The organism is Variovorax sp. PBL-H6 (genome assembly GCF_901827155.1).
Lineage (GTDB): Bacteria > Pseudomonadota > Gammaproteobacteria > Burkholderiales > Burkholderiaceae_C > Variovorax.
This window is the reverse complement of the sequence record NZ_LR594659.1, coordinates 2463162-2520832: the sequence shown is the minus strand read 5'-3', so window position 1 is coordinate 2520832 and position 57671 is coordinate 2463162. Positions and strand designations below refer to the sequence as shown.

At 68.0% G+C, this 57671-nt stretch carries 46 protein-coding genes and 1 pseudogene (2 of these 47 cut by a window edge); 28 read left to right on the top strand and 19 right to left on the bottom strand.

The genetic code is table 11. The features are described from left to right. The 8 genes from ybiB to G3W89_RS11945 all read left to right on the top strand — a co-directional run. Window positions 1-473: the 3' portion of a DNA-binding protein YbiB gene (ybiB, locus tag G3W89_RS11980; RefSeq protein ID WP_162574291.1), read on the top strand. Its footprint begins 442 nt before the window's first position; only the last 473 of its 915 coding nucleotides appear in the window; the start codon falls outside the window, past its left edge; its stop codon occupies window positions 471-473. Beyond that, window positions 470-1264 (top strand): uroporphyrinogen-III C-methyltransferase, encoded by a 795-nt coding sequence (gene cobA / locus G3W89_RS11975; protein WP_162574290.1) that lies wholly within the window; start codon window positions 470-472, stop codon window positions 1262-1264. The genes ybiB and cobA overlap by 4 nt, the downstream gene beginning before the upstream one ends. Before the next feature lie 79 nt (window positions 1265-1343). Continuing rightward, window positions 1344-2474 (top strand): sterol desaturase family protein, encoded by a 1131-nt coding sequence (locus G3W89_RS11970; protein ID WP_162574289.1) that lies wholly within the window; start codon window positions 1344-1346, stop codon window positions 2472-2474. Next, window positions 2474-3718 carry an NAD(P)/FAD-dependent oxidoreductase gene (locus G3W89_RS11965; RefSeq protein WP_162574288.1) on the top strand — a complete coding sequence of 415 codons (1245 nt, stop codon included), beginning with the start codon at window positions 2474-2476 and terminating at the stop codon, window positions 3716-3718. Before G3W89_RS11970 ends, G3W89_RS11965 begins: the two co-directional genes overlap by 1 nt. A gap of 98 nt (window positions 3719-3816) precedes the next feature. Beyond that, complete coding sequence (gene rpsU / locus G3W89_RS11960) at window positions 3817-4029, top strand: 30S ribosomal protein S21 (RefSeq protein ID WP_007833691.1); 213 nt, start codon at window positions 3817-3819, stop codon at window positions 4027-4029. Window positions 4030-4139: 110 nt separating this feature from the next. Then, window positions 4140-4589 (top strand): GatB/YqeY domain-containing protein, encoded by a 450-nt coding sequence (locus G3W89_RS11955; protein WP_162574287.1) that lies wholly within the window; start codon window positions 4140-4142, stop codon window positions 4587-4589. Window positions 4590-4591: 2 nt separating this feature from the next. Next, window positions 4592-5044 (top strand): NUDIX domain-containing protein, encoded by a 453-nt coding sequence (locus G3W89_RS11950; protein WP_232076484.1) that lies wholly within the window; start codon window positions 4592-4594, stop codon window positions 5042-5044. 136 nt (window positions 5045-5180) lie between these two features. Next, window positions 5181-5909, top strand: coding sequence for an alpha/beta fold hydrolase (locus tag G3W89_RS11945; protein ID WP_162574286.1), 729 nt, complete (start codon window positions 5181-5183; stop codon window positions 5907-5909). A gap of 3 nt (window positions 5910-5912) precedes the next feature. Here the strand turns inward: G3W89_RS11945 and pmbA are convergent, their stop codons facing one another. Continuing rightward, a complete protein-coding gene (pmbA, locus tag G3W89_RS11940; protein ID WP_162574285.1) occupies window positions 5913-7283 on the bottom strand; it encodes a metalloprotease PmbA in 1371 nt (456 codons plus the stop codon). A gap of 66 nt (window positions 7284-7349) precedes the next feature. Between pmbA and yjgA the strand changes: the two genes are divergently transcribed. Together yjgA and mog are read left to right on the top strand one after the other, a co-directional pair. Then, on the top strand, window positions 7350-8006 hold the full coding sequence (gene yjgA / locus G3W89_RS11935) for a ribosome biogenesis factor YjgA (RefSeq protein WP_162574284.1): 657 nt from the start codon (window positions 7350-7352) through the stop codon (window positions 8004-8006). Beyond that, window positions 8003-8602 (top strand): molybdopterin adenylyltransferase, encoded by a 600-nt coding sequence (mog, locus tag G3W89_RS11930; protein ID WP_162574283.1) that lies wholly within the window; start codon window positions 8003-8005, stop codon window positions 8600-8602. The genes yjgA and mog overlap by 4 nt, the downstream gene beginning before the upstream one ends. Window positions 8603-8614: 12 nt before the next feature. Here mog and cysE read toward each other — a convergent pair whose 3' ends face one another. Together cysE and G3W89_RS11920 are read right to left on the bottom strand one after the other, a co-directional pair. Then, on the bottom strand, window positions 8615-9388 hold the full coding sequence (cysE, locus tag G3W89_RS11925) for a serine O-acetyltransferase (protein WP_162574282.1): 774 nt from the start codon (window positions 9386-9388) through the stop codon (window positions 8615-8617). Window positions 9389-9424: 36 nt separating this feature from the next. Beyond that, complete coding sequence (locus tag G3W89_RS11920) at window positions 9425-10189, bottom strand: RNA methyltransferase (protein WP_162574281.1); 765 nt, start codon at window positions 10187-10189, stop codon at window positions 9425-9427. 122 nt (window positions 10190-10311) lie between these two features. Here G3W89_RS11920 and G3W89_RS11915 point away from each other — a divergent pair, with 122 nt between their 5' ends. From G3W89_RS11915 to G3W89_RS11905, 3 genes are read left to right on the top strand one after another with little or no spacing between them, the layout of a single operon-like run. After that, entirely contained in the window at window positions 10312-11340 is a 1029-nt protein-coding gene (locus G3W89_RS11915) for an inositol monophosphatase family protein (protein ID WP_162574280.1), read from the top strand. Further along, on the top strand, window positions 11340-13571 hold the full coding sequence (locus G3W89_RS11910; RefSeq protein ID WP_162574279.1) for an FUSC family protein: 2232 nt from the start codon (window positions 11340-11342) through the stop codon (window positions 13569-13571). Before G3W89_RS11915 ends, G3W89_RS11910 begins: the two co-directional genes overlap by 1 nt. Further along, on the top strand, window positions 13571-14674 hold the full coding sequence (locus G3W89_RS11905; protein WP_162574278.1) for a mechanosensitive ion channel family protein: 1104 nt from the start codon (window positions 13571-13573) through the stop codon (window positions 14672-14674). Before G3W89_RS11910 ends, G3W89_RS11905 begins: the two co-directional genes overlap by 1 nt. On the opposite strand, the gene pcaQ is transcribed toward G3W89_RS11905, so the two are convergent. Next, window positions 14657-15640 carry a pca operon transcription factor PcaQ gene (pcaQ, locus tag G3W89_RS11900; protein ID WP_162574277.1) on the bottom strand — a complete coding sequence of 328 codons (984 nt, stop codon included), beginning with the start codon at window positions 15638-15640 and terminating at the stop codon, window positions 14657-14659. The genes G3W89_RS11905 and pcaQ overlap by 18 nt on opposite strands. Before the next feature lie 146 nt (window positions 15641-15786). Between pcaQ and G3W89_RS11895 the strand changes: the two genes are divergently transcribed. Further along, on the top strand, window positions 15787-16782 hold the full coding sequence (locus G3W89_RS11895; RefSeq protein WP_162574276.1) for a Bug family tripartite tricarboxylate transporter substrate binding protein: 996 nt from the start codon (window positions 15787-15789) through the stop codon (window positions 16780-16782). A 19-nt stretch (window positions 16783-16801) separates the two neighbouring features. On the opposite strand, the gene G3W89_RS11890 is transcribed toward G3W89_RS11895, so the two are convergent. Next, window positions 16802-17299 (bottom strand): MarR family winged helix-turn-helix transcriptional regulator, encoded by a 498-nt coding sequence (locus G3W89_RS11890; RefSeq protein WP_162574275.1) that lies wholly within the window; start codon window positions 17297-17299, stop codon window positions 16802-16804. Window positions 17300-17432: 133 nt separating this feature from the next. On the opposite strand from G3W89_RS11890, the gene G3W89_RS11885 reads away from it, so the two are divergent. The 7 genes from G3W89_RS11885 to G3W89_RS11855 all read left to right on the top strand — a co-directional run bounded on the left by G3W89_RS11885 (window position 17433) and on the right by G3W89_RS11855 (window position 26115). Then, window positions 17433-18416, top strand: a complete 984-nt coding sequence (locus tag G3W89_RS11885; protein ID WP_162574274.1) for a Bug family tripartite tricarboxylate transporter substrate binding protein — start codon at window positions 17433-17435, stop codon at window positions 18414-18416. A gap of 8 nt (window positions 18417-18424) precedes the next feature. Then, window positions 18425-19393, top strand: coding sequence for a Bug family tripartite tricarboxylate transporter substrate binding protein (locus G3W89_RS11880; RefSeq protein WP_162574273.1), 969 nt, complete (start codon window positions 18425-18427; stop codon window positions 19391-19393). Between the two features lie 24 nt (window positions 19394-19417). Then, window positions 19418-20734, top strand: a complete 1317-nt coding sequence (locus G3W89_RS11875; protein WP_162577440.1) for a sulfatase family protein — start codon at window positions 19418-19420, stop codon at window positions 20732-20734. A gap of 233 nt (window positions 20735-20967) precedes the next feature. Beyond that, window positions 20968-21483 carry a hypothetical protein gene (locus G3W89_RS11870; RefSeq protein WP_162574272.1) on the top strand — a complete coding sequence of 172 codons (516 nt, stop codon included), beginning with the start codon at window positions 20968-20970 and terminating at the stop codon, window positions 21481-21483. Window positions 21484-21589: 106 nt separating this feature from the next. Next, window positions 21590-24217 carry a DNA mismatch repair protein MutS gene (gene mutS / locus G3W89_RS11865; protein WP_162574271.1) on the top strand — a complete coding sequence of 876 codons (2628 nt, stop codon included), beginning with the start codon at window positions 21590-21592 and terminating at the stop codon, window positions 24215-24217. Between the two features lie 13 nt (window positions 24218-24230). After that, a complete protein-coding gene (locus G3W89_RS11860) occupies window positions 24231-25079 on the top strand; it encodes a proteasome-type protease (RefSeq protein WP_162574270.1) in 849 nt (282 codons plus the stop codon). 532 nt (window positions 25080-25611) lie between these two features. Next, window positions 25612-26115, top strand: a complete 504-nt coding sequence (locus G3W89_RS11855; RefSeq protein WP_162574269.1) for a hypothetical protein — start codon at window positions 25612-25614, stop codon at window positions 26113-26115. A gap of 376 nt (window positions 26116-26491) precedes the next feature. Here G3W89_RS11855 and G3W89_RS11850 read toward each other — a convergent pair whose 3' ends face one another. Together G3W89_RS11850 and G3W89_RS11845 are read right to left on the bottom strand one after the other, a co-directional pair. Beyond that, window positions 26492-26710: a hypothetical protein gene (locus G3W89_RS11850; protein ID WP_162574268.1), complete on the bottom strand. Its 219-nt coding sequence runs from the start codon at window positions 26708-26710 to the stop codon at window positions 26492-26494. A 338-nt stretch (window positions 26711-27048) separates the two neighbouring features. After that, on the bottom strand, window positions 27049-27195 hold the full coding sequence (locus G3W89_RS11845) for a hypothetical protein (RefSeq protein WP_162572179.1): 147 nt from the start codon (window positions 27193-27195) through the stop codon (window positions 27049-27051). 86 nt (window positions 27196-27281) lie between these two features. Here G3W89_RS11845 and G3W89_RS11840 point away from each other — a divergent pair, with 86 nt between their 5' ends. Beyond that, on the top strand, window positions 27282-29042 hold the full coding sequence (locus G3W89_RS11840; RefSeq protein WP_162572178.1) for a hypothetical protein: 1761 nt from the start codon (window positions 27282-27284) through the stop codon (window positions 29040-29042). 114 nt (window positions 29043-29156) lie between these two features. Here G3W89_RS11840 and G3W89_RS11835 read toward each other — a convergent pair whose 3' ends face one another. From G3W89_RS11835 to G3W89_RS11790, 10 genes and pseudogenes are all read right to left on the bottom strand, one after another. Next, complete coding sequence (locus G3W89_RS11835) at window positions 29157-29981, bottom strand: undecaprenyl-diphosphate phosphatase (RefSeq protein ID WP_162574267.1); 825 nt, start codon at window positions 29979-29981, stop codon at window positions 29157-29159. Between the two features lie 72 nt (window positions 29982-30053). After that, window positions 30054-31064, bottom strand: a complete 1011-nt coding sequence (locus G3W89_RS11830) for an autotransporter family protein (RefSeq protein WP_232076482.1) — start codon at window positions 31062-31064, stop codon at window positions 30054-30056. Between the two features lie 206 nt (window positions 31065-31270). Continuing rightward, window positions 31271-33364, bottom strand: a pseudogene (locus tag G3W89_RS33300) (autotransporter-associated beta strand repeat-containing protein); the annotation flags it as partial. 218 nt (window positions 33365-33582) lie between these two features. Then, window positions 33583-34680 carry an ESPR domain-containing protein gene (locus tag G3W89_RS33500; protein ID WP_162574264.1) on the bottom strand — a complete coding sequence of 366 codons (1098 nt, stop codon included), beginning with the start codon at window positions 34678-34680 and terminating at the stop codon, window positions 33583-33585. A gap of 93 nt (window positions 34681-34773) precedes the next feature. After that, complete coding sequence (locus G3W89_RS11815; protein ID WP_162574263.1) at window positions 34774-40482, bottom strand: autotransporter-associated beta strand repeat-containing protein; 5709 nt, start codon at window positions 40480-40482, stop codon at window positions 34774-34776. A gap of 257 nt (window positions 40483-40739) precedes the next feature. Beyond that, window positions 40740-41396, bottom strand: a complete 657-nt coding sequence (locus G3W89_RS11810; RefSeq protein WP_162574262.1) for an aspartate/glutamate racemase family protein — start codon at window positions 41394-41396, stop codon at window positions 40740-40742. An 80-nt stretch (window positions 41397-41476) separates the two neighbouring features. Beyond that, complete coding sequence (locus G3W89_RS11805) at window positions 41477-42886, bottom strand: efflux transporter outer membrane subunit (protein ID WP_232076806.1); 1410 nt, start codon at window positions 42884-42886, stop codon at window positions 41477-41479. Window positions 42887-42993: 107 nt separating this feature from the next. Further along, the gene (locus G3W89_RS11800) at window positions 42994-46302 is read right to left on the bottom strand and encodes an efflux RND transporter permease subunit (protein ID WP_162574260.1); all 3309 of its coding nucleotides are present in this window, start codon (window positions 46300-46302) and stop codon (window positions 42994-42996) included. 202 nt (window positions 46303-46504) lie between these two features. Continuing rightward, the gene (locus tag G3W89_RS11795; RefSeq protein WP_162574259.1) at window positions 46505-49696 is read right to left on the bottom strand and encodes an efflux RND transporter permease subunit; all 3192 of its coding nucleotides are present in this window, start codon (window positions 49694-49696) and stop codon (window positions 46505-46507) included. A 10-nt stretch (window positions 49697-49706) separates the two neighbouring features. Then, on the bottom strand, window positions 49707-50990 hold the full coding sequence (locus tag G3W89_RS11790) for an efflux RND transporter periplasmic adaptor subunit (protein WP_162574258.1): 1284 nt from the start codon (window positions 50988-50990) through the stop codon (window positions 49707-49709). Between the two features lie 232 nt (window positions 50991-51222). Between G3W89_RS11790 and G3W89_RS11785 the strand changes: the two genes are divergently transcribed. The 4 genes from G3W89_RS11785 to G3W89_RS11770 all read left to right on the top strand — a co-directional run bounded on the left by G3W89_RS11785 (window position 51223) and on the right by G3W89_RS11770 (window position 54028). Continuing rightward, on the top strand, window positions 51223-51750 hold the full coding sequence (locus G3W89_RS11785; RefSeq protein WP_332107441.1) for a DUF6622 family protein: 528 nt from the start codon (window positions 51223-51225) through the stop codon (window positions 51748-51750). Between the two features lie 75 nt (window positions 51751-51825). Further along, window positions 51826-52119, top strand: a complete 294-nt coding sequence (locus G3W89_RS11780) for a 2TM domain-containing protein (protein ID WP_162574257.1) — start codon at window positions 51826-51828, stop codon at window positions 52117-52119. Then, window positions 52116-53183, top strand: coding sequence for a sensor histidine kinase (locus tag G3W89_RS11775; RefSeq protein WP_232076480.1), 1068 nt, complete (start codon window positions 52116-52118; stop codon window positions 53181-53183). Before G3W89_RS11780 ends, G3W89_RS11775 begins: the two co-directional genes overlap by 4 nt. Beyond that, on the top strand, window positions 53180-54028 hold the full coding sequence (locus G3W89_RS11770) for a LytR/AlgR family response regulator transcription factor (protein WP_162574256.1): 849 nt from the start codon (window positions 53180-53182) through the stop codon (window positions 54026-54028). The genes G3W89_RS11775 and G3W89_RS11770 overlap by 4 nt, the downstream gene beginning before the upstream one ends. Window positions 54029-54110: 82 nt before the next feature. Here G3W89_RS11770 and G3W89_RS11765 read toward each other — a convergent pair whose 3' ends face one another. Continuing rightward, the gene (locus tag G3W89_RS11765) at window positions 54111-54452 is read right to left on the bottom strand and encodes a hypothetical protein (protein WP_162574255.1); all 342 of its coding nucleotides are present in this window, start codon (window positions 54450-54452) and stop codon (window positions 54111-54113) included. A 136-nt stretch (window positions 54453-54588) separates the two neighbouring features. On the opposite strand from G3W89_RS11765, the gene G3W89_RS11760 reads away from it, so the two are divergent. Continuing rightward, window positions 54589-56388, top strand: coding sequence for a glutamine--tRNA ligase/YqeY domain fusion protein (locus G3W89_RS11760; RefSeq protein WP_162574254.1), 1800 nt, complete (start codon window positions 54589-54591; stop codon window positions 56386-56388). A gap of 7 nt (window positions 56389-56395) precedes the next feature. On the opposite strand, the gene G3W89_RS11755 is transcribed toward G3W89_RS11760, so the two are convergent. After that, window positions 56396-57334 carry a succinylglutamate desuccinylase/aspartoacylase domain-containing protein gene (locus G3W89_RS11755; RefSeq protein WP_162574253.1) on the bottom strand — a complete coding sequence of 313 codons (939 nt, stop codon included), beginning with the start codon at window positions 57332-57334 and terminating at the stop codon, window positions 56396-56398. A 128-nt stretch (window positions 57335-57462) separates the two neighbouring features. On the opposite strand from G3W89_RS11755, the gene G3W89_RS11750 reads away from it, so the two are divergent. Beyond that, a protein-coding gene (locus tag G3W89_RS11750; RefSeq protein ID WP_162574252.1) for an HsdM family class I SAM-dependent methyltransferase crosses the window boundary here: on the top strand, window positions 57463-57671 show its 5' portion. Its footprint extends 1459 nt past the window's final position; 209 of the gene's 1668 nt are visible here — the first part of the coding sequence; its start codon is at window positions 57463-57465; its stop codon lies off the right edge, out of view.

Sequence of the window (57671 nt, the reverse complement as noted above, 5' to 3'; positions counted from 1 at the left end):
TGTTCGCGCCGACCGCGCTGCTGAGCCCCGGCCTCAAGCGCCTGCTCGACGTACGCCGCGTGGTGGGCCTGCGCAATCCCGGGCACAGCGTGGTCAAGCTGATGCAGCCCTGCGAAGGCGATTGCGTGGTCGTCGGCAGCTACACCCATCCGGCCTATGCGGAATCGATGGCCGCCACCTTCGAACTGCTGGGCATGAACGCCCTGCTCTCGCGCGGGCTCGAGGGCGAGAGCGTGGCCGACCCGCGCCGCACTGCGCAGGTGGACGGGTTCGTGCGGGGGCGACGCATCCCATTGCAGGCGCAGCAGCCCGGGACACAGTCCGAAGTCCCGGGCCTGCCGGCGGAAATCGATGTCCGGACGACGGCCGACTACACGCGCCGCGTTCTGGACGGGACGGCGCCGGCGCCGGCAGCGATCACCCAGCAGGTGCAGCAAGTCCTGCAACTCACCCGAGCCATGGAGCACGAATGAGCCTTCCTTATCTCTCCCAAGGCAGCTGCACGCTGGTCGGCGCCGGCCCCGGCGACCCCGAGCTGCTGACCGTCAAGGCTGTCAAGGCGATCCAGGCGGCCACGGTGCTGCTGGTCGACGACCTGGTCAGCGACGAGATCCTGGCCAGCTACGCCCGGCCCGGGGCGCGCATCGTCCACGTGGGCAAGCGCGGCGGCTGCAAGAGCACGCCGCAGGCCTTCATCGAGCGGCTGATGATCACCGCGGTGCGCGAGGGCGAGACCGTGGTGCGCCTCAAGGGCGGCGACCCCTTCATCTTCGGCCGTGGCGGCGAGGAGGTGGAGCACCTGCGCGAGGAAGGCATCGAGGTGCGGGTGATCAACGGCATCACCGCCGGGTTGGCAGCGGTCACCGGGCTGGGCGTGCCGCTGACGCATCGCGATCACGCGCAGGGTGTCGTCTTCGTGACCGGCCATGCCAAGACCGGGCACGCGGCCCATGAGCACCCGACCGATTGGCGCCAGCTGGCCGCCACGGTGCGCGACGCGCATCTCACGCTCGTGATCTACATGGGCGTGAGCGGGGTGGCGCATATCCAGCAGGAACTGCTGCACGGGCTCGGAGGTGAAACGCCGGTGGCGGTGATCCAGCACGCCAGCCTGCCGCAGCAGCGCCATATCGCGACCACGCTGGCGCAGCTGCCCGGCGACCTGGCGGCAACTGGGCTGGGCAGCCCGGCCGTGATCGTGGTGGGCGACGTGCTGCGCGGCCTGGTGGCTGCGGGCCTTCCGGCCACGCGCTTCGGCACCTGAACAGGCCGTTCGGCCAGTCGGCACATCGAGGCCACCGCCCTAGAATCTTCGGCCTGAAGAACAACGGGCGGAGATGGGCATGCTGGAACTCGAGAAACTCAACGAATTCGTCGAGAGCCATGGCGAATTGCAGCGTGGCCGCGGCCTCGTCACCGGCACCATCGCGCTCTCGCTGGGCATCCTCTGCTTGCTGGGCGTGCTTGTCTTCCACTTCCCGCAGTACCTGAGCACGCCCGAGCTGCGCCGCAGCTACAGCGTCGACGTGATGCGCCTGGTGCTCCTCGCGGCGATGGTCGTCGCCGGCGGGCTGGCGCTGGTCAACATCATCTTCAATCGCTCGCGCTGGCTGTCCGCATTCGCCTTCCTGCTGGTGGTCGCGGCAGCGCTGCTGGGCGGGCACAAGGTGCCAGTCAACGACTTCGCGGACAACACCCCCTACATCGGGCTGGACTGGTTCATCCTCGACCTGCTGGGCTCTTCGCTGATCTTCATCTTCATCGAGAAGCTGTTCGCCCACCGCAAGGAGCAGCCGGTGTTCCGCGCCGAATGGCAGACCGACTTCCACCACTTCGTGGTCAACCACATGATCGTCGGATTCGTGTTGCTGGCCACCAACCTGCTGGTGCACAAGCTCTTCGGCTGGGCCGCCAACGACGGCGTCCGCGGCTGGATCGCGGGCTTGCCCTTCTGGGCCGGGCTGCTGCTGATCGTCCTGGTGGCCGACCTGGTGCAGTACTGGACGCACCGTGCCTACCACGAGGTGCCGCTGCTGTGGCGCCTGCATGCGGTGCACCACAGCGTGAAGAGCATGGACTGGCTGGCGGGCTCGCGCCAGCACATCCTCGAATTGCTGATCACACGGACGCTGGTGCTGGCGCCGATCTATGTGCTGGGCTTCAGCAAGGAGGTGATCGACGCCTACATCGTGGTGGTGGGGTTCCAGGCGGTGTTCAACCATGCCAACGTGAGCGTGCGGCTGGGTCCGCTGCGCTATGTGATCGTCACGCCCAACTTTCACCACTGGCACCACAGCCAGGACGACGAGGCGATCGACAAGAACTACGCGGCGCACTACGCCTTCCTCGACTATCTCTTCGGCACCGCGGTGAAAAGCACCCGGCTGTGGCCCGAGCACTATGGGGTGGTGGGCGACTACGTGCCCAACGGCTTCTTGAAGCAGCTGAAGTTTCCGTTCCTGTGGAAGGGCTGATGGGGACAGCAAGCGCATTCGACGCGATCGTCATCGGCGCCGGCGCGGCGGGCCTGTTCTGCGCCGGGCTCGCGGGCCAGCGGGGCCTGAAGGTGCTGCTGATCGACCATGCCGAACGCATCGGCGAGAAGATCCGAATCTCCGGCGGCGGCCGTGCCAACTTCACCAACCGCGACCTGGACGTGCGCGCACCGCAGCGCCACTTCATCGGCGAGAACCCGAATTTCTGCCGCTCGGCGCTGTCGCGCTACACGCCACAGCAGTTCATCGACCTGGTCCAGCGCCATGGCATCGCGTACCACGAGAAGCACAAGGGACAGCTCTTCTGCGACGGTTCGTCGCAGCAGATCATCGACCTGCTGCTGGCCGAGTGCGCGGCCGGGGGCGTGATGCACTGGCAGCCCTGCAGCGTCGGCGAGATCGCCTTTGCCCCGGATGAGGGCTATCGGCTCCAGACCCGCCGCGGCGAGGCGCAGGCGCCGCAGCTGGTGGTGGCGACCGGGGGTCTGTCCATTCCCCAGATCGGCGCGACCGACTTCGGCTACCGGCTGGCAGCCCAGTTCGGCCTGCGCGTGGTCCCGCCCCGCCCTGCCCTGGTGCCACTGACCTTCGGCGGCGAAGCCTGGGCACCCTATGCCGACCTCGCCGGCCTTGCTCTGCCCGTGCAGATCGCGACCGGCAGCAAGAAGGCTCGTGCGGTGTTTCTCGAAGACCTGCTGTTCACCCATCGAGGCCTCTCCGGTCCGGCGGTGCTGCAGATCTCCAGCTACTGGCAGCCCGGAGCGCCGCTCGACATCGACTTCGCGCCCGGCGTAGACGTGCAGGCCGCCCTGGCCGAGGCCAAGCAGCGTTCGCGCAAGCGCATCGCCAACGAGCTCGCCGGCCTGGTGCCGGCCCGGCTGGCCGACGCCTGGGTGGGGGAGGACCCGGCACTGCAGCGCCCGATCAACGAGGCGGCAGACCGGGCCTTGGCGGCGCTGGCCGAGCGCATCGCCCGCTGGCAGATCACGCCCAGCGGGACCGAGGGGTACAAGAAGGCGGAAGTCACGGCTGGCGGCATCGATACCCGCGACCTCTCCTCCCAAACGATGGAATCGAAGCAGCCCGGCCTGTATTTCATCGGCGAGGTGGTGGATGTCACCGGCTGGCTGGGCGGCTACAACTTCCAGTGGGCCTGGGCCAGCGCGCATGCCTGCGCGCAGGCACTGGCGGCACGCTGCGATCGCGCTATAATGCCCGGCTAACTTTGGCCACCCCTCAACGGCCTACCCTTTCGTGTTGAGGAAACCCGGCCCGGGGCCCCGATCTTCCCCAAGCCAAAAATCAAGCAACCGATTTTTAAATGACCACTATCCGCGTTAAAGAAAACGAGCCCTTCGACGTCGCGCTTCGCCGCTTCAAGCGCACCATCGAAAAGCTCGGCCTGCTGACCGATCTGCGCGCCCGCGAGTTCTACGAGAAGCCGACCGCCGAGCGCAAGCGCAAGAAGGCGGCCGCGGTCAAGCGCCACTACAAGCGCGTGCGCAGCATGCAGCTCCCCAAGAAGCTGTACTGAGCTGGCACCCGCCGCGTCGGACTCGTACCGACGCCCGTTCCGAGCCTCCGAGCCGCGCCAGGGAAACCCTGCCGCGGCTCTTGTCATTTCCGCCCTCCGAAAGCAAAGCCATGAGCCTCAAGGATCAGATCACCGAAGACATGAAGACCGCCATGCGCGCCAAGGACTCGGAGCGCCTGGGCACCATCCGCCTGCTGCTGGCGGCCCTCAAGCAGAAGGAAGTCGACGAACGCATCGAGTTGGACGACGCGATGGTGGTGGCCATCGTCGACAGGCTGGTGAAGCAGCGCAAGGACTCGGTCACCGCCTTCACCCAGGGCGGACGCACCGACCTGGCGGACAAGGAAGCCGCCGAAATCAAAGTGCTGGAGGCCTATCTGCCGCAGCGCATGAGCGCCGAGGAGATCACGGCCGAAGTCCGGGCCATCGTCGCCGAACTGGGCGCCAAGGGTCCCGGCGACATGGGCAAGGTAATGGGCGCCGTCAAGACGCGCCTGGCGGGCAAGGCCGACATGGGCCTCGTCAGCGCCGCGGTCAAGGCCGCGCTCTCGGGCGGCTGACCGTGCCGGCGCAGCAGGTGCTCAAGGCCTGCGCCTGCCTCGTCGATTGCCGGGACCGTCTGCTGGTCTTCTTCCATCCCGGCGATGCCGGCATGCAGCTGCCCAAGGGCACGGTCGAGCCCGGCGAGTCGCCGGAGGATGCGGTCCGGCGCGAGCTGCTCGAGGAATCGGGCATCGTCTACGACGGCGAGCTGGTGCCCCTGGGCACGCTGGACCGCGAGCGCGAGACCGATATCCAGCGTGGCCAGCGAAAGCATTCGCAGCTCTGGCACCTGTTCCTGATGCGGACGCAGGCACAGCTGCCCGAGCGCTTTGAGCACACGGCCACCGGCAGCCCCGAGGAACACGGGCTGGTCTTCCGCTTCAGCTGGCTGGCGCCCGATGCGCCGCTCGACGGCTTCACCGCGCCCTACGTCCGCGTCATCGACAAGGTACGCGCCGCACTCGCGCGATAGTTGGCGGCCGACCGGGCGGGCCCTATAGTTCGCTCAGCCGCACAGGCCATAGTGCGTGGATGGAGCCCCTCACTGCACCGGCCAGGCTCCGTCGCTGCTCCCTTGCAGCCCTTGCTTGCAACACGAGGAGATTGAAATGGCGGACACCTACGTTCTCGTTCACGGCGCGTGGCACACGGGCGAATTGCTGGAGCCCGTGGCCGAGACCATCCGGGCCCAGGGGCATACCGTGCACTGTCCGACACTGGCCGGCAACCGGCCCGGCGACTCGCGTGCGGCCACCGGCCTGGCCGAGGCGGTCCAGTCGCTGGCCGACTTCATCACTGAGCGCAACCTGCGCGACGTGCGCCTGGTCGGCCATAGCTACGGAGGCATGGTGATCTCGGGCGCGATGAGCCTGGTGTCCGAACGTGTGCGCCGGCTGGTGTACTGGAACGCCTTTGTGCCGCTTCATGGCCAATCCCTCGTCGACCTGGTGCCGCCTCAGTACAAGGCCATGTTCGACGGTATCGCGGCGCAGAACGACGGCGCGATCACGCTGCCCTTTCCGATCTGGCGCGATGTCTTCATCAACGATGCCGACATGGCCACGGCCGAACGCGCCTACGGGCTGCTCAACCCGCACCCCTACCGGACCTTCACCGATCCCGCAGCCCTCAACGCTGAACTGGCGGAACTCCCGGTGGGCAAGTCCTACCTGAACTGCCAGCAGGACATCGCATTGCCGCACAGCCTGCCTTGGCATCCGCGCCTGTCGGAGCGCCTGGGCTTGTTCCGGCTGGTCGAGTGTTCCGGCAGCCACGAGCTGTGCTTTACCGACCCCGCGCTGCTGGCGCGCAAGATCATCGAAGCCGGGCGTGACTAGCGATCAGCTGCCAGCGACCTTCATCCGGTTGACCAGCACCGAGCCCGTGGTCTTGGCCCCGTAGTTGTAGGCGTCGGCACCCACCGCCTCGATGCCCATGAGCATGGTCTTCAGGTTGCCGGCGATGGTGATCTCCTGCACCGGAAAGGCGATCGCCCCGTTCTCGACCCAGAAGCCGCTCGCGCCGCGCGAGTAGTCGCCCGTCACGTAGTTGACGCCCTGTCCCATCAGCTCGATCACGAACAGGCCGGTGCCGAGCTTCGCGAGCATGGCATCGAGGTCGTCGCTCTTCTTCGTCTTGCGCGAGCTCAGGGTGAGGTTGTGCGAGCCGCCGGCATTGCCGGTGGTCTTCATGCCCAGCTTGCGCGCGGAATAGGTGCTCAGGAAGTAGCCTTCGAGCCGGCCGCCGTCGACCACCTTGCGCTTGCGGGTCGCCACGCCCTCGTCGTCGAAAGCCGAGCTGCCCTTGCCGCGCGGGATGTGCGGGTCTTCAAGCACGTCGATGTGCGAGGGCAGTACCGGCTTGCCCAGCGAGTCGAGCAGGAAGCTGCTCTTGCGGTAGAGCGCGCCGCCGCTGGTGGCCTGCACCAACCCGCCCAGCAGGCCCGCGGCCAAGGGCGACTCGAACAGCACCGGGCATTCAGTGGTCTTGATCTTGCGCGACTTCAGGCGGCTCAGCGCCCTTTCGGCGGCATAGCGCCCCACGGCCTTGGGGCTCGCGAGCTCATCGGCCGAGCGCATCGAGCTGTACCAGGCGTCGCGCTGCATGTCGTTGCCCTTGCCAGCGATCGGCGCCACCGAGATCGAATGGCGCGAGCTCGCATAGCCGCCACGGAAGCCCCGCGTGTGCGCGCTGAAGAAGTGGCTCTGCTGGGCCGAGACCCCCGCACCTTCACTGTTGGTGATGCGCTTGTCGGTCGACAAGGCCGCGGCCTCGCATTCCAGTGCCAGTGCAGCCGCCTGCTCGCTGCTGACGTCCCAGGGATGGAAGAGGTCCAGGTCGGGCTGCTCGGTCGCGATGTCAGCCTCATCGGGCAGGCCGCTGACGGGGTCTTCTGCCGTGAAGCGTGCGATGTCGTAGGCGGCCTGCACCGTCTGGGCGATGGCCGCCTCCGAGAAATCGGAGGTGCTGGCATTGCCGCGGCGATGGCCCACGTAGACCGTGACGCCCAGCGACTTGTCGCGGTTGCGCTCGACATTCTCGAGCTCGCCCTTGCGCACCGAGACGCTGAGGCCGCAGCCCTCGGACGCCTCAGCGCCGGCGTCGGTGGCGCCGAGCTTCCTGGCATGCGCCAGGGCCGAGTCGACCAGGTTTTCGAAGAAGGGGCGGCTGTAGGCGAAGCCGGAGTCGGCGCGCGATGAAGAGGTGCTCATGTGGCGGCTATGATACTTGCGCCCTCCGTTTTCGATGGAGCGGCTTACGGCCCAACGATTGTCTCCATGCCCCGCAAACCCAAGAAAGGCTACTTCGTCCGCGGCACCTTTGTCGCCGAAGGCAGCGAACTAGACCTCGAGCTCAAGCGCGAGCTCAAAGGCACCGACGCGGCGAGCAAGACCGACCTCAAGCGCGAGAGCACCGAACTGCAGACCTTGGGTGAGGCCCTGCTGGGCCTGCGCGCCGGTCTGTTCGACAAGCTGGAACTCGGGGACAAGCTGCGCGACGCCATCGCCGAAGCCAAGCGCATCACCAACTTCGAAGGCAAGCGCCGCCAGATGCAGTTCATCGGCAAGCTGATGCGCGGTCTCGACGCCGCCACGCTCGATGCCATCCGCACAGCGCTCGACGAGCAGAACCGCGGTCCGGCGCAGGAAGCCGCGATCTTGCACGAGGCCGAGCGCTGGCGCGACCGGCTGATCGCGGAGGACGACGCTCTCGGCGGCTGGATCGAAACCCATTCCGGCACCGATGCGCAGCAGTTGCGCGCGCTGGTGCGCCAGGCGCGAAAGGATCTCAAGGAAGGCCGGCCGGGGGAAGCTCCGCGCCAGGGCAAGGCCTATCGGGAGCTGTTCCAGCTGCTGCGCGCACAGCTCGAAGGCCATGACGCTGCGGACGCTGCGGCCGAAGCCCCTGCGCAGGCGCGCGAGGATGACGCATGACCAGCAGTCCCCACGACCCGGTGCGCATCGGCATCGTCTCGATCAGCGATCGCGCCTCCAGCGGCGTGTACGAGGACAAAGGCCTGCCCGCACTGCAGGAATGGCTGAAGCGCGCCCTGCGCAACCCCATCGATTTCGAGCCCCGGCTCATCCCCGACGAGCAAGCCGCCATCAGCGCCGCGCTGATCGAACTGGTCGACGCCGGCTGCTCGCTGGTGCTGACCACCGGCGGCACCGGGCCCGCCCTGCGCGACGTCACGCCCGAGGCCACGCTGGCCGTCGCCCACAAGGAGATGCCGGGCTTCGGCGAACAGATGCGCCAGATCAGCCTGCGCTTCGTGCCGACCGCCATCCTGTCGCGGCAGGTGGCGGTGATCCGCGACAAGAGCCTGATCATCAATCTGCCGGGCCAGCCGAAGTCCATCGCGGAGACGCTGGAAGGCCTGAAGAACCCCGATGGCACGCAGGGGGTGCCGGGCATCTTCGCGGCGGTGCCCTATTGCATCGACCTGATCGGCGGGCCGTATCTGGAAACCGACGAGGCGGTCTGCAAGGCCTTCAGGCCGAAGTCGGCGATCCGCCCTTCGAGGCCCTGAGGCGCAAGACCTTCACTTGCCGACCAGTTCGGTGAGGCGCTGTACCTCGAAGCATTCCTTGGTAGCCGCGTTCCCTGGCACGCAATCCTTCATTCCCCGCTGTGCGGACAGGGTCTCGATCGCCTGCCACAACAGCGCGATCTGGTGTTCCTGGCTCGACGCGGTGTCGATCAGGCTGCGCATGGCGAGCGACAGCGGGTCGTCCTCCTGCGTAATCCCGTAGGCCTCGAACTTCCTGGCGCTGCCAGCCGAAGCGCCGCCGCTTGCCGTCCTGGCCGGGATGATGCGCGCCGGGATCCCGACGGCGGTCGCACCCGCAGGCACGGGCTTGATCACGACCGCGTTGCTTCCGATCTTGGCGCCATCGCCCACCACGAAGCCGCCCAGCACCTTCGCGCCGGCGCTCACCACCACGTCCCTGCCCAATGTCGGATGCCGCTTCTCACCCTTGTAGAGCGAAGTGCCGCCCAACGTCACGCCCTGGTAGATGGTGCAGCCATCGCCGATCTCGGCCGTCTCGCCGACCACCACGCCCATTGCGTGGTCGAAGAACACGCGATCACCGATGACCGCGGCCGGATGGATCTCGATGCCGGTGAGCCAGCGCGAGACAAACGAAACGAAACGCCCCACCCACTTCAGCCCATGGCCCCAGCACCAGTGCGCGACGCGGTGCAGCACCAGGGCATGCAGTCCCGGGTAGAGGGTCAGCACTTCCCAGCGCGAACGTGCCGCCGGATCGCGGTCGAGGATGCACTGGACGTCGGAGCGCAGTCGCGAGAACATGGGATGTTCTTGTCATGACGATATGGGCTGCGCAGTCTAAGGGCTCGGGTCATCGCGCGCCGGCGATGGGGTCTTGTAGCTGCCGCCCCCCGCGGCATCGGCCATGGCCTTGGCGATGCCCCGCAGGATGTGGATCTCTTCCGGTGTCGGCTGGGCACGGTTGAAGAGCTGCTGCAGCCGCGGCATCAGCTTCTTGGGCGCCTCGGGATCCAGGAAGCCGATCTGCACCAGCGAGCGTTCCCAGTGGTCCAGCATGCCGCGCACGGCTACTGCATCGGCCGCCCGGACCGGCTCGGCGGCATCATGCAGCCCGAAGCCGCCCAGCGCCAGCCGCCATTCGTAGGCGATCACCTGGACGGCCGCGCCCAGGTTCAGCGAGCCGAAGGCCGGATCGGTGGGAATCGTGAGCGCCACATGGCAGCGGTACACGTCCTCGTTGCGCATGCCGAAGCGCTCCGAGCCGAACAGGAAGGCGACGTGCTGCGCTTCCTTCAGGGCCAGCGGCACCAAGTGCTCGCGCGGCGTGCGCGTCGGCGGACCGAAGTCGCGCGGCACCATCGCCGTGGCGCAAAGGTGAGTCACGCCATCGAGCGCTTCATCGAGCGTGTCGACAATGCGCGCCTGCTCCAGCACATCGAGTGCCCCGCTGGCGCGCTGGATGGTTTCCTCGCGCCGCAGGACGTTGGCCCAGCGCGGCGCCACGAGCACGAGCTCGTCGAAGCCCATGGTCTTCATGGCGCGCGCGGCGGCGCCGACATTGCCGGCATGGCTGGTCTGGATGAGGATGAAGCGGGTGCGCATGGAAAGGCCAAAGGGGAGCGGGCCCGAAGGCCGGGACCGAGCCGGTAAAATCCACGATTCTCGCCGCCTGCATCGCCGGGCCGCCTCCCCAGGGCTCCGCCCGCCGTTCTTCCCCCAATCCGATGCCGTCTCCCAATCTGCACCCCATGCTCAACGTGGCCGTCAAGGCCGCCCGCGCCGCCGGCGCCATCATCAATCGCGCCGCGCTCGACATCGAGGCGGTGCGCGTTTCGCAGAAGCAGGTCAACGACTTCGTGACCGAAGTCGATCACGCGAGCGAGCGGGTGGTCATCGACACCCTGCTCGGCGCCTATCCGGGGCACGGCATCCTGGCCGAGGAATCGGGCACCGAGCATGGCGCCCGCGATTCGGACTACGTGTGGATCATCGATCCGCTGGACGGCACCACCAACTTCATCCATGGCTTTCCGGTCTATTGCGTCTCGATCGCGCTCGCGATCAAGGGCAAGGTCGAGCAGGCCGTCATCTACGACCCCACGCGCAACGACCTCTTCACCGCGACCCGGGGGCGCGGCGCCTACATGAACGAGCGCCGCATCCGCGTGAGCAAGCGCATCCGGCTCAACGAGTGCCTCATCTCGACGGGCTTCCCCTTTCGCACCGGCGACAACTTCAAGCAGTACCTGGCCATCATGGCCGACCTGATGCCGCGCGCAGCCGGACTGCGCCGCCCCGGTTCGGCGGCGCTCGACCTGGCCTACGTCGCCGCGGGCTTCAGCGACGCCTTCTTCGAGACCGGCCTCAACATCTGGGACGTGGCGGCCGGCTCGCTGCTAGTCACGGAAGCGGGTGGACTGATCGGCAACTTCACGGGCGAGCCCGACTTCCTCGAGCAGCGCGAATGCCTCGCCGGAGCGCCGAAGATCTACGGCCAACTGGTCCCGATCCTGGCCAAGTACTCGAAGTTCGCAAGCGTGAATGACAAGTTCGCCGCCAGCGAGCGCGCGCGCGAGGTCGACCCCTCTGCCGGCAGCGTCTATGCGCGAAGCACCGTGCCGGGCGCATCGACCGACGCCGGAGCAGCAGCGGATGCGCAATCCGCCGCAGCGCCTGCGCCACGCAAGCTCACCCGCCTGCGCCGCGAAGAAAGCCCGGCCTCGCCGGCCCTGGGCGACGACGCCGCCGAGTGATGCAGGCGCAGCGCGCCGCCACCGAACGAGGGCGCGCCGCACTGCGCGTGGCGCTCTCCCACTACATCGCCAACGGCCTGTCGGTCGCCTTCGGGCTGCTGCTGATCTCCGGCGGCGTCCATCTGGTGCTGGGCGGCGCCGCTGCAGCTGCAGCCGGCGTGGGCGTGATCGTGACCGCGCCGCCCGACCTGCCCGGCCCGCGCCGCGGCAAGTTCTGGCAAATGGTCCCTTCGCCCTTGATTGGGCTGCCGCTCTTCTTCTGCGTGCAACTGCTGCATTCGGCACCCCTTCAGTTGGGGCTGCTGCTGGTGCCCGCAACCTTCCTCGCCTTCGTGGCGATGGCCTGGGGCAAGCGCGGCATCCCGATCGCCATCGCGGTCATGTTCTCGATGATCTTCTCGATGGCCACGCCGGCGCCCACCGGCATGCGCGAGATCGTCGAACGCACGCTGCACTTCGGCCTGGGCGCCGGGCTCTACGTGATCTACGCGCTGCTCGCGAACCATGCGCTCAACGCCCGCTACCGGGTGCAGGCGATGGCTGACCTGTTGTCCTCGCTGGCCGCGCTGATGCGCACCGAAGCCCGCCAGTTCACGCCGCGGGACGAATCCGGCGACGTGCGCGAGGTGCCCTCGCCGCTGCTGGGTCAGTTGCTGCGCGCGCAGGCCTCATTGGCGGACCAGTTGCAGGCAACACGCGACATCGTGCTCGAATCCCCCCGCACGCCGCGCCGGCAGCGGCTTGCGGGCATGCTGGTGACCGTGCTCGAACTGCGCGACATGCTGCTGGCCAGCGAGCTCGACCTCGATGCGCTCAAGGCGCACCCCCGCCATGCCGCGGCGCTGCGCGAGATGCAGCGCATCCTCGGCGAACTGGCCGACGAGACGGTCGCGCTCGCCGACGCCCTGCTGCTCGGCCGCCAACCCGATCCCGTGCCCGACCGCCGTCCGGAGCTCGCGGCCATTCACCTCGAAGGCGATGCGGCGCGGCCGACCATGGCCGCCGGGCCGACGCCTGCGATGCTCGCGCGCGGCCTGGCCAGCCGCATCGGCCACATCAACGACGAGGTGCTGCGCCTCGTGAGCCTCGCGCGCGGCGAGCGCGAACCCGACCTCACGATCGTGCGGGCCAACTGGCACATGTTCGTGAGCCCCACCGACTGGTCGCTGCGCCCTTTTCTCGCGCTCTGGCGATGGGACGCGCCGCCGCTGCGCCATGCGATCCGCGCCGCGCTCGCGGTCGCCGTCGGCTACGCCATCGCGGTCATGCTGCCCTGGGGCTCGCACGACTACTGGATCCTGCTGACGATCGTCGTGGTGCTGCGCGGCAGCCTCTCGCAGACGCTGGAAAGGCGCAACAGCCGCGTCGCCGGCACGCTGCTCGGGTGCGTGTTCGCGGTGGCGATCCTGTCTGCCCATCCCTCCGCCCTGGGCTCGCTGGTCGCGATGACCGCCGCGCAGGCCATTGCGCACGGATTCGCGGTTCGGCGCTACCTGATCACGTCGGTGGCAGCAACCGTCCTGGGGCTGTTGCAGGCGCACGCGCTCAACGTAGGCATGAGCCCCACCTTTGCGCTGTTCGAACGCGTGGCAGACACGCTGATCGGCGCCGGCGTTGCCTGGGCTTTCTGCTACGTGCTGCCCTCGTGGGAGCGCAGCCAGATCCCCTCGCTGGTCGCGCGTACGCTGACGGCGCAGGCGCGCCATGCGCGGCTTGCGCTCGGCCTGGGCCAGCTCCGCGCAGTGCAGACCAGCCCCGAGCTCGACTGGCGCCTGGCGCGCCGCGAGGCCTACGACAGCCTCTCGGCGCTGGTGCAGGCCACGCAACGCTCGTTGTCGGAGCCGCGCGCAGTGCGCCCGCCGCTGGAGCCCCTGGAGCACCTGCAAGCGCACAGCTACCAGCTGCTGGCGCAGCTCAGTGCGGTGAAATCCATGCTGGTGCTGCGGCGCGACCGCCTCACTCCAGCCGATATCGAGACGCCGCTGCAGAGTGCCGCAGCGCGCATCGAGGCCAACATCGGCAGCACCCCCACGACCGGCCCGGTCATGCCCGAAAGCGCCGCTGCCACCACCTTGGCCCATCCCATGCCCCTGCCCGATCCCTTCGAGAACGACGTCAGCCCCTGGCTGTTGCGAAGGCTCGACATGGCGATCGGCATTTCGGCGCAGCTGCGCGACGACGCGGCGCGCATTCTTCAACCCTCCCAACCGGAAACACTCAAGACTCACTGATGACCCAGGACCTTCTGCTCGCCCATCCATGGTTCGCGCCCTGCCTCGCAGCGCTGATCGCCGTTCCGCTCGCCCTGCTGGTCCACCGCATCGGCGGCATGGTGCTGTTGCGGCTGACGCGCTACGCACCCATCGTTCACGCCATGCTCCTCAACGTCCAGGGGCCGGCGCGCTTCGTTCTCCCGCTGATCGCGCTGCAGATGGTGTGGCAGGCCGCACCGGACGACCTGACTTTCATCAACGGCGTGCGGCACGTCAACGGACTCTTGTTCATCGCAGCCACGACCTGGCTTGCCATCCGCGCCGTCAACGGCATCGCCGACGGCGTCCTGGCCAAGCACCCTCACGACGTGGAAGACAACCTTCAGGCCCGCCGCGTACTCACCCAGACCCGCGTGCTCGCGCGCTCTGCCGGCACCGTGCTGCTGGTGGCCGGCGCCTCGCTGATGCTCATGACCTTCCCGGGCGCGCGCCAGGTCGGCGCCAGCCTGCTGGCCTCCGCGGGTGTGATCGGCATCGTGGCCGGCCTGGCGGCCAAGCCCGTCTTCAGCAATCTCATCGCCGGACTGCAGATCGCGCTGGCGCAGCCGATCCGCATCGACGACGTGCTGGTGGTCGAAGGCGAATGGGGCCGCGTGGAAGAGATCACCGGCACCTTCGTCGTCCTGCGCATCTGGGACGACCGGCGGCTGATCCTGCCACTGTCCTACTTCATCGAGAAGCCGTTCCAGAACTGGACCCGCAGCAGCTCGCAGCTGCTGGGCTCGGTCTTCATCTACGCCGACTACGGCACGCCGCTCGCGCAGATGCGCGCGGAGGTCGAGCGCATGGTGAAGGCGGCGCCCGAGTGGGACGGTCGCTTCTTCAACCTGCAGGTGACCGACGCCACAGAGCGCACCATGCAGATACGCGTGCTCTGCACCGCCGCCTCCTCGTCGCTGGCGTTCGACCTGCGCTGCAGGATGCGCGAGGGGCTGATCGAATTCATGCAGCGCGAGTACCCGCAGTTCCTGCCCAGGCTGCGCATCGAAGGCGGCCCCCCAACGCAGGCGGAAGCGGCGGCTCCTTCGGCCCCTGGGCCCGCGTCAGCCAGCCCGGGCTGAGCGGCGGGACCGTCCGTTGCGGGCTGCGGCGGCGAGCAGCTCTGCGCGCTGCCGCACTACCTCGTGGATGGATTCGATCAACAGCCGGGCGCCCTTCCCCGCTTCGCTGCCGCGCCGCACGGTGAGCCCGACCGGGCCTTCAGTGGTCGCCGTGTCGATGGCCAATCGGCGCAGCTCGCCACGGGCCAGAAACCCGTCGACCGCCCCTTGCGGCGCAAACCAGACGGCGTCGGCACACTGCAGCAGACCGACAGCAAAGCTCGTGTCGGTCGCCTCCACCATGCAGCGCGGCGGCGCCATGCCTTGCGCGACCAGGAAGGCGTCGGCGGTGTGACGGATCAGCGTGCCCGAGACCGGCACGATGAGCGGATACGCAGCCAACGCCTCGAGCTTGGGGCGTCGCAGCGATGCGAGGGGATGCGCCGCACGAGCGACCAGCAGCAGCGGCTCGCTGTAAAGGTGCTCGAAGGCCAGATCCGCCATCGCCGAAGCCTGGGCCAGACGGCCCAGGACCAGGTCGATTTCGCCCTGGCGCAGCTGCGTCATGAGTTGCGCGTTGGTGCCGCTGGCCACGCGCACGCGAAGCGCGGGCGCTTTCGAGTGCAGCGCCGCAATGGCCGCCGGCAGCAAATGGGCCGCCATGTTCGGCAAGGCGCCCACCGCTACCTGCAGCTGGTCGAGTTCGGGCTGCTCGAGCGCCAGACCGAGGCCTTCCCGCAACCCGCGCAGCGCCACCACGGCGTGGCGCACGAGCACCTCCGCTGCCGGCGTCAGCTCGACGCCGCGCCGCCTGCGCAGCAGCAGCGTGCGGCCGACGATGTCCTCGAGTTCGGCGATGGTCTTGGAGACCGCCGGCTGCGTGAGCGCCAGTGCCTTGGCCGCGCGCACCAGGTTGCGCTCGTGAGCCACCATCACGAGACACTGCAGATGGCGCAGCTTGAGGCGAGCAAAATTTATAGCTGGCATGCGCGTTTCCTGGGGTGGTCAGCCCGGAAATATAACGAAATGGAATACCAGGCAGAACACCTTTCAGTTGTGCCGGAAGGCACGCGCTCCTAGAGTCTCCTGTCGCGCTCTCTTGCCGCGTGCGCCCCGAAACCGGAGACAAACACATGACCCGCCCTGCTTCCTTCGGCGCTCTGCGCCGCCTCGGCCTCATGGCCAGCTGCGCCGCCCTGACACTCGGGCTCGCAGCCGCGCCCGCCCGCGCCGACAGTGCCTACCCCGCCAAGCCGGTGAAGTTCATCACCAACTTCCCGGCCGGGGGGCCACTCGACATCCTCGGCCGCGCGCTGTCCGACGCCTTGCAGAAAGACCTGAAACAGCCCTTCGTCGTCGACAACCGTCCCGGCGCAGGCGGCAACATCGGCGCGGACGTCGTGGCCAAGAGCCCGGCCGACGGCTACACGGTGCTGCTGTCGATCGACACCACGTTCACCATCAACCCGCACCTCTACGCCTCGATGCCCTTCGCGGCGAACGACCTGAAGCCGCTGATGATCTTCAGCTCCTCGGGTCTCGCCTTGGGCGTTGCCTCCCCGGTGGATGCGAAGACGCTGCCCGATTTCATCCGCCAGGGGAAGGCACAGCCGTTCACGTTCGCCTCGGCGGGCAATGGAAGCCCGGGCCACATTGCAGCCGAGATCTTCTCGAGCGCGACCGGCGCAAAAATCACGCACGTGCCCTACAAAGGCAATGCGCCCGCCGTCATGGCGCTGCTGTCTGGCGAGGTGCAGGCCGGCATTCTTGCCACGCCGGGCCTGCTGCCGCACCTGCAGGCCGGCAAGTTGCGAGCGCTGGCCGTGACCGGGCGCCAACGCTCGCCGATGCTGCCGCAGGTAGCAGCGGTCGGAGAGCTTGGCCTGAAGGATCTGGAGTTCGAGGTGCTCTACCTCGCGATGGTCCCGGCGGCGACGCCCGAGCCCGTGATGCAGACCTTGCGAAGCGCGCTGCGGTCCGCCCTCGCGCTGCCGGAGCTCAAGAGCCGGCTCGGGACGCTTGACATGGTGGCGCTCGGCGAGACCGGTGCCGCAGCGCAGCAGCATCTCGATGCGAGCCGCGAGCGCTACGGCCGCATCGTCAAGGCCACCGGCATGAAGCTGGACTGAAGCCCATGCGCACGCAGCCTCAGCCCGTGCCGCGGCGGCGCCGGTCAGCCTTGGGCAGCACCGTCCGCGCAGCGAGCTGCTCGGCGCGCCTCTGCAGCTGGTGCAGGGCCTCGTCCAGGCTGGCGGCATGGTCGGCATCCAGCACCGCCAGCAGGTCTGCATTGATGCGGGTCACCAGAGGATGGAGCTCGTCGTACACCGCCTGCCCGCGTTCGGTGAGCTGCAACAGCACCTGCCGCCGGTCGCCGGCCGAATGCGTGCGCGACAGCAACTGCTTCTGGACGAGCGATCCGACGCCCTTCGAGGTACGCGCCCGGTCGAGCTGGGCATGCTCTGCCAGTTGCGAAGAGCTGAGCGCGCCGCGGCTGGCGAGGGTCGCGATCAGCCGCCATTCGCGCCGAGTGATGCCGAAGCGTCCTTCACACAGGCGGATGACCATGCTGCCCGCGACGGACAGCAGGCGGGACAGCCGATACAGCAGCAGCCCGTCCAGGGGTTGGCGCGCGGAGTCGCTCATCTCGGGGTTAGTCCGGTGAATGGTTGATTTGATCAATCAGGTGCCCCGACTCTAAATTCGATCGGCGCCGCGGCACGCACGCGGCGCGAAGAACATCAGAGAGAAGACAGAGAGAAATACCGGAGACAACCCCATGCACCCCTTCACCCTTCATCGCCGCCGCTTGCTCTCCCTCCTGGGCGGTCTTGCCATCGGCTCGCTCGCACATGCCCAGGCCTTCACGCCCGGGCAGCCGATCAAGGTCCTGATCGGCGTGCCGGCAGGCGGCACGCAGGACGTGCTGACGCGCGCCATCGCGCAAGAGGTGCGGGACACCCTGGGCCCTCTGATCATCGACAACCGCTCCGGCGCGGCCGGCCGCATCGCGGCCGAGGCGGTGAAGACCGCGACGCCCGATGGCCGCATGCTGTTGCTGGGAACGGCCAGCATGATGACGATGTTCCCCAGTGCCTACAGGCAGCTTTCGTACGACCCGGTGAAGGACTTCGTGCCAATCGTCAACGCTGCGCGATTCGAGCTGGCGCTGGTGATCCACAAGGACGTGCCCGCCAACACGCTGCCGGAGTTCATCGCCTGGGCCAAGGGCCAGGGTGACAAGCTGAGCTTCGCCTCGTACGGCGCCGGCACGCCTTCGCACTTCCTGGGGGAGATGCTCAACCGCGCAGCCGGGCTGAAGATGGTGCACGTGCCCTACCGAGGCTCCACGCCGGCGCGCCAGGACGTGATGGGCGGCACCGTGCCGGTCTACTTCGACACCGTGGGCGGTGCACTCCAGTTGCAGGCGAGTGGCCGCGTGAAGGTGCTGGCCACCAGCGGTGACAAGCGCTCGCCCTTGATGCCCAGCCTGCCCACCTTCGCAGAGGCAGGCTACAGGGACGTGGTCGCGGCGGCCTGGTTCGCCTACTACGCGCCACGAAGCACACCCAAGCCCATCGTGGACAAGCTGCGTGCGGAGTTCACGCGCGCGGTGAACTCGCGCGAAGTGCGCCAGCAACTGCTGCAGAACGGCATGTACCCCGCGGGCGACGGACCCGAAGCGCTCCTGAAGACCATGCGCGAGGACACCGCGCGCTGGAGCGGCATCATGAGGGCAGTCAACTTCCAGGCCAACGATTGAACCGCACCATGCTCCAGCAACTTCTGCGCCGCCTTGCCGGCACCCTCGCCCTCGCCGCACTGACGACGAGCGCCGCATTCGCACAGTCACCTGACGGCCCGCTGCGCATCGTCGTCGGCTACGCGCCGGGCGGTGCCACCGACCGCGTGGCCCGCATCGTGGCCGACAAGCTCCAGGCCAAGCTCGGCGTGCCGGTGGTCGTCGACAACAAGCCCGGCGCCGGCGGGCGGCTCGCTGCCCAGCAGGTCAAGGCCACACCAGCCGGACAAAATGTGCTGATGCTCGCCAACCCCGCGGTGATGGTGGTCGCGCCGCTGGTCTTCAAGGACAACGGCTATGACCCCCAGCGCGACTTCGTGCCGGTCTCGCACGTCAACGACTACGAGTTCGCGCTGTCGGTGTCGACTGCCGTGCCGGTGCGCGAACTGCCGCACCTGCTGGCCTGGATGCGGGCCAATCCGGACAAGGCCAACGTCGGCGTGCCGGCCACCGGCAGCCTGCCGCACTTCTTCGGCCTCATGGTCGGCGAGAAAGCGAAGGTGCAGACCCAGGTGATCGGCTATCGCGGCTCGGGCCCCTTGCTGACCGACCTGATCGGCGGCCAGGTGCCGATCGCCGTCGACACGCTCGACGTCGTCATCCCGCAGCACCAGGCCGCCAAGGTGCGCATCCTGGCGATGTCGGGCGCGAAGCGCTCGCCCTTTGCGCCCGAGGTGCCGACCTTCAAGGAAGCCGGCCTCGACCTCGTTGCGCTCGGCTGGAACGCATTCTTCGCGCCGGCGACCATGCCGCGAGAAAAGGTCGCGCGCTTCTCGCAAGCGATTCGCGAGGTCATGCAGGACCCGGACACGACGCGGCGCTTCAAGGATTCGCTGATGACGCCGGTCGTCAGCACGCAGGAGCAGACCGCGGCCATGCTCAAGGCCTACCGCGCGCAATGGGCACCCGTCGTACAGAAATCCGGCTACCAACCCTGAGAAGGCATGGCCCTTCCGACCCCCATGCAACGTCCCAACATCATCTTCATCGTCGCCGACGATCTCGGCTTTGCCGACCTCGGCTGCTATGGCGGGCGCGATGCGGCCTTCGGTCCCGTGTCGCCGGTGCTCGATCGGCTGGCCGCCGAGGGCATCCGCTTCACGCAAGGCTATGCGAACTCGCCCGTGTGCTCGCCGACGCGCTTCGCGCTGATGACTGCGCGCTACCAGTACCGCCTTCGGGGCGCGGCCGAGGAGCCGATCAACAGCAGGAGCCGGGGCAGCGCCACGCTGGGCCTGCCGCCGGCACACCCCACCCTGCCTTCGCTGCTGCGCGACGCGGGCTACCGCACGGCGCTGATCGGCAAGTGGCACCTGGGCTTTCCGCCCGCCTTCGGGCCGCTGCGCTCGGGCTACGACGAGTTCTTCGGGGCGATGTCGGGCGGGGTCGACTACTTCACGCATTGCGACTCGGCGGGCCGCCACGACCTGTGGGCCGGCGAGGAAGACAAGCAGGAAGAGGGCTATCTCACCGACCTGTTCTCCCGCCGCGCCGTCGACTACGTCGAGCGCATGGCGGGCCAGCAGGCGCCCTTCTTCCTGAGCCTGCACTACACGGCGCCACATTGGCCCTGGGAAACGCGCGAGGACGCGGGCCGTGCGCCGGCCGTGAAGAACAACCTGTTCGACCTGGCCGGGGGCAACATCCACGTGTACCGCCGCATGATCCATCACATGGACGAGGGCATCGGCTGGATCATGGCCGCGCTGGAGAAGCAGGGAATTGCCGAAGACACGCTGGTCGTCTTCACCAGCGACAACGGCGGCGAGCGCTTCTCGGACAACTGGCCGCTCGTCGGCGGCAAGATGGACCTGACCGAGGGCGGCATCCGCGTGCCGTGGATCGCGCATTGGCCCGCCGTCATCCGCGCCGGTGGCGAAAGCAGCCAGCACTGCATGACGATGGACTGGTCAGCCACGATGCTCGATATCGGCGGCGCGCAGTCGGCTCCCGAGTACCCGCTCGACGGCATGTCGCTGCTGCCGGTGCTGCGCGATGCAGCCGCCGGCTTCCATCGTCCGCTGCATTGGCGCATGAACCACCGCGGCCAGCGTGCCCTGCGCGACGGCGACTGGAAGTACCTGCAGGTCGACGGCAACGAGTACCTGTTCAACATCCCGGCCGACGAGCGCGAACGTGCCAACCAGGCCGAGCGCGAGCCCGAGCGGCTGGCATCGATGCGCGCGGCCTGGGACGCATGGAACACGAGCATGCCACCCATTCCCGAGGATGCGACCGTGAGCCTCGGCTATTCGGTCAAGAACATGCCCCAGCGCTGACGTGCCGTGAAGCGCATCACACCGCACATGGTGCGCATCACCCTCGGTGGCGGGATCCGCGCCTCGGGCTACTGGCGCCGCGGCGCCGCGGCCACGCACGACACCCACGACGACTGAGGTGCTGGCGCACTGGCCGGATGCCCTATGCCACGCGGCCGTTTGACACCTCTTCGCCGGTCGACCAGAATTTCCGATGAGTACTTAATGGCTATCTGGTCAGAGAGGTTTCGGAGATGGACATCGGACTTGCCCAATGGCAGTTCCTGCTCGCGCTGCTGACAGGGGCGCTGCTTCTTTTCGTCGTCATGTGGATTGCCTGGCACCGAGTCGCCGAGCGGCGCGAAGCCGAGCGCCGCATCGCCGCGGCCCGGGTGCGCTCCGGCCATGTGCCGCTGGAGATCCCGACCGTGCGCGCGGGCTTGGACCGCTCCGGCGATTCGGTGCCCGACACGCTGCCCGAGTGGTTCATTCAAGGCAAGGGCGAGCACGCCGTCGTCGACGAGCAGCCGCGCATCCGCGTGCGCTATGTCGATCCGCGCGGCCGCAAGGCGGAGTGCACGATGCAGGTCGAGCACCTGGACCTGCAAAAGAGATTCCTCACCGGCCACGGCGAATTGCCGGGCGAGACGCATCGCATCCCGCTGCACATGATCACCGGGGCGCGCATCGCGGATTCGGGGCAGCGCTTCAACATCGACACGTGGGTGGATGCCGTGCGTGTCGCACGACGGCGGCGCGGGCGGATCTAGAACCTGGCTCGATTGAAACAACGGGCGTGCGCCGCGAGGCGAACGCCCGTTTCCTTATGATGCGGGCCCGGCCGACTTCCCGGCCTCGCACCCATCCACCGCCTCGATGACCCTTCCCGCGACAGCACCGCACACGCCGATGATGAGCCAATACCTGGCCCTCAAGGCAGACCATCCCGACACCCTGCTGTTCTACCGGATGGGCGATTTCTACGAGCTGTTCTACGCCGACGCCGAGAAAGCGGCACGCCTGCTCGACATCACGCTCACACAGCGCGGCCAATCGGCGGGGCAGCCGGTGGTGATGTGCGGGGTGCCCTTTCACTCGGTCGACACCTACCTGGCGCGGCTGATCAAGCTCGGCGAGTCGGTGGCCATTTGCGAGCAGGTCGGCGAGGTGGGCGCGTCCAAGGGCCCGGTGGAGCGCAAGGTGGTGCGCGTGGTCACGCCCGGCACGCTGACCGATGCCGAGCTGCTGCAGGACAAGAGCGACTCGCTGCTGCTCGCGGTGCATGCAGGCTCGCGCAATTTCTGCGGGCTGGCCTGGCTCAGCGTCACCGGCGCGGAGCTGCGCCTGGCCGAGTGCCCGGCCGATGCGCTGGAAACCTGGATCGCACGCATCGGGCCCAGCGAGCTGCTCTACAGCGCGGAGGTCACGCCGGGCTTCGAGCAGCGCCTGAAGGCGGCGCGCAGCGGCGCCGGCTTCACCATTTCGGTGCGGCCGGCCTGGCAGTTCGACGGCGGCCTCGGCGAGCGCAAGCTGTGCGAGCAGATGGGCAGCAACAGCCTCGCGGCGTGGGGCGCGGAGTCGCTGGCCAATGCGCACGCCGCCGCGGCCGCGCTGCTGGGGTATGCCGAGCACACGCAGGGCCGCGCGCTCTCGCACGTGCAGCGGCTCGCCGTGGAGCGTGACGGCGAGCTGATCGAGCTGCCGCCGACCACCCGCCGCAACCTGGAACTCGTGCAGACCTTGCGCGGCGAGGATTCGCCGACGCTGTTCTCGCTGCTCGACACCTGCATGACGGGCATGGGCAGCCGGCTGCTCAAGCGCTGGCTGCTGGCGCCGCGCCGCGACCGCACCGAAGCGCAGGCACGCCTCGAGGCCATTGCCGCACTGCAGGCCGCGCCCTCGGGTGCTCCCGCCGCGCCGTGGCGCGCGCTGCGCGACCGGCTCAAGAACACGAGCGACGTAGAGCGCATCGCTGCGCGCATCGCGCTGCGCCAGGTACGCCCGCGAGAGCTGGTCGCACTGCGCATGGCGCTGGCGAAGGCGGAGGAACTTGCGCCGGCCCTGCCCGCCTCGTCTTCGCCGCTGCTCGCGCAGATGGCTGGTCAACTGGCGCCGCCGCCGGGCTGCGTCGAGCTGCTGGTCGCGGCCATCCACCCCGAGCCTTCGGCACTGGTGCGCGACGGCGGCGTGATCGCCACAGGCCACGATGCCGAGCTCGACGAGCTGCGCGCCATCAGCGAGAACAGCGACGCCTACCTGCTGCAGCTCGAGGCCAGCGAGCGCGAGCGCACCGGCATTTCCAACCTGCGCGTGCAGTTCAACCGCGTGCACGGCTTCTACATCGAGGTCTCGCAGAGCGGGCTGGCCAAGGTGCCCGACAACTACCGCCGCCGCCAGACCCTGAAGAACGCCGAGCGCTTCATCACGCCCGAGCTCAAGGCCTTCGAGGACAAGGCCCTGTCGGCGCAGGACCGCGCCCTCGCCCGCGAGAAGTGGCTCTACGAGCAGTTGCTCGATGCATTGCAGCCCTCGGTCGCCGCGCTCACGCGACTGGCAGGCGCATTGGCCGCGCTAGATGCGCTGTGCGCGCTGGCCGAGCGCTCGCACACGCTGCACTGGCGGCAGCCTTCTTTCGTGGGCCATCCCTGCATCGAGATCGAGAAGGGCCGCCACCCCGTGGTCGAGGCTCGGCTGGCCGAGAAATCATCGGGCGCGTTTATTGCGAACGACACCCGCATGGGACCCCAGCAACGCCTGCAAGTGATCACCGGCCCCAACATGGGCGGAAAGTCCACCTACATGCGGCAGGTCGCGATCATCGTGCTGCTCGCTTCAATTGGCTCGCATGTGCCGGCCGACGCCTGCCGGCTGGGGCCCATCGATGCCATCCACACGCGCATCGGCGCGGCCGACGACCTGGCCAATGCGCAGTCGACCTTCATGCTGGAGATGACCGAGGCGGCGCAGATCCTGCACGGCGCCACCGCCCATTCGCTGGTGCTGATGGATGAGATCGGCCGCGGGACCAGCACCTTCGATGGCCTGGCGCTAGCCGCCGGCATCGCGGCCCAGCTGCACGACCGCACGCGCTCTTTCACCCTCTTCGCGACCCATTATTTCGAGCTCACCGAATTCCCGGCCACGCACCATGGCGCAGTCAACATGCATGTGAGCGCCACCGAGGCCGGACGCGACATCGTGTTCCTGCACGAGATGCAACCGGGGCCGGCCAGCAAGAGCTACGGCATCCAGGTCGCGCGGCTGGCCGGCATGCCGGCCGCAGTGGTCAACCACGCGCGCCAGGCACTCGAAGCGCTCGAGGCCCAGCAGCTGCAGGCCCGTGCCCAGGTCGACCTGTTTGCGCCTCCGCCAGCCGTCGCGGCGCCACAGGCGAGCGCCGTAGAATCCGCGCTGACGGCGCTCGACCCCGATACGCTGAGCCCGCGCGAGGCGCTCGAAGCGATCTACACACTCAAGAAACTCCACGCGCGCGAGCACGGCTAAGGCCTGTTAACACATGACTTACTGCGTAGGCATCAAACTCAACGCCGGCCTGGTGTTCCTCTCCGACTCGCGCACCAATGCGGGTGTGGACCACATCAGCACCTTTCGCAAGATGATCGTCTACGAGCAGCCGGGCGACCGCGTCATGGTGCTGCTGTCGGCCGGCAACCTGAGCATCTCGCAGTCGGTGCGCGAGATCCTTCAGATCGAAGCGCTGCGCGAAGTCCGCGAAACCGGCGAGAACGGTGAGGACAGCCCGCCAATCACGATCTGGAATGCGAAGAGCATGTTCGACGCCGCACGCGTGCTGGGCTCGGCGGTGCGCCATGTCTACGACCGCGATGCCGAGGCGCTCAAGCACGCAGGCCTGGAGTTCAACGTCTCCTTCATTTTCGGCGGCCAGGTCAAGGGCGAAGGCATGCGCCTGTTCATGGTCTATGCGGCCGGCAATTTCATCGAGGCCACGACCGAGACGCCGTACTTCCAGGTGGGCGAGTCCAAGTATGGCAAGCCCGTGCTCGACCGCGTGCTGACGCCCGACACGCCGCTGGACGAGGCAGCCAAGTGCGCCCTGGTGTCGATGGACTCCACCATGAAGTCCAACCTCTCGGTCGGGCTGCCGTTGGACCTGGTGGTGTATGAGGCCAACCGCCTCGAGACCGACAAGGTGGTCTGCATAGACGCCGACAACCCGTACTACCGCATGGTCCACAGCAGTTGGGGCCAGAAGCTGCGCGAGGTGTTCGACAGCATCGAGGACCCGGTCTGGGACGACACCTACGCCGAGCACCCGCTCAAGATGCCAGCCACGCGGCACAGCCCGCTGCGCAAGATCTCGACGCCCGAGGAAAAGCTCATCTGAGCGTTTGACGCACCCGATGCGATCGAAACGCTCGATCGTTTCTCGCAAATTCTTTCGCCAGCGACCGCCCGACGCGGGCCGTGCCGAAGGGGTTAATCCGTCATGGATCAATGGTGGCGGGCCAACCGGCTCAAGCCGTCCAAACGCACCGCCATGGCCCTCGAAAAAGCACGGGGCCGGCACGTCGCCGCAGGCAAGGTTTGAGACTGCCGACAGAGGGAGTGCACCACTGATCAACATCGGCGGGCCAACCGCCTCGATGCTCGAACGCGCGGCGGTCACCTGACCGCCGCGAAACAGCGCGCAGCGAAGCACGAGAGATGCATCGCGTCCAGCAGTGCAGGCAGATGGCCTGAACCGGGCCACACGAACCTTCTCGCGATGTGACCCACCGTGCAGCGGCGTCTTGGCTCCTCCGGGCCTATTGGCCTGACGGGCAAAAAGCAACACTGAAATCAAGCCGGTGATCGAGCGAGACCGATCCCGGTAGTCAGATTCCAGAGTTGTCTCGCGCCAGTCCAGGAGCTTCTCCGTGACAAGCACATGCCTCGAGACCGAACTCATGCACCGCGCACTGCACGAGATCGACCAGTTGCTCTCCGCACTCCAAACCACCGCCACAGTGCATCAGTGCCTGCCGCGCGATGAGTTCTCCGCTGCACCTTTCGAACAGCCAGGCGCCGGGCAAGCACCTACGCCGTCGGCGGTGTATTTCTGCCTTGCCTCTGCCAGTGCGCTACTGGACGTGAGCCGCTCCTTGCTGGGCCATCTGGATGTGCTTCCTGCGAACACTCGTCCAGCCAACTGGAGCCAACTGAGCGAGGCGTCGAAGGCAGCCGGCCAGTCGGCCTTCCTTGCCTCGGTGATGCTGGCCGCGCCTCAGACAGGGAGCGCCGGGCCGACCTCGCGCGACGACATGTGGGCGCCTACGCAGGGCGGCCGGCCTTCTTCGCTGGCGGTGCGGCCGCAAGGCGCATCGGTCGGCATGCGTTTCAAGACCAGGCTCCGGAGCCTGCTCGGCGCGGTCGCTGCCTAGCAGCTGCGAAACGATCGAGACGAACCGGCACGCGAGAAGGAATGCGACACATGGCGTTCTCTTGAACGGCGAGGCTGCCGCCGTGATCGCTGGGTTCGATCTGCAGCCACCTCCAACCACGCACTAGCAACCGGGGAAGGCGCGCCCACCGCGCCGCCCCTGTAGCCGCTCGCCTCGGCGGGCCCTTTTCCGATTTCTTCGCCAAGTTCTTTGCGCCTTCGAAGACGCAAGGGGACTTCTTTTTTCCAACTTCAAGCCAATCAGGAGACTCAGTGAGAAAAATCGACAAACACGCCCTATTGCTTTGCGTCGCCGCCAGCGCGCTCGCAGGATGCGGGGGTGGAGGAAGCGGCGCAGGGGGCAGCTTCGCTCTCCCTCAAGGCACGGATTCGGCGCCTGCTGCTTCGCCGGCCGCATCGACAACAGAGCCAGTGGCAGACAAAGAGGCAGCCCAGCTCAGCAAGCTCGATTCGAGCTGGGTCAAGGTCGCCAATGAAGACCAGACGTTCAACCTGGCCTCCTCGACGGTGGTGCAGTACGGCGCGAATTCGGCCTGGACGAGCAAGCAGCTCTCCGGCAGGGTGGTCTGCAGCAACGCGACCTTCGGCCGCGACCCGCTGGAATATGTGGCGAAGGCGTGTTACGTGCAGACTGCTCCTGCTCCTGCTCCTGCTCCTGCTCCCGCTCCCGCTCCTGCTCCCGCTCCTGCTCCCGCTCCGGCTCCCGCTCCTGCTCCCGCTCCTGCTCCCGCTCCGGCTCCTGCTCCGGCTTCCACTGCTCCTGCCGCAGGAACCCTGCTCGCCCAGGAAGGCTCCTCTTTCACGGTGCCCGCCCCTACATTGGTGAAGTACGGCGCCGACTCGCGCTGGGTCACCAAGTCGGTTACCGGGACAGCAGCGTGCACGAACACTTTCTTCGGCAACGACCCGGCGTTCATGACGGCGAAGACATGCGTCTCAGCCGGGCCGGCCTCAGCACCGGCACCGGCACCGGCACCCGCACCCGCGCCGGCACCAGCACCAGCACCAGCACCAGCACCGATTCCAGCTCCCAGCCCTGCGCCCTCGCCGGCCCCTGCACCGGCCCCCGCTCCTGCGCCTTCAACGCCCGTTGCTGGTGACATCGTCAACACCGACGGCAGCCTCAACACTGCGAGCTGGGACGCGATGTACGCCGCGGCTGGAACCGATGCGTGGATCGACTACACGCGCGGCAAGGCTGCGACGGGTACCGGTGGCGTGAACCTCTATGAGCGTCCGCACTACACGATCGCCGCAGGCGGCACGCAGAACGCGGGTCAGATCGGCAGCATCTACGAGCATGGCAAGGCCACGGGAGAAGACGGGGGTGCCTACTCCACCTCGCAGTCCGATGTCGTGACCGTCGGTGCAACTTCGGGTTCCGGCGTGGTGTCGCTCCAGACCTCCGGGTACACGAACAACACCGGCCAGTTGAAGCCGCAACCGCAGTGGCAGCGTGGCTTCCAGATCGAGCACTACAACCTGTCGGGCTATCGTTCTTCGGGCGCTATCCCCGCCGGCAACGTCAAGCCCATGTTCGTCGCCAGCTCGAACGACATCAGCAGCGACAACGGCACATCCCGCCTGATCGGAACCGCGGATGGCACGATCTTCGGCGTCGGCTCGAACACCGCAGCGAACAGCGTGAGCGTCAAGCTCGCCGCCGGTAAGCTGCCGGTCGCTGCGGCGATGACCAACAAGGCCGAATTCCTGTTCGTTCCCGTCTGGGACAAGGCCACCCGCAAGGGCCAGGTCGCGGTGATCATCGCCGCGGGTATGCCGGAAGATGTTGCCTGGACAGCCCCGGGCCTGGCCTACAGATGGTGGGAAGAATGGCGCGAAGCCTACCCAGGCCTGCCGAACCAGGGCAACACCGGCTTCCTCAAGGTCCTCGGCTACGTCGACGTCCCGGGCATGGCTGCTCCTACCTCCGTGGCGGTGAACACCGGCATGCACCCGTGGCAGATGCTCGGCGGCGACGCTCGTGCCATTGGCTACTCGATGTCACCGGTCAAGGACCACTACATGGAGCTGCGCGACGGTGGCTCCAACGGCGGCCGCATCGCTCGTGGTGGTCTCCTGGCTGTGGCCAGCAAGAGCGAAAAGAAGGTCGTGTACTTCGACCTGAAGCCGCTGTTCTCCTGGGTGTACGACAGCTACTACGGTGCGAATCACACGAAGGGCGAGCGCGAGAATCTCGGAATGTCCGATGCCCAGTGGCCGCAGACGATGGCGCTCTCCGGCGTGACGATGCCGGTGGTGAAGACCGTGGCGTTTGCCGACGAAGTGGCTGCCGTGAAGTTCACCGGCACCCGTCCCGCTCCGCAGACTCCTGGTGAGCCGTTCAACTGGGTGGTGACCAACAGCGCAACTGGCCAGGGAACGGTGCACGTGATGGCCGTCGGCGATTGCGTGCCCGGCACCGCGAACAACAAGAGCTGCGCCGCCGGAAACATCTCCGAGCGCTCGACCGTGACAGGCCTGCCGTATGTCTCGTCCATCGCGACGATGCTGGGGATGAAGCAGACGGGCAACGTGGATCTGAACAATGGCTTCTGGTTCGTCGGCCGCCCTGGCCGTGATGTTGGCTATGTTCGTCTGAACGGCAGCGGAGCCGGCGGTGCCATCGGCCTTCAGTACAAGACGAGCGTTGAACAGTGCGCTGACCCGGTGGGTCTGGCCGACATCGACAACTACAGCAACGAATCGAATGCTCAGCTGTTGATGTGCTACAACGACAAGAAGGTCGCGACCTATCGCACCGACACGCTGTTCCACAATGGAAGCTGGACCGCGTGGGCGCAGAGCACTCCGGTGCAGGGCACGAGCGGCGTTCCGGTGGAGTACTACGGCTCGTTCTCGACGCCGGGCAAGCCGATGCATGCACTGACTGCCAACGTACCTTGACCTGCCCGAGGGGTACAAGAACCAAAGGCCCTGCGGGGCCTTTCTTTCTTGGTGCTCTTCGCGGTTCAACGCCTCAACCGTGCCATGACGCCTGAGTTCAACTCAGACCTCAGGCTACTCAGCCCACACAACCGCACCGCTCCATGCAGTGGCGAGCACCACGATTCCGAAGGCAATTCGGTACCAGGCGAAGGGAATGAAATTGTGGGTGCTGATGTACTTCAGCAGCCAGCGCACGCAGAGCCAGGCGCTCGCGAAGGAGAAGACCAGGCCGACTGCGAACAGGGGCAGGTCCGCCATCGACAGCAGTGCCCGCTCCTTGTAAAGGCTGTAGGCACCCGCGCCGATCAGCGTCGGGATCGCAAGGAAGAAGGAGAAGTCCGTCGCTGCCTTGCGCGACAGGCCCAGCAGCATGCCGCCGATGATGGTGGCACCGCTGCGGCTGGTGCCCGGAATCATCGCGAAGCACTGCACGAGACCCACCTTGAGCGCGTCCCAGGGCGTCATGTCGTCGACGTGTTCGACACGCACTGCACCAGGTGGGCGCTTCTCGGCCCAGAGAATGATGAAGCCGCCGATGATGAAGGTGCTGGCGACCACCACCGCGGTGAACAAGTGCGCCTTGATCAGCTTGCCGAACAGAAGCCCGAGCACCACGGCCGGAAGGAAGCCGATCAGCACGTTGAGCACCAGGCGCTGCGCCTTGTGCTGGCGCGGAAGCGCCACCAGCGTGGAATGGATCTTCTGCCAGTAAACGATGATCACGGCGAGGATCGCGCCGGTCTGGATCGCGATGTCGAAGACCTTGGCCTTCTCGTCGTCGAAGCCCAGCAACGCACCCGCGAGGATCAGGTGGCCAGTGGACGAAATGGGCAGGAACTCGGTGAGTCCCTCGACGATGCCCATGATGGCGGCCTTGGCCAGCAAAACGATATCCACGCACGCTCCTTTTTCAAGAGCGCCGATTATCGCGAGGAGGCCGGTCAGCCTCCGTTCAGGGCGCCGCCTCCTCTACCAGCGCACCTTGATGCCGGCGGATCCGCTCAAGGAGCTCTGCACGCGGGCGTCGCCGCCCGAGGCCCACAGCTTGCCGACCTCGCCGTAGAGGCTGGTCGATTCGCTCAGGCCCAGCGTGAAGCCTGTTGCCAGTTCGGTGGAGGTGCCGCCCCTGCTGCTGGCGATCGCGGTGCGGGCTGCCGGGTTGATGAAGCTTGTGGTGTCGTTGCCGCCCGAGGCGCGATACAGGTTCAGGCGCGCATAGGGTTGCAGGCGGCCTGCACTCGTGGCGATGTCGCCCTTCACGCGCACGCCCACGCGGGCAAGCCAGGTGCCATCGCGCTCCTGGTGCACGCGCGCACCCGCAATGTCCACATCGTCGAGGTCCAGGCGCTGGTGCACCACTTGCACCTGCGGCTGGATCTGCCAGCCCTCGCCGAGCGCGAAGGACTGGCCGAGCTCCAGCGATGCGCTCAGGCTGCTGGCCTTGCCCTTGGTACGCAGAGTGGCCTGGGGCTTGACCTCATAGCGGTGACGCCCCGCCTGCAGCACGCCGTCGACGTAGAAACCACTGGTATCGGTATAGGTGGCGTAGCCGCCCAGGTATTGGCTGCGCAGGTCGTTGCTGCCCACGGCGAGGTTGGCGATGCCGCGGGCGAAACCCTTGACCTGCATGTCGCCGTCGAGCTGGCCGACGTAGAGGCCGGCGTGCCAGTTGGCATTGCTCCACAGGTCGGTGCCGGCTTGCAGGCCACTCAGGCGCCCTTCGCTTTGCGGGCTGACGGTCCCGCCTTGCTGGATGTTCAGGCCGGTGCTGAGGACGCGGCCCCATGCCCGTCGTTCGCCAGTGGCCGAGGCAGCAGTGGTCTGTGCGCCGGCAGCCGAGCGCACGTCGTCGTCGCCGAGGCGCTGGTGCAGGTTGCCGAGCATGGCCAGGTTGCCCTGGCGCAGTTGCTCCGGCAGTGCTGCGAAGAGGGGCACTTCGGCGCGGTAGGTGGGCACCTGGATGGCCGCGGGTGATGACACCGGCGGCTCCGCGGACACCGGTGGTGCCGGGGGTGCCGGCGGGGCCGGGGGCTCCGGTGGGGCGGGCGGCGCCGGAGGAGCCGGAGGAGCCGGGGCGGCGGGGGCGGCGGGGGCGGGGGCGGGGGAATGATGGTGCTGGTGGAGCGCAGATACCAGCTCTCTCCTGCTCCGTTCGCATCGCCCGCCTGCAGGCGGTATTCGTACGCGCCCGCATCCACATGGCCGCCCTGCAGGGCGAAGGCGTCCTTCGTGCTCTGCGCAGTGGTGGTGGCGCCGTTGATGGCGCTCACCAGTTCGATACCGCTGCCGGTGGTGAGGCCGCCCAGGCCACCGAAATTGACGACCTGCACAGTGGTGCGCCCGCTGGCCACGGCTGCGGGGCCGCTGAGGACGAGTCGGTCGCTGGAGCTGGCGCTGTCTCCCAGCGAGGTGCCCAGGCGCAGGAGGCCGTTGTTGCCCACGTACGGGCCGGTGACGGCGAGGGTGGTGCCTGGGGCAGAGCCGATGAGGGAGACGGTACCAGCATTGGTGAGGGCCGCGATGCCTTGGCTGAAGCCATCAAGATCAAGCGTGGCGCCGGAGGCAACGCTGTGGGCCGAGCCCGGACTGAAGGTGTTGGCTGCACCTGCACGCAGAGTGCCTTCAGTGACGCCGGTGGCGCCGGTGTAGCTGTTGGCGCCCGAGAGGATGAGGGTGCCGCTTCCGATCTTGCTCAGGTCGCCAGGGCCGGTGATGGCCCCGGCGAGCGTGGCGGTGAAGGGGCCGGTGTCGACGATGGGATCGACGGCATCGGTGAAGGCAATGGGGTTGCTCAGCGCGAGCCCGTCCGCGGCAAAGCGCAATTTGGTGTCTTCGTGCATGGCGAGCGCGCCGGTGCCGAGCGCACGGCTGTTGCCGATGGCAAGGCCGCCTTGCTTGAGGTCGGTGCCCCCGCTGTAGCTGTTCTCGCCGGTGAGCGTCAGGGTGCCGGTGCCGGTCTTGGTCAAGGTTCCGCTGCCGGTGACAGTGTTTGCGAATGTCGCATCGACGGGCTGGTCGATGCGCAGCGCGGCGTTGTTGGCGATGGGGCCACCGCCGAAGCTGGTCGCGCTCCCAGCCAAGGTGCCAGCATCGAGGGTGGTGCCGCCCCCGTAGCTGTTGGTCGCGGTCAGGGTCAGGGTGCCGGCACCGGTCTTGACGAGGCCGCCGGAGCCGCCGATCGAGCCTCCTTGCGTCACGACGGTGCCCGCAAGCGTGTCGATCGTGCCGCCCTGCCCTTCGACGGTTGCGCCGCGGTTCATAGTCAGGTTGCCCGTGGCTCGCAACGTTCCCCCGTTGAAGAAGAGAAGCCCGGCGGCAACGCCCAGGTTGGCATCGCCGGATACGGACACCACACCTTCGTTGATGCGCGTGCCGCCCGTGTAAGTGTTGTTGCCGGCAAGGGTCAACGTGCCGGTACCGGTCTTGATCAAGTTCCGGCCCTCGATGTCGCCGCTCGCCACGAGATCCGCATCGGTCTGAAAGGTAGCCTCGGAGACCACGATGCGGCGGGCCGTGGCAAAGGCGCTGGTCGTGCGCAGCGTGCCGCTGGCGACGGTCAGAGGAGTGGATAGCTGGCCCAGGTTCTGGTCTGCGGAAATCGACAACGTGCCCAGTGCGACGATGGTGCCGCCGCCGTAAGTGTTGGCGCCGGTCAGGACCAAGTTGCCGAATCCTTCCTTGATGAGAGGGCCTGGTCCGCCGATTGCACCCCGATGGGTCAGTGACCCGGATGTCGAGATCGTGCCACCCCCCAGAGTCGTGGCGCGGTTCGTCGTCAGATCGCCGACCGTCCGAAGGGTGCCACCGTCCAGCACGAGGCCGCCCGCGGCCTCACCCAAATTCGCATCTCTGGAGACGGAAACCATGCCTTCGACCAAGCGCGTGCCGCCCAGGTAAGTGTTGTTTCCATTGAGGATCAATAGGCCTGCGCCGGTCTTTGTCACGCCGCCCGTGCCGGAGATGTCGCCGTCGGAACTCAAGTCGCCGTCGGTCTGAATGCCGGCCCCACCGCTGCCGATGTGGATGTCACGGGCCATCGTGAAGCTTGCGGTGCCTTGCAGAGTGCCTCCATCGAGCGTCAACGGCGCCAGGGTGAGCGCCGAGCCCAGGTTCCGGTTTGACGAGATTGACAGCGTTCCACCGGTGACGGTAGTGCCGCCGCTGTAGGTGTTCTCGGCGGAAAGGACCAGCCGTCCGCCGCCTCTCTTGATCAGGCCGACGCTGCCGGCATTACTTGGTGTCCCGCCAGAGCCGGTCTGGTCGGCGATCACGTCAGCCATCGTTTGTGTTGCGCCGGCAGCAGGCGCAAAGGCAAGCGTGCCATTGCCCTGCATGAAGATGCCTGCGCCGAAAGCCGAACCATCTTGCGCAACGGAGGAGCCTTTGATGCCACCAACCACGCTGTTGCCGCTCACCTCCGTGCTGCCGCTCAAGGTGAGCGACCCGCCCTCCACGACGAAGATGGCACCGCCCATGCCTGCGCCACCGCCGCCTCCCCTCAGGGAAGGGAATCCTGGAAGCTCAAAGCCGGAGCCGCCGTTCCCTCCGCCGAACCCACCAACACCCGAAGCGAGGTCGGCCCAGCCCCCGCCCCCGCCACCGCCAAAGCCGCCTGCCCCGCCGCCCTCGTACCACCACCACCGCCACCTCCAAAGCCTCCCTCGCCTCCGGACTGCGAAGCGGCCCCACCGCCGAAGCGCGCTCCACCACCGCCGCCGCCGCCGAAGCCGCCGCTTCCGCCGCGTCTGATCGTTGTCTCGTCAAGCGCATTGGCGGCTCCTCCTCCACCGCTGTAGAGGCCGCCGTTTTCCCCACTGCTTTGGTTACCCCCAGCACCGCCGGCTGGCCCACCTCCGATCCCGCCAATGCGAAAGAAAACGGTGGTCCCCGCCAAACCGACGCCGCCGTCGTCGAACAAGCCGCCACCACCGCGGGCCACCGCGGTTGCTCCCGCGACAAATCCACCACCATTGCCGCCCATCCCACCGCCGCCGCCTACGCCGCCGCCGGAGTTATTGCCGATCGACTGGTCCAGCGGCGCACCGCCGCTGCCACCGACCGCGCTGCTGCCGATGATGCGTACGTTGTTCAGGTCGGCCCCTGCGCTGGTCATCACGAACACTGCCCCGCCCGCGCCCATGCCGCCGCCACCCGGGATGTAGTCCGTCCCGCCGTTACCTCCCTGGGCGCGCAGGTTCTGCATGATCAGATTGTTGACGGTCGTGGTGCCCGCACCGATGACGAGACCGCGGTACTTCCCGTCGCCATCCAGCATGAAGCTCTGGTTCTGGTTCTGCCCGCCATTGATGGTCACGCTGCGCGACAACACCGGCAGGTTTCGGGTGAGCGTGATGGACGCGGTGAGATCGATGACCGAATCGTTGCCGGCGATGCAGGCAGCCAATTGGTCTGTGTTGCCAGCGACACACGCATGGGCGGCAGGCAGGCCGGCGCACCACACGGCCGCGGTCAGCGCACAGGCCTTCGCCATGCACAAAGCAGCGCGGCCGCCCTTGCCTCGCGCACGAGCGTTCTCCGGCGCGGCCACCCACGTGCCGAGCGCGGAGTTCCAAAGGCTGCGATGTGTTCTATTCATGGGGATCTCTCAGGTCGATATAAAAATCAGCCGCGTGACGGGCGCCAGGCAGGGGATGCCTACGACCGGTTTCGCTTCATCGTTTTTTGGCACCTACCAGCGCACCTTGATGCCGACGGACCCGCTCAAGGAGCTCTGCACGCGCGTCGCCCCGCCCGAATTCCACTGCTTGCCCACTTCGCCATAGAGGCTGGTCGTCTCGCTCAGCCCCAGCGTGAACCCCGCGGCGAATTCGGTGGAGGTACTGCCCCTGCTGCTCTCGATGGCGGTGCTGGCCGCCGGGTTGATGAAGCGAGTGACATCGTTGCCGCCCGAGGCGCGATACAGGTTCACCCGCGCATAGGGCTGCAGCCGGCCAGCACTGGTGGCGATGTCGCCCTTCACGCGCACGCCCACGCGGGCAAGCCAGGTGCCATCGCGCGCCTGGTGCACGCGTGCGCCGGCGATGTCTACGTCGTCGAGGTCCAGGCGCTGGTGCACCAGTTGCACCTGCGGCTGGATCTGCCAGCCCTCGCCGAGCGAGAAGGACTGGCCGAGCTCCAGCGAGGCGCTCAGGCTGCTGGCCTTGCCTTTGGTCCGCAGAGTGGCCTGGGGCTTGACCTCGTAGCGGTGACGCCCCGCCTGCAGCACGCCGTCGACGTAGAAGCCGCTGGTATCGGTGTAGGTGGCGTAGCCACCCAGGTACTGGCTGCGCAGGTCGTTGCTGCCGACGGCGAGGTTGGCGATGCCGCGCGCGAACCCCTTCACCTCCATGTCGCCGTCGAGCTGGCCGACGTAGAGGCCGGCGTGCCAGTTGGCATTGCTCCAGAGGTCGGTGCCGGCTTGCAGGCCACTCAGGCGCCCTTCGCTTTGCGGGCTGACGGTCCCGCCTTGCTGGATGTTCAGGCCGGTGCTGAGGACGCGGCCCCAGGCGCGGCGTTCGCCGGTGGCCGAGGCAGCGGTGGTCTGTGCGCCGGCAGCCGAGCGCACGTCGTCGTCGCCGAGGCGCTGGTGCAGGTTGCCGAGCATGGCCAGGTTGCCCTGGCGCAGTTGCTCCGGCAGTGCTGCGAAGAGGGGCACTTCGGATCGATAGGTGGGGACCTGGATTGCCGTGAGCTGTGGAGTCGGCACGGTCTGCGAGCCGGGTGATCCTGACGAGATTTGAGAAATCAAAGAGATCAGCGCAACAAGCGAGGTCGGTGAAATGGATGTGTCCGGTGATCCGGGCAAGCCCGTGGAGCCCGACGACCCTGGCGACCCCGGCGACCCCGGCGACCCCGGCGACCCTGGTGAACCCGGCGACCCTAGTGAACCCGGTGAGCCCGGTGAACCCGGCGAGCCAGGCGAGCCCGGCGATCCCCCGGGCAAGACTGGCCCTGCCGGGACCGTTGGCAGAGGCGGGATCACCAACAAAGTGCTGGTGGAGCGGAGATACCAGTTTTCCCCGGCACCTGTGGCGTCGGCAGGCTGCAGGCGGTATTCGTAGGCACCGGCGTCGACATGGCCACCTTGAAGCGCGAAGGCATCCCTGCTGGTCTGCGCAGTGGTCGTGGCGCCGTTGAGCGCACTGACGAGTTCGATGCCGTTGCCAGTCGTCAGCGCACCCAGCCCGCCGAAGTTCACCACCTGAACTGTGGTGCGCCCGCTGGCAGCCGCATTCGGGCCGCTGAGGATCAGCCGGTCGCTGGGACTGTTGCTGTCTCCCAGGGACGCACCCAGGCGCAGCAGGCCCGCGTTGCCCACGTAGGGACCCGTCACCGTCAGGGTGGTGCCCGGAACGGCGCCGATCAAAGACACGGTGCCCGCGTTGTCGAGGCCAGCGATCCTCTGGCTGAAGCCCGCAAGGTCGAAGGTGGCACCTGCAGCCACGCTGTGAGCGGAGCCAGGACTGAAGCTGTTGAAAGCTCCGGCACGCAAGCTGCCTTCGCTCACGTTCGTCGCGCCGGTGTAGATGTTGGCACCCGCCAGGACGAGCGTGCCGCTTCCGGTCTTGCCGAGATCCCCAGGCCCGCTGATGGCACCGGCCAGGGTGGCAGTGAAGGGCCCCGTGTCGATCGTGGGATCGACGGCGTCGGTGAAAGCGATAGGGTTCGCGAGCGTCAGGCCATCGGCAGCAAAGCGCAACGCCGTCCCCCCGTGCATGGCGAGCGGCCCCGTGCCCAGCGCATCGTTGCTGCCGAGCGCGAGTCCCCCCTGCTTGAGTTCGGTGCCGCCGCTATAGCTGTTCGCGCCCCCGAGCATCAAGGTGCCCGCGCCGGTCTTGGTCAAGCTGCCCGCGCCTGCGACCGCACCGCTCACCACGAGATCGACATCGGTTTGCAGGGTCCCGCCGCGGGTGCCGAGATGGATGCCGCGCGCGCTCGCAAACAGACCGGTGGTGTGCAGCGTCGCGCCGTCGAGGGTCAGCGAACCTGACGCTGCCCCCAGGTTCTCGTCTGCCGAAGCCGACAGCACGCCCCCCGTTGCCGTTGTACCGCCTGTGTATGTGTTGGCCCCTGCAAGGGTGAGGGTGCCGGTGCCGCTCTTGACCAGCGATCCGCCAACCCCGTCGATCACACCACTCACGACGGTGGACAGGTTGTTGCTGCCTACGGTGAGCTCGTTGGCGCCGAGTGCGTATCGGCCCGCGCCCTCGATCGAGCCGGCCGAGAGCTTTCCATCCCCGGCGAGCCCGCCGCTCGCGGAAAAATCGACCACGCCCCCTGCCGCGTTGACGAAACGGGCCTGCCCTGCGGCGCTTCGATCATGGAAGCGAGTGGTTCCGTTCGCGGCGGTGGCGATCACCGCGTCGCCGGCTGTCGCGGTGTCAAAGAAGTCGGCGGTCGAGTTGTTGCTGATGGCCGCCCGGCCAGCGGAGCCTGCGCCGCGGAAGTTCAGTGCGGCGTTGTTCTGGATGGCCGTCACGGCGCCCATGTCGGCACTGGCGATATCGAGGGTCGCGTTGTTGAGGATCGCCCCCGCCAGCGTTCCGCCGGCTTCGAGCCTCAGGGTGCCGGCGCTGTTGGTGGTGCCCCCGGCGTAATTGTTGGCGCCCGACAGCACCAGCGTGCCCGCGCCTTCCTTCGTCAACGCACCGCTTCCCGTGAGCGCCTGGCCGACCCGGAATGTGGCGTCGCCCTGGACGATGTCGAAGCCCCCTCCGTTGGCGCCCCAGTCGATCGTGCGGGAGGTGGACCCGAACGCCGTTCCGGTCACTTGCAGCATGCCGCCGTCGAACGCGAGCGCGCCGGACGCAACGCCAAGGTTGGCATCGCTCGAAACCGACAGCTTGCCGGCCGAAAGCGTGGTGCCACCGCCATACGTATTGGTGCCTGTGACGGTCAAGGTCCCGGCACCGGTCTTGGTGAATGCGCCGCTGCCCGAAACCGTGTTGGCAAATGTGGCATCGCCCGGTTGATCGATCAGCAACGCGGCGTTGTCAGCGATCCCGCCGCTGCCGAAGCTGGTGGCGCTGCCGGCGAGGATGCCGGCGCTGATGGTGGTGCCGCCCCGGTAGGTGTTGACGCCCGTGAGCGTCAGCTTGCCGGCACCGCTCTTGGTCAATGTGCCGTTGCCGGAGATCGTATTGACGAGGGTGCCGTCAACCGGCTGCTGGACCACCAACGCAGCGTCGTTGGCGATCGCGCCACTGCCGAAACTGGTGGCGCTGCCCACCAGGATTCCATTGCTGATGGTCGTGCCACCCGAGTAGGTGTTGACGCCGGAGAGTGTCAGCTGGCGGACACCCGTCTGCCTCAATCCGCCTTCGCCGCTGATGACGCCGCTCGCCGTGACGAAGTTGTTGATCTGGAATGTGCCGCCGCCCGCGCGCAGATCGATGTTGCGCCCCATCGTGAAGGAACCGCCGCTGCGCAGGGTGCCGCCGTCGAAGGTCAGGCTGCCGGACGCCGCGCCGAGGTTGTTGTCTGCGGAGACCACCAGCACGCCTCCCGCCAGGGTGGTGCCGCCGGAGTAGGTGTTGGCGCCCGAGAGCACCAGCGTGCCGGCTCCTTTCTTCGTCAAGCCACCGGCGCCCGTGAGTACCTGCCCGACATTGAAGGCCCCGAAAAACGGGACGATGTCGAAGCCTCCTCCGTTCGCGCTCATCTGAATGGTGCGAGCGGTCGATCGGAATGCGGCGTCGGTGACTTGAAGAATTCCGCCATTGAACGCGAGGGCGCCGGAAGCGGCTCCGAGATTCGCATCGGACGCCACCGACAGTTCGCCGCCGGAAATCGTGGTGCCGCCGCTGTAGGTGTTGGTGCCGGCGAGCGTCAGCGTGCCCTGACCGGTCTTGATCAAGCCACCAGTTCCTGCCACGACGCCGGTGGCTCTCAGGTCGGCATCGGTCTGGAAGCTGCCGCCGGCGACTCCCAGGTTGATGGCGCGCGCCGTTGTGAAGGCTGCGGTGTTCTGCAGCGTGCCACCGTCGAGGGTCAGCACGGACGAAGCCTGGCCGAGATTCTGGTCCGCGGAGATCGACAGTGCGCCTCCATTGACGCTGGTGCCGCCGCTGTAGGTATTGGCGCCCGACAGGACCAGCCGTCCGGCGCCGCGCTTGTCGAGGCCGATGGTGCCGGTGCCGCCGGAGCCGTTCTGGTCGGCGATCGTGTCGGTCACGGTCTGCGTGTTGCCGGCAGCGGGCACAAAGGCCATCGTGCTGCCCGCGCCCTGCATGAAGATGCCGGCGCCGAAGGCCGAGCCGGCTTGCGCAACACCGCCGCCGCTCTCGCCGGCAGAGACGCCGTTGCCGCGCACCTCGGTATTGCCGCCCAAGGTGAGCGAGCCGCCATCCATGACGAAGATGGCGCCGCCCATGCCCGCACCGCCTCCGCCCGCGATGCCGAACGTGCCGATGCCCCCATTGCCACCGCCGAAGCCCCCGACCGCCGCGTCAAGACCGTTGCCGCCGCCCCCTCCACCGCCGAAGCCGCCGCGTCCTGCCCGGCTGTAGCCGCCACCGCCGCCACCACCGAACCCTCCGTTGCCTCCATCGCTGAAATTGCCGCCAGCGCCGCTGCCACCGCCGCCGCCGCCGAGCCCGCCATTTCCGCCGGAAGCCTCGTCGCGCCCGCCCCCTGCGCCGCCACTGTACAAACCGCCGTTGTTGCCATTGACGCCGGTGCCGGTGCCGCCCGCGGGGCCGCCGCCTTTGCCGCCGATGCTGCCCCCGATCGGACTCGGCAGCCCGGGGTCGAACAAGCCACCGCCACCGTCGCCGCCACCTGCGCCATAGTCGGGAGTGCCGCTGCTGCCATCGCCGCCCATTCCACCGCCGCCGGCTCTGCCGCCTCCGTTGAACACCCTGCTCCCGCCATTGCCACCCGCGGCACGGTTGTCGATGACGACCACGTCGTTCAGGTTGGCCCCCGCCCCACCGGCCACGAACACCGCACCACCAGCGCCCATGCCGCCACCGCCTGGAAAGGATTCCGTTCCGCCCTGACCGCCCTGCGCCAGCAAGTGCTGCATCGTCAAGCGATCGACCGTGGTGGTTCCCGCGCCGATGAAGAAGCCCCGGAACTGCCCCGCGCCATCGAGGCTGTGCCCGTTGCCGTTGATCGTCACGCTTCGCCCAATCACCGGCAACTGCGCGTCCAGGATGATGGATGCCGAGAGATCGATGACCGTATCGTTGCCCGCGATACAGGCAGCCAGTTGGGCCGTGCTGGCTGCCGTACACGCCTGGGCTTCAGGCATGACGACGCAGCACAGGGCGGCCATCAGTGCGCCAGCCCTCCCGATGCGCGAAGCGCCGCGCTTGCCTCGCGCACGCGCGTTCTCGGGAGCAGCCACCCAGGCACCCAGCGCGGGGTTCCAAAGGCTGCGATGTGTTTTGTTCATACGGGCTCCTGGGTGTTTCAGGGACCCGCGTACAAAGACGTACAGGGCGGGCGTTACCGCCCGGCAGAGGCCATCGTCTCCCACGCACACGCCGGAGGCTCAGACCGCTGCTCGTAAGACCCGAAGATCGGCGACGGTCGAATGCTAGAAATGCTCGCCTGCGCGATCAGGCAAATGCGACAAAAAGCGAGAATTCATTCGCGCCCGGTCGGCCCCTCGGAGCACCGGCGCGCGAAGACGGCGAAGCGCGAAGACCGCTATGCGTGCGTTGCCAGGCGCGTGCGCAGCGCCCTGACCGCGCTGTCGACCGTGGTCAGCACCGGCAGGCCCGAGGCCGCCTCGCAAGCTGCGCGGGCACGCGCCATGCTGAACTGGGCAAGCGCGATGCGAGTGCAGCCCTGATCACGCAGCGTACGGGCTTGCGCCGCGATGCGTTCGTCGTGCGTGTGGGTGTCGCCCGCATTGAGCGCATCGAGCGCACCTTCGGCCAGCGCGAGAGCGAGGTGGACGCCGGCCGGGAATTCCGGCGGCATGGATTCGAGCGTCGGCCTGAAGGTGGCAATCAGCCCGAGCTTGCCAGTTGCAGCCCCGGCCGCCGCCTCCGCGATCATCGCCTCGTTGGGCTTGAGCACCGGGATCCCTGCATACCGCTGCGCCACCGCCTCGATGCACGGCCCGAACGCAGAGCAGGTGAACAGAATTCCCTGCGCGCCGGTGTCGACCGCATACTGCGCCAGCCGCTGGAAGCGCTCGTGCATCCCCGTGTCCAGCCCTCGCCCTTCGCGCGCCAGGTCGGCGGAGAGGCTGTCGTCGAGCAGGTTCATCCTCAGCGCCTCGGGCCAGTCGCGCTCGAAGGCGGCGTTGATGGGTGGCACCGAATGGGCGAGCGCGTGAATCAGGGCGATACGGATCATCGAGAATTCTAAGATGCCTTTGGACGACGGATGGCGAAGCCCTCTTTCGTCTCGGCGTTGAGCGCGGTCCACCAGCGCCTTCATCGCGGGGTCATCGTTCCGGAGCAGCAGTCGCCCTTGTCGCTGCTGCGGACGAGACCCTGCCAGCCCCCTCCCAACGCCTGGATCAATCCCACTGCCGCGCTCTGACGGCTCACCTGCAACTGCAGCACCGCGCGCCGCGCATTGAGCGCCGAGACCTGCGCCGTCACCACCTCGGTATAGCTCACCTGCCCCTGTCGGTAGCGATTGAGGAACTGCTGCTCGCTGCGATCCGCCGCCGCCGAGGCCTCGCGCCGCAGGCCTTCCTGCTGCGCAAGGCTCGCGCCCGCGGTGAGCTGGTCCTCGACGTCCTGGAAGGCGATGAGCACGGTCTGGCGATAGCGTGCAACCGCTGCCTCGTGCGCCGCCTTCGCCTGGTCGACCTGGGCGCCGATCGCGCCGGCGTCGAACACGGTCTGCGCCACCGACAGCCCCAGCGACCACAACGTGTTCGAGGCGCTGAACAGATCGCCCACCCGGCTCGCATTGCTGCTGAGCGCACCACTCAGGCTGAAGCTCGGAAAGTAGGCCGCGCGCGCGATGCCGATCTGCGCGTTGGCCGCCGCCACCGCGCGCTCGGAGGCGGCGATGTCGGGCCGGCGCTGCAGCAGCGTCGATGGCACGCCCGTGGGAATGCCGGGCACCGTGGGCGTCCAGTCGGCCGCGACCAAGCTGAACTCGGCGGGCGCGGCGCCGACCAGCACGGCGATCGCGTGCTCCAGCGTGTCGCGGCTGCGCTTCAGTGCCACGCGCTCGGCCTGCGTGTTGACGTAAAGCGTCTGCGCCTGCAGCACGTCGGTCTGGGCCGCGATGCCGGCGTTGTAGCGGTTGCGCGCGATCTCCAGGCTGCGCTGGTAGCCCTCCAGCGTGACCTCCAGCAGCCGCAGCTCGGCATCGGCCTCGCGCAGCGAGAAGTAGTTGCTTGCGAGCTCGCCGATCGCCGACAGGCGCGCAGAGGCCAGGTCGGCCTCGCTGGCCTCTGCGCTGGCCTGTGCGCCACTCACTGCCTGGCGCAGGCGGCCCCAGACATCGGGCGCCCAGTCAGCCCGCAGCGACGCGCTGGTGGTGGTACTGGGCGAGCTGTTGCGAGCGCCGGAGCGGTTCGCACTGCCGCCGGCGGAGAGCGAGGGGAACAGCGCGGCGCGCTGCTCGCGCACCACCGCCTGGGCCTGCGTGTAGTTGGCCACGGCAGCGGCGATGTTCTGGTTGGACACTTGCACGCGGGCGGCCAGCTTGTCGAGCACCGGGTCGCCGAAGAGCTTCCACCATTCGCCGCGGTCCAGGGCATCGGCGGGAGCGGCGGGGAGCCAGCCTGTAGCGGCGGGGGCTTCCTTCCAGGACGCGGGCAAGGCGGTGGAAGGCTGCTCGTAGGTCGGGCCGATGGCGCAGGCGCTGAGCGCGAGAGCCATCGAGACCGCGGCAGCGCAGCGCAGCGGCCGGGGCCGGGGCCGGGGCCGGTAAAGAGTTGCGTTCGGGGCGTTCATGTTCGTTGTGGTTGCATCAACCGCCGCTGTCCTCAGCCGGCTCCTCTGCCAGAGGGAGAAGAGGGAAGGGAGGCACCGGGCACCAGCGAAGGGTCGGTCGCCGCGCGGCTCAGGTACTTCTCGTTGGCAGGCCGGCGGCGCAGCTTGTCGAGCAGCACGTAGACCACCGGCGTGGTCAGCAGCGTCAGCAGCTGGCTCGCGATCAGGCCGCCGATGATGGCCACGCCCAGCGGCTGGCGCAGCTCGGCACCTTCGCCGAAACCGACCGCCAGCGGCAGGGCACCCAGCGCCGCGGCCAGCGTCGTCATCAGGATCGGGCGGAAGCGCAGCAGGCAGGCCTCGCGCACGGCCTCCACCGCATTCAGCCCGCCGGCGCGCTCCGCCTCGAGCGCGAAGTCGATGATCAGGATCGCGTTCTTCTTGACGATGCCGATCAGCAGGAACACGCCGATCAGGGCGATGATCGAGAACTCCATTCGGAACAGCAGCAGCGCCAGCACCGCGCCCACGCCCGCCGAGGGCAGCGTGGTCAGCACGGTGATCGGATGCACCAGGCTTTCATACAGCACGCCCAGCACGATGTAGATCACCACCAGCGCCGCGAAGATCAGGAACAGCTGCTGCGCCTGGGATTGCTGCGCCGCCAATGCCGTCCCTTGAAAGCTGCCGCGCACGTTGACCGGCATCGCGATGTCGGCCTCGGCCTGGGACACGATGCGCTTCGCATCCGCCAGGCTCACGCCCTCGGCCAGGCTGAACGAGACGGTGCTCGCGAGCTCGGTGTCCTGGTGGTCGATGGAGCTCGGCACGGCGCGCTCGCTGAGCTTGGCGAAGGCCGCGAGCGGCACCATCGGCGTGGTGCTGGTCGCGATCTGCTGGCCGGCGGACGAGGTGCGCGAAGCCGGGTTGGCCGAAGTGACGGTCGAGGTGCCGGTCGCCGCGTCGGTCCTGGCCTGCAGCGTGCTGACGCTGGTCGCGCCGCTCGCGCTGGTGACGGCATTGAGCGTCGAGGGCACGTAGAGGTCCTTCAGCGCGATAGGCGCGCGCTGGAAACGCGGCGCCCACTCCATGATCACCGAATACTGGTTGAGCTCGTCGTAGATGGTGGCAACCGAGCGCTGCCCGTAGGCGTTGTAGAGGGCACTGTCGACCGCGCTCGAGGTCACGCCCAGCCGCGCCGCGGCATCGCGGTCCACTTCGACGAAGGTCTCGACGCCATTGGCGGCGTCGTCGCTGTCGATGTCCGTGAGCGCGGTCTCCTGGCGCAGCCGTTCGGCGAGCCTGCCGGTCCACTTGCGCAGGTCCTGCAGGTTGTCGCTCTTGAGCGTGTACTGGTAGCTGGAGTTGCTGGAGCGCCCGCCCATGCGCAGGTCCTGCACCGGAAACAGGAACACGCGCAGGCCGGCGAGCTGGCTCAGCTGCGGGCGCAGGCGGTCGATGACCGCTTGCGTCTTCTCGGTGCGCTGCCCCAGCGGCTTCAGGTTGACGAACATGAAGCCTCCGCCCGCGCGGCCTCCGCCGGAGAAGCCGACCACGGTCGCGACTGCCGGGTCCTTGCGAATGATGTCCACCGCCTGGCGCAGCTTGTCGGCAACCGCCGCCGAAGAAATGCTCTGGTCGGCCCGGATGCCGGCGTTGAGCTGGCCGTCGTCCTGCTGCGGAAAGTAGCCCTTGGGAATGGCGTTGAAGAGGTAGACGTTGAGGCCGATCACTGCCAGCAGCACCACCATCACCACGCCCTTGCTGGCCAGCGCCCAGTCCAGGCTTTGGGCGTAGGTGCGCAAGGTCCAGTTCCAGGCGCGCTCGAAGCCTCTGCCCAGCCAGCTCAGAAGGCGCCCGCGCTTCTTTCTGGGCTCCTCCGCTTCGCTGCGCAGCAGCATGGCGCACAGCATGGGCGTGGTGGTCAGCGAGATCACCAGCGAGATCAGCACCGACGCAGATAGCGTGACGGCGAACTCGCGAAACAGCCGCCCCACCTGCCCGCCCATGAACAGCAGCGGGATGAACACCGCCACCAGCGAAAGGCTGATCGACAGCACGGTGAAGCCCACCTCGCGCGCGCCGCGCAGCGCCGCCTCCATGCGCTTCATGCCGGCCTCGACATGGCGCGCGGTGTTCTCCAGCACCACGATGGCGTCGTCCACCACGAAGCCGGTGGCCACCGTGAGCGCCATCAGGCTCAGGTTGTTGAGGCTGAAGCCCAGCAGGTGCATCACGCCGAAAGTGCCCAGCAGCGAGACCACCGTCGCCACCGCCGGGATGATGGTGGCGCGCGCCTTGCGCAGGAACAGGCCTACGACCAGCACCACCAGCACGATCGAGATCATCAGCGTGGTCTCGATCTCGCGCAGCGACGCGCGGATGGAATTGGTGCGGTCCGAGGCGATCTGGATATCGATGTCCTGCGGCAGTTGCGCGCGCAGCTCGGGCATCAGGTCGCGGATGCCGTCCACGGTGTCGATGATGTTGGCGCCTGGCTCCTGCGTGACCAGTATCACCACCGCCGGCTCGCCGTTGAACAGGCCCAGCGTGCGGGTGTTCTCGACGCTGTCGATGACGCGCGCCACATCGCCGAGGCGCACGGCGGCGTTGTTGCGCCAGGCTATGACCAGATCGCGGTAGTCGGCGGCGCGGCGGCCCGGCGCGGGGGTGTAGATCTGCAGCCGGCGATCGCCGCTCTCGATCGCGCCCTTGGGCCGGTTCGCGTTGTTGGCCTGGATCGCGGCGCGCACGTCCTCCGTACTGATGCCCATGCGGTTGAGCGAAAAGGGCTCCAGCTCTACACGCACCGCCGGAAGCGAGCCACCGCCGATCTCGACCTCGCCCACGCCCTCGACCTGCGACAGGCGCTGGCTCACGATGTTGGACACCGCCTCGTAGATCTGGCCGGGCGTGCGCGTCCTGGAGGTGAGCGCGAGGATCATGACCGGCGCCGAGGCCGGGTTGCGCTTTCGGTAGGTGGGATTGCTGCGCAGCGTGGCCGGCAAGTCTGCACGCGCCGCGTTGATGGCGGCCTGCACCTCGCGCGCGGCGCTGTCGATGTTGCGGCTGAGGTCGAACTGCAGCGAGATGCGCGCCGAGCCGTTGGAGCTGGTCGAGGTCAGCTCGTTGACGCCGGGAATGATGCCCAGCCTGCGCTCCAGCGGCGTGGCCACGCTCGAGGCCATGGTGTCGGGGCTGGCGCCGGCCAGGCTCGCCTGGACCGAGATGGTGGGGTAGTCGACCTGGGGCAGCGGCGAGACCGGCAGGACGAAGAAGGCAACGATGCCGGCCAGGGCGATGCCGATGGTCAGGAGGACTGTCGCGATGGGGCGTTCGACGAAGGGACGGGAGAGGTTCATCTATGGCTCTCTTCGCGGTCCTGCTCCCTGTCGCCCTGGGAGAGGGTGAGGGTACGCGTCCTGTCGATGTCGTACGTTGCTGTTGGTTTGAGGCTGGCTCCAGCCTCGGAACCAGCGCAACGCACCAACCGAAGTAGCCGTGCAAATCGAAGGCAAGCTGCCCCAGCCCTCTCCAAGCGGGAGAGGGAACGAGAGCAACACCTCAGCCGTGCGCAGCGTCACGCTTCCCCCCGAACCTGCGCCCCATCCGATCAAACGCCAGATAGATCACCGGCGTCGTGAACAAGGTCAGCACCTGGCTCACGACCAGGCCACCAAAGATCGCCAGGCCCAGCGGCCGCCGCAACTCCGCCCCCTCGCCCCACCCCAACATCAACGGCAGCGCCGCAAACAGCGCAGCCAGCGTCGTCATCAGAATCGGCCGGAAGCGCAGCAGCGCCGCCTGGTGGATCGCCTCCCGTGGTGACTTCCCTTCGTGCCGCTCGGCGTCGATCGCGAAGTCGATCATCATGATCGCGTTCTTCTTCACGATGCCGATCAGCAGGATGATGCCGATGATGCCGATCACCCCCAGGTCGTTGCCCGTCACCATCAGCGCCAGCAGCGCGCCCACGCCGGCGGAGGGCAGCGTCGACAAGATGGTCAGCGGATGGATGTAGCTCTCGTAGAGCACACCCAGCACGATGTACACGCACACCACCGCGGCAAGAATCAACCAGAGCTGGTTGGTGAGCGACCTCTCGTAGGCGCCTGCCGCGCCCAGGAAGTTCAGCCGCACGCTCGCCGGCAAGCCGATCTCCTTGGCTGCCTCGCGGATCGCCGAGACCGACTTGCCCAGCGCGACCCCCGGCGCGGTGTCGAAGCCCACCGTCGCGGCCGGGTACTGCGCCACGCGCGTGATCGACAGCGGCGCGAGCTGCTCGCGCACGGTGGCCAGCGAGGCCAGCGGCGTCGGCGTGCCGGCGCCGGTGCGCAGCTGCAGGTTGCCCAGCCCCTGCGGTGACGCGAGCCCCTCGCGCTGCGCCTCCAGGATCACGCGGTACTGGTTGGTCTCGGTGAAGATGGTCGAGACGATGCGCTGGCCAAAGGCGCTGTAGAGCGCATCGTCGACCGAGCTGGCCGTGACCGACAGCCGCGAGGCGGTGTTGCGGTCGATGTCGACGTAAGCGGCCAGGCCCTGCGCACCCGCGTCGGTGGTCGCGTTGCGGACCTGCGGCGTGTCGCGCAGCCGCTCGACCAGCTTCTTCGCCCAACCATTCACGACCGTGGTGTCCACGCCTTCGAGTGCAACGCGGAACTCGGTCGGGCCGGTCTCGGCGTCGATCGTCAGGTCTTGCGTGGGCTGCAGATAGAGCGTCACGCCAGCCATCGTGTTCACGCGCTCGCGCAGGCGCTGCATCACGGCCGCCTGGTCGTCGCGGGCCGAGCGCAGGTTGATCAGCATGCGCCCGGTGTTGAGCGCCGTGTTGTTGGCTGCATCCACACCCACCACCGAGCTGAGGCTGCGCACATCGGGATCGGCCAGGATGGCCGCGGCCGCGGCCTTCTGCAACTCGGCCATGCGCGCATAGGACACATCCTGCGCCGCCTCGATGCGCGCCTGCAGCTGCCCGGTGTCCTGCGTGGGGAACAGGCCCTTCGGAATGGCGATGTAGAGCAGCACCGTCAACGCCAATGTCAGCGCCGCCACCACGAGCGTCAGCGGCTGGTGGCGCAGCACCCATTGCAGCCAGGTGTCGTAGCGTGCGATCACGCGCTCGAAGAAGTGCTGCACGCGCGCACCGAAGCGGCCGCCCTCCTCGGCCTGCGGCTTGAGCCGCTGGGCCGCTCCCGAGGCGAAAACCGAAGCCGAAGGCGAAGGTAATCCAGTGAGCCAGCGCGCCGACATCATCGGCACGAGCGTGAGCGAGACCACGGCCGAGATCAGGATGGTGATCGCCAGCGTGACCGCGAACTCGCGGAACAGCCGACCCACCACGTCGCCCATGAAGAGCAGCGGAATGAGGACCGCGACCAGCGACACCGTCAGCGAGATGATGGTGAAGCCGATCTGCGTCGCGCCCTTGAGCGCGGCCGCAAACGGCGGCTCGCCCTCCTCCAGGTAGCGCGCGATGTTCTCGATCATGACGATGGCGTCGTCCACCACGAAGCCGGTGGCGATGGTCAGCGCCATCAGGCTCAGGTTGTTGAGGCTGTAGCCCAGCAGGTACATGAGGCCCAGCGTGCCGATCAGCGAGATCGGCACCGCGATGCTGGCGATGACCGTGGCCCGCACGCTGTGCAGGAACAGGAAGATCACCAGCACGACCAGCACCACGGCCAAGGCGAGCTCGAGCTGCACGTGATGGACCGAGGCGCGGATGCCGGTGGTGCGGTCGCTCAGCACCTCGACCTTGAGCGCGCCGGGCAGCGCAGCCTCGAGCTCGGGCAGTTGCTTCCTGATGGCGTCGACGGTGCCGATCACGTTGGCGCCGGGCTGGCGCTGCACGTTGAGGATGATCGCGGGGTAGATCCCGGCGTCCGGGGTGGCGGCCGCGTCCTGCTTGTCCTTCGATTCCGCGCGCGCGGCCGCCCAGGCACCGAGTTGCGTGTTTTCGGCGCCATCGACCACGCGAGCGACATCGCTCATGCGCACCGGCGCGCCATTTTTCCAGGCGACGATCAGGTTCTTGTAGTCGGCCGCGGCGACCAGCTGGTCGTTGGCGTTGATGGTGTAGGCGCGCTGCGGCCCGTCGAAGCTGCCCTTGGCGCTGTTGGCATTGGCCGCGGCAATGGCGGTGCGCAGCGTGTCCAGCCCGATGCCCACCGAGGCCAGCGCATTGGTGTCGGCCTGGATGCGCACCGCCGGGCGCTGCCCGCCCGACAGCGAGACCAGGCCCACGCCGGCCACCTGGCTGATCTTCTGCGCGAGGCGGGTGTTGACGAGGTTCTGCACCTCGGTCAGCGGCATGGTGCTGGAGCTCACGGCGAGCGTCAGGATGGGCGCGTCCGCCGGATTGACCTTGGCATAGACCGGCGGCGCCGGCAGGTCGGCCGGCAGCAGCGAACCGCCGGCGTTGATCGCGGCCTGCACCTGCTGCTCGGCCACGTCGAGCGTCTGGTCGAGCGCGAACTGCAGGGTGACGATGGACACGCCGTTCGAGCTCACCGAGCTCATGCGGTCCAGCCCCGCCATTTGCCCGAACTGGCGCTCCAGCGGTGCAGTGACGGTGCGGCTCATCACCTCGGGGCTGGCGCCGGGGTAAAGGGTCTGCACCTGGATGGTCGGGTAGTCCACCTGCGGCAGAGCGGCCAAGGGCAGGAAGCGGAAGCCCACGAGGCCCGCGAGCACGATGGCGAGCATCAGCAGGCCGGTCGCCACCGGCCGCTCAATGAAGGGGCGCGACGGGCTCATCAGCACCCTCTCACTGCGGCGGCGCCCGGCGCCGTCCCTCGCCGCGCGCGCCCCGCGGACCGGAGGCGCCCGGGCGTGGACCAGCTGCCGGCTTGTCCCCTTGCAGCACCACCTGCGCGCCCTCCTTCAGGCGGTCGCCGCCTTCGGTCACCACCTTCTCGCCGGCCGCCAAGCCCTCGCTGATCGCCGCCAGCTCGACGGTCGACTCGCCCCGCTTGACCGTCCGCATGGAGACGGTGCGGTCCTCGTTGATCACGTAGACATAGCTCCCCGTCGGTCCCGTGCGCACCGCGGTCACCGGCACCACGACCGCGTCGATCGTGCGCAGGGTCATCTGCACATTGACGAACTGGTTGGGAAACAGCGTCGTCTGGGCATTGCCGAAGCGGGCCTTCCCCTTGACGGTGCCGGTGCTGGTGTCCACGACGTTGTCCAGCGTGGAGAAAGTGCCGGTGTCCAGCGTGGTGCTGCGCGTGCGGTCCATCGCCTTGACCGGCAGCGCCAAGCCCTTGGCGAGCTGCGCCTGGATGTCCGGCAGGCGGTCCTGCGGCACGGCGAACTGCACGTCGATGGGGTTCATCTGCGTGATCACCGCGATCCCGGTGCTCGCGTTCGCCGTCACCGTGTTGCCGGGATCGACCGTGCGCAGGCCGATGCGCCCGGCCACCGGCGCCGTGATGCGCGTGTATTCGACGTTGAGCCTGGCCGCGGCCTCCGAGGCGCGATCGGTGGTCACCGTGCCTTCGAGCTGCTTGACCAGCGCGGCCTGGGTGTCGACATCCTGGCGCGCGATGGAATCCTGCGTCAGCAGCGTGCGGTAGCGCGCCAGCGTCACGCGCGCGGCCTCCAGCTGCGCCTCGTCGCGCACGCGCGTGCCCTGGGCCTGCATCAGCGCCTGCTCGTAGGGCCGCGGATCGATGCGGGCCAGCAACTGGCCCTTGGTGACCGACTGGCCCTCGGTGAAGAGCACCTCGGTGAGCACGCCCCCGACCTGCGGCTTCAGGGTGATGGTCGCCAGCGGCGTCACGGTCCCGAGCGCATCGATGGTCACCGGCAGTTCGGCCCGGCGCGCGACCGCATGGCCGACGGTCGAGCCCGGCGCCCCGAAGCTGCCACGGCCGGCAGCCGGCTCGCCCGAGCGCTTGATCAGGTACCAGGCCACCCCACCGAGGACCACCACGAGCAGCAGCGCGACCAGGCTGCCCAGCCAGCGCCTTCGTCGCGAAGGCGGCCGCGGCGCAGGCGGTTCGGCGAGGGGGGCGGTGGCAGGGGGCTCTGGGATGGGAGAAGGCATCGGCAACGGGGCGGTTCGCAAGCAGCCCTTAGTGGAGCGTCGAATCGTAGCGCCCAGTTCCTACCAACCGTAAAGCCACGGTAAAGCCGGCGTTGCGCAGTGCGTCCGGCGACATCGGATTGCAACTCGCGCCGGTCCGCTGCAGTTCGTCGCAAGGGCATGGAAGGCGCGCGGGGCGGCCGGCACAGTCCACCCCATCGACGCTTCCATAACCCTTCAAGGAGAAAACACCATGATGATGCTGACCCAGATCCTTTCCCACACGCCCCGCTGGGTGTTCCTGCTCTTCGCCCTGCTCGTGTGGCTGGGCCTCAAGCAACTCTTCGCCAGCAGCGTGAGCCTGGTCCGGGTGACGCTGCTGCCCGTCGCAATGGTCGGGCTGTCCTTCTACGGGATGCTCTCGGCCTTCGGCGATTCGCCCGTCGCCCTGCTGGGATGGGCCGGCGCAGTCACCGTGCTGCTGCTGACCGTGCAGCGCTGGCCGCTGCCCGCCGCCACGCGGTACGACGCGGCGACCCGCACCTTCCACCTGCCCGGCACTGCCGCGCCGCTGGCGCTGATGATGGGCATCTTCTTCACCAAGTACGCGGTGGGCGTGCTGCTGGCGATGCATCCGGAGGTGGCGCACCATACCGGCTTCGCGCTGGGCATCGGCACCCTGTACGGCGCCTTCAGCGGCATCTTCGCCGCACGGGCGCTGCGCCTGTGGAAGCTGGCGATTCGCGAGGACCGCGGCGCCCTGCCCGTGGCCGGCGCCTGACCGATACGAGTGCGCCTTCTTTCCGTCCGTTCGCCCTCTTCTTCCGCAAGAATCCCTGTTCCATTGGAGACCCACATGACCGACGACCTTCATCCCTCCACGGACCGCCTCGATCGCCTCGCCCGCCGCCGCGCCGGCGCCAAGATGGGCTGGTACATCCATGCCACCGTCTACGTGCTGGTCAACCTGTTCCTCGTGATCCTGGCCAGCTCGCGCGGGCAGAACTGGGCCATGTACCCCTTGCTCGGCTGGGGCCTGGGGCTGCTGATTCACGGCGCCGTGGTGTTCTTCGTGGCGCCGGGCGGCAATTTCTACGATCGGCTGCTCGAACGGGAGCGCAAGGCGCTGCGCGACGGAGACCGCGGGTGAGCGAGACGCTGGCACGCAACTTCTCGCCGGAGAATCTCCGGCACGTGCTGCGGCACGGCATCTCGACCGCGGGCTTCTGCTGCGTCATCGCGGTCGCGCTGTCGATCTCGGGCCGTGGCGGCTGGGCGCCGCAGTTCGTCTATTCGCTCTCGATCGGGCTCATCAGCTGGCTGGTCGTCGACGTCGGCCGGCTGCTGCTCGCCGGCCGCGATGCCACGCCCTGGCCGCACGGCTGGCGCGGCGTGGCGCTGGTCGTTGCCGGCATCGTGGCCGGCTTCCTGGGCGGCAATGCGATCGGAGACGCCTGGACCGGCAAGCCCCTGCTGGAATTCCTGAGCCTCTCGCGCGACAAGCTCGCCTCCACGGCGCTGATCACGGTGGCGGCCGGCGTGGTCATCTGCTACTTCTACTACAGCCGCGGCAAGAGCAAGTTCCTCGAGGGCGAGATCGCGCTGGCCCAGCGCGACGCCGCGGATGCGCGCCTCAAGCTGCTGGAAACCCAGCTCGAGCCGCACATGCTTTTCAACACGCTGGCCAACCTGCGCGTGCTGATCGCCACCGATCCGCCGCGCGCCGTGGCCATGCTCGACCGCCTCAACAGCTACCTGCGCGTGACGCTCAGCGGCTCTCGCGCGCTTGCGCATCCGCTGGCGGCCGAGTTCCAGCGCCTCGGCGACTACCTGGAGCTGATGTCCGTGCGCATGGGCCCGCGGCTCGCCTGCCGGCTCGAGCTGCCTGACGATCTGCGCGAGGTGCCGGTGCCGCCACTGCTGCTGCAGCCGCTGGTGGAGAATGCGATCCGCCACGGACTGGAGCCGAAGGTCGAGGGCGGCGAGATCACCATCGGCGCGCGGCGCGAAGGCCGGCGGCTGGTGATCGAGGTGCGCGACACCGGCGTAGGGATCTCGGAAAGCACCAGGCCGCCTGCCCCCGACGGCGGCTTCGGCCTGTCGCAGGTGCGAGAACGCCTCGCCACGGTTTACGGGGCGGAAAGCGCCCTGCAGCTGACACCGCATCCGGCCGGCGGCACCTGCGCCACCATCATCCTCCCGTTGCCCGCATGAAGACCACCGCCCTCATCGCCGAAGACGAACCCCTGCTGGCGCAGGCCCTGCGCGCCGAGCTGGCCGCCACCTGGCCCGAGCTCGACGTGCTCGCCACCGTGGCCGATGGCCACAGCGCGGTGCGCGAGGCGTTGCGACTTCTGCCCCAGGTGCTGTTCTTGGACATCCGCATGCCGGGGCAGGACGGCCTGGCCGCCGCAGCGGAGCTGGCCGACGCCTGGCCCGCCGACGAGGCGCCGATGCCGCAGCTGGTCTTCGTGACCGCCTACGATGAATATGCCGCCCGGGCCTTCGATACGCAGGCCATCGACTATGTGCTGAAGCCGGTGCAGCCGGAGCGGCTCCGGCGCACCGTCGCGCGGCTGCGCCAGAACCTGGAGCCACCACAGCGCAATGGCTCCCCGTCCAGCGCCGAAGATGCGCTGGCGGGCACGCTGTCGCAGTGGCGCCAACTGCTGGCGGCGGCAGGTAGCGCGGCCACCCTTCCGGGGGTGGCGGGCGGCTCAGCGCCGCTCAAGCTGATCGCGGCCAGCGAAGCGGGCACTGCAGGCAGCACCGTGCGCATGGTGCCCGTCGAAGAGGTGCAGTACTTCGAGGCCGCCGACAAGTACGTGCGCGTGCTCACCGCTTCGCGCGAGTACCTGATCCGCACCCCGCTCAAGCAGTTGCTGCCGCAGCTCGACGCGGGCGTGTTCTGGCAGGTGCATCGGGCGATGGTGGTGCGCAGCGACGCGATCGAATCGGTGCACCGGGACGAGGCCGGCAAACTGCACCTTGCCTTGCGTGGCCGACCCGAGAAAATTCCGGTCAGCCGGCTTTATGCCCACCTCTTCAAGGCCATGTGAGCTCTCCGTCGAGCCCCATGAAAAAACCGGCCGCGAGGGCCGGTTCTTTCATGTGACAGCAGGCAATCGTGGCTGCCGGCGATCAACGCCAGTGGCCGTGGCCGCGTCCGTGGCCATGCCCGCGATAGTAGCCCCGCGGCGGGCCGTAGTACACCGGCGGCGGGCCGTAATACACCGGGGCCGGACGGTAGTAGACCGGCGGCGGCGGGGCGTAGTACACCGGAGCAGCCGGGCGGTAGTACACAGGCGGTGGCGCGTAGTACGCGGGGGGAGCCGCCACGCCGACCGCGACGCCCGGAGCGCTGATACCGACCGACCAGCTCACGTCGCCGCGGGCATTGGCCGAAGCGGCGGTGAACAGCGCGCCGGCTGCGACGGCGCCGACGGCAGCCCATTTGAAGAAAGTGGAACGGGTGAGACTCATGGTGGGACTCCTTGTTAGGGGGGACGCCGTGCGTCCATGCCTGTATTGAACGCAGGAAATGTCAACGCGGTTCACACTGCCCCGTGAAGAACGTTTCCAAAAGTAACCCCGAAGAAGCGGCACCTAGAATGAAGAGATGACTTCCGCTGCCGACCACGACCCCGCGAAACCCAGCAATTTCCTGCGCCACGTCATTGAAAACGACCTCCAGCAGGGCCACTACGCCGGCCGCTGCTGGGGCGGCTCCCCAGGTGACGCCGCGCACCATGCCCAGGGCATGCAGGACCCGGCCCGCGTGCGCCTGCGTTTCCCTCCGGAGCCCAACGGCTACCTGCACATCGGCCATGCCAAGAGCATCTGGCTCAACTTCGAGCTCGCCCGCGAATACGGCGGCGTATGCCACCTGCGCTATGACGACACCAATCCCGAGAAAGAGGAGCAGGAATACGTCGACGCCATCCGCGACGCGGTGAAATGGCTGGGCTACGACTGCAGCCTCGCCGACGATCCGGCCCGGCCCGGCCAGCCCAGCGAGCACGTCTACTTCGCCAGCAACTACTTCGACTTCATGTACCGCGCGGCCGAGCACCTTATCGGCGCCAGCCTGGCCTACGTCGACGAACAGAGCGCCGAGCAGATCCGCGCGACCCGCGGCGACTTCAACACGCCCGGCACCGACAGCCCCTACCGCAACCGCACGGCCGACGAGAACCTCGCGCGCTTCCGCGCCATGCGCGACGGCCAACTGCCCGACGGCGCCGCCGTGCTGCGCGCGAAGATCGACATGGCCAGTCCCAACATCAACATGCGGGACCCAGCGCTCTACCGCATTCGCCGTGCGACCCACCACAACACCGGCGACAAGTGGTGCATCTACCCGATGTACACCTTTGCCCATCCCATCGAGGACGCGCTGGAGCAGATCACCCACAGCATCTGCACGCTGGAGTTCGAGGACCAGCGCCCGTTCTACGACTGGCTGCTGGATCGCCTGGCCGAGGGCGGTCTCATCGCCTCGCCGCATCCGCGCCAGTACGAGTTCGCACGCCTCAACGTCACCCACGTGATCACGAGCAAGCGCCGCCTGCGCCAACTGGTCGAGGAAGGCCACGTGGACGGCTGGGACGACCCCCGCATGCCCACCCTGGCCGGCCTGCGCCGACGCGGCTACACGCCGGAAGCACTGAAGCTCTTCTGCGAACGCTCTGGCGTCACCAAGTCGGGCGGCTGGATCGACTACGCCAGCCTCGAGGCGGCCCTGCGCGACACGCTCGACCCCGTGGCACCGCGCGCGATGGCCGTGCTCGACCCGGTCCGGCTGGTCATCACCAACTGGGACGAGCTGATGGGGGCCGGCTTCCTCGACGAATGCACCGCGCCCGTGCACCCGCACCATCCCGACATGGGCAAGCGCAGCTTCAAGCTGGGCCGCGAGGTCTGGATCGAGCGCACCGACTACGAGGACGTGCAGCCGAAGGGCTTCTTCCGGCTCTTCCCCGGCAACAAGGTGCGCCTCAAGTACGGCCACGTCATCGAATGCACGGGCGGCACGCGCGATGCCGAAGGCAAGCTGGTCGAGGTGCAGGCGACGCTGGTGCCCGACACCAAGAGCGGCACGCCCGGCGCGGACGCGATCAAGGTCAAGGGCAACATCACCTGGGTGGCCGCGGCCGATGCCGTGCCGGCCGAGGTGAGGCTGTACGAGCGCCTGTTCGCGGCAGCGCAACCCGGTGCCGGCGAAGTGAAGGACGAATTGAACCCGAACAGCCTGGTGGTGGCGCAAGCCTATGTCGAACCGGCGCTCGCCAGGACCACGGCCGGCCAGGCATTCCAATTCGAGCGGCACGGGTACTTCGTGCCCGACAGCCGGCACGGCGCAGCAGGCGGGCTGGTGTTCAACCGCGCGGCCGGAATGAAGGACAGCTGGGGAAAATAAGAGGCGGCTACACCGGCCGCGTCAGGTAAACCCCCTCCCGCCCCACGATCGGCACCCGCGCCGGCATCAGCACCGTGCAATGGTCGCAAGGGGCCCGGATTTCCTCTTCGCCATCTGTGGCGACCAGCTCGTCCTTCGCAAACACCTCGAAGCCGACGAGCGGCCGCACGAAGCGGAATTCCGGCGTCTTGACCATGCGCGTCTCCAGCAGCTCGAAGCGCCGCTGCGGCTCGCGCGCCGGCGCCTCGGCCTCGCGTTCGATCAGGCCGAAATGAGCCAGGAAATCGAAAGTCACCGCCACCGCGAGGTCCGCCGTCGCCTGCAGGAAATGCTGTCCGCACTCGGCAACCAGCGCCGCGCCGGCAGGGCCGTCGTCCTCGCCGTGGCGGCCATGCTGAATCAGCGGCGTGCCCGACCCGAGGCCCTGGGGCATCACCAGGTGCACCGAGGGCCGGCCGATCGCCAGCGCCACTGCCGCGTTGCGCGCGAAAGCGGGGTAGACCCAGAAGGGCACCACGTCCTGGCTGGTGGAATGCAAATCGAGGATATGGTCGGCCGCGGCCACCACCGGCCGCAGAGCGCGGGCCCTGCGCAACTCGGGGCTGTCCTCCGGGCCCTCCAGCCATTCGTCGGACCAGACGCGGTTGAGGTTGTGCACCAGTTGCCGGTTCTCGAACGGCTTCTCCGCGTCGAAGGTGTTGTACGCCTCCACGTGGGCGAAGCTCACCGTGAGCGTGCCGATCCTCGGGCGCACGCCGCTGTCGAGCAGACGCGTGGCGGCCACCATCCCGCAGATCTCGTTGCCATGGGTCAACGCGTTGATCAGCACATGCGGGCCCGGCTTCCCGGACTCGAAGCGGTGGACGTAGTCGACGCCGATGTTGCCCTGGCGGTAGGCGGAGAGATCGCGCTGGACGACTTCGAGGCGCGGGAGGATCGCTGTCATGGCAGAGTGGCGCTGCGGCCTGTGGTGATAGGAGTCCTTTAGTTTGCTCCAGCAACGGGCTGCGGCCGCCTCCCATTTGCCTCGTAGACTCGCGCCCACAACAAAATGTTTTCGAGCCCCCTTCCCCCATGCCCCTGACTGCCGACATGCGACGGTCGATCGACCAGATTCGCGACTACCTCTTTGGCGGCGGCTATCCGGATCCCGTCGGCAACACCGAACAGCTCTGCTTCCTGTTCTTCTTCTACCTGGTCCAGGGCCTCGACGCCGACGCGAAGGCGCGCGCGGAGGTGCTCGACGTTCCCTTCCGCAGCCTGTTCGACGGCGAATGGGAGCT

Bases quoted from the DNA above. Each gene is read 5' to 3' on its own strand.
- G3W89_RS11785 (WP_332107441.1), top strand. From the start codon at position 51,223: ATGATGATGCTGACCCAGATCCTTTCCCACACGCCCCGCTGGGTGTTC.
- G3W89_RS11895 (WP_162574276.1), top strand. From the start codon at position 15,787: ATGACCCGCCCTGCTTCCTTCGGCGCTCTGCGCCGCCTCGGCCTCATG.
- G3W89_RS11955 (WP_162574287.1), top strand. From the start codon at position 4,140: ATGAGCCTCAAGGATCAGATCACCGAAGACATGAAGACCGCCATGCGC.
- G3W89_RS11790 (WP_162574258.1), bottom strand. From the start codon at position 50,990: ATGCCTTCTCCCATCCCAGAGCCCCCTGCCACCGCCCCCCTCGCCGAA.
- G3W89_RS33500 (WP_162574264.1), bottom strand. From the start codon at position 34,680: ATGAATAGAACACATCGCAGCCTTTGGAACTCCGCGCTCGGCACGTGG.
- G3W89_RS11815 (WP_162574263.1), bottom strand. From the start codon at position 40,482: ATGAACAAAACACATCGCAGCCTTTGGAACCCCGCGCTGGGTGCCTGG.
- G3W89_RS11810 (WP_162574262.1), bottom strand. From the start codon at position 41,396: ATGATCCGTATCGCCCTGATTCACGCGCTCGCCCATTCGGTGCCACCC.
- G3W89_RS11970 (WP_162574289.1), top strand. From the start codon at position 1,344: ATGCTGGAACTCGAGAAACTCAACGAATTCGTCGAGAGCCATGGCGAA.
- mutS (WP_162574271.1), top strand. From the start codon at position 21,590: ATGACCCTTCCCGCGACAGCACCGCACACGCCGATGATGAGCCAATAC.
- G3W89_RS11760 (WP_162574254.1), top strand. From the start codon at position 54,589: ATGACTTCCGCTGCCGACCACGACCCCGCGAAACCCAGCAATTTCCTG.
- G3W89_RS11890 (WP_162574275.1), bottom strand. From the start codon at position 17,299: ATGAGCGACTCCGCGCGCCAACCCCTGGACGGGCTGCTGCTGTATCGG.
- G3W89_RS11805 (WP_232076806.1), bottom strand. From the start codon at position 42,886: ATGGCTCTCGCGCTCAGCGCCTGCGCCATCGGCCCGACCTACGAGCAG.
- G3W89_RS11755 (WP_162574253.1), bottom strand. From the start codon at position 57,334: ATGACAGCGATCCTCCCGCGCCTCGAAGTCGTCCAGCGCGATCTCTCC.
- G3W89_RS11800 (WP_162574260.1), bottom strand. From the start codon at position 46,302: ATGAACCTCTCCCGTCCCTTCGTCGAACGCCCCATCGCGACAGTCCTC.
- yjgA (WP_162574284.1), top strand. From the start codon at position 7,350: ATGCCCCGCAAACCCAAGAAAGGCTACTTCGTCCGCGGCACCTTTGTC.
- mog (WP_162574283.1), top strand. From the start codon at position 8,003: ATGACCAGCAGTCCCCACGACCCGGTGCGCATCGGCATCGTCTCGATC.
- G3W89_RS11945 (WP_162574286.1), top strand. From the start codon at position 5,181: ATGGCGGACACCTACGTTCTCGTTCACGGCGCGTGGCACACGGGCGAA.
- G3W89_RS11915 (WP_162574280.1), top strand. From the start codon at position 10,312: ATGCCGTCTCCCAATCTGCACCCCATGCTCAACGTGGCCGTCAAGGCC.
- G3W89_RS11780 (WP_162574257.1), top strand. From the start codon at position 51,826: ATGACCGACGACCTTCATCCCTCCACGGACCGCCTCGATCGCCTCGCC.
- G3W89_RS11770 (WP_162574256.1), top strand. From the start codon at position 53,180: ATGAAGACCACCGCCCTCATCGCCGAAGACGAACCCCTGCTGGCGCAG.
- G3W89_RS11875 (WP_162577440.1), top strand. From the start codon at position 19,418: ATGCAACGTCCCAACATCATCTTCATCGTCGCCGACGATCTCGGCTTT.
- G3W89_RS11910 (WP_162574279.1), top strand. From the start codon at position 11,340: ATGCAGGCGCAGCGCGCCGCCACCGAACGAGGGCGCGCCGCACTGCGC.
- G3W89_RS11765 (WP_162574255.1), bottom strand. From the start codon at position 54,452: ATGAGTCTCACCCGTTCCACTTTCTTCAAATGGGCTGCCGTCGGCGCC.
- G3W89_RS11870 (WP_162574272.1), top strand. From the start codon at position 20,968: ATGGACATCGGACTTGCCCAATGGCAGTTCCTGCTCGCGCTGCTGACA.
- rpsU (WP_007833691.1), top strand. From the start codon at position 3,817: ATGACCACTATCCGCGTTAAAGAAAACGAGCCCTTCGACGTCGCGCTT.
- G3W89_RS11965 (WP_162574288.1), top strand. From the start codon at position 2,474: ATGGGGACAGCAAGCGCATTCGACGCGATCGTCATCGGCGCCGGCGCG.
- pmbA (WP_162574285.1), bottom strand. From the start codon at position 7,283: ATGAGCACCTCTTCATCGCGCGCCGACTCCGGCTTCGCCTACAGCCGC.
- pcaQ (WP_162574277.1), bottom strand. From the start codon at position 15,640: ATGCCAGCTATAAATTTTGCTCGCCTCAAGCTGCGCCATCTGCAGTGT.
- G3W89_RS11860 (WP_162574270.1), top strand. From the start codon at position 24,231: ATGACTTACTGCGTAGGCATCAAACTCAACGCCGGCCTGGTGTTCCTC.
- G3W89_RS11880 (WP_162574273.1), top strand. From the start codon at position 18,425: ATGCTCCAGCAACTTCTGCGCCGCCTTGCCGGCACCCTCGCCCTCGCC.
- cobA (WP_162574290.1), top strand. From the start codon at position 470: ATGAGCCTTCCTTATCTCTCCCAAGGCAGCTGCACGCTGGTCGGCGCC.
- G3W89_RS11920 (WP_162574281.1), bottom strand. From the start codon at position 10,189: ATGCGCACCCGCTTCATCCTCATCCAGACCAGCCATGCCGGCAATGTC.
- G3W89_RS11795 (WP_162574259.1), bottom strand. From the start codon at position 49,696: ATGAGCCCGTCGCGCCCCTTCATTGAGCGGCCGGTGGCGACCGGCCTG.
- G3W89_RS11885 (WP_162574274.1), top strand. From the start codon at position 17,433: ATGCACCCCTTCACCCTTCATCGCCGCCGCTTGCTCTCCCTCCTGGGC.
- G3W89_RS11840 (WP_162572178.1), top strand. From the start codon at position 27,282: ATGTACGCCGCGGCTGGAACCGATGCGTGGATCGACTACACGCGCGGC.
- G3W89_RS11905 (WP_162574278.1), top strand. From the start codon at position 13,571: ATGACCCAGGACCTTCTGCTCGCCCATCCATGGTTCGCGCCCTGCCTC.
- cysE (WP_162574282.1), bottom strand. From the start codon at position 9,388: ATGTTCTCGCGACTGCGCTCCGACGTCCAGTGCATCCTCGACCGCGAT.